Consider the following 55,939-nt stretch of genomic DNA (forward strand, 5'->3'; position numbering starts at 1 on the left):
AGGAAGGTGAACATCCGCAGGTAGCGGATCACGTCGGCGTCACCCACATTGACGAAGTACTGGTACCACGCGTACGGCGAGGTCATGTCCGGGTCGAGCCACAGGTTCCCGCCGCCGGTGGACTTGCCGAACTTGCGGCCCTCGGCGTCGGTGACCAGCGGCGCGGTCAGCGCGTGCACGCTCGCCCCGTCGGTCCGGCGGATCAGGTCGACCCCGCCGACGAGGTTGCCCCACTGGTCGGACCCGCCGACCTGCAGCTTGCAGCCGTACTGGCGGTGCAGCCGCAGGTAGTCCTGCGACTGCAGGAGCAGGTAGCTGAACTCGGTGTAGGACATGCCGTCGCCCTCGAGCCGGCGCTTGACCGTCTCGCGGTTGAGCATGACGTTGACCGAGAAGTGCTTCCCGACGTCGCGCAGGAACTCCAGGACGTTCTGCTCGCCGGTCCAGTTGAGGTTGTTCTCGACGATCGCGCCGGTCGGCGAGTCGTCGAAGTCGACGAACCGCTCGAGCTGGCCGCGGATGCGCCCGGCCCAGTCGGCGACGACGTCGAGCGTGTTCAGCGTGCGCTCACCGGTGTCGCGCGGGTCGCCGATCATCCCGGTCGCGCCGCCGGCCAGCACGATGGGCCGGTGCCCAGCGCGCTGGAACCGCTTGAGCATGAGCAGCGGGACCAGGTTGCCGGCGTGCAGGCTGGGCGCGGTCGGGTCGAACCCGCAATAGAGCGTCACGGGACCCTGGTCGAGCTCGCGCCGGAGGGCGTCGATGTCGGTGGACTGCGCGATCAGGCCGCGCCAGGACAGCTCGTCGAGGATGTGTTCGCTCACGCCTGTAGATCCTCCCGCACCTGGTCAACCACTTAACTGGCGGGTCGGACCCGGCGCTTCCCGCCGCGGCGGTAGGTGGACACGGCCGGCGAGCCGTCGACCCAGAACCGCCACGGCGTGTCCATCGCCATCGCGACGCCGACCCGGGGCCCGGACCGGATCCGCTCGGCCGGCACGCGCTCGCCGACGCGCAGCCGGACCGGCGACGCGGGATCGGTCAGGTCGGCGCCGTTCTGCTCGCGGTCGATGCGCAGCACCGACGTCAGGATGGCCGGCCCTTTCGCGAGCTCGCCGGTCCCCCGCGCGGCCGGGCGCCGCTTGCGGACGACGTCGACGCCTTCGACGACTTCGCCGGCGCGCAGCAGCACCGCGCCGGCCACGCCGTCCTGGGAGCCGACGATGTTCGCGCAGAAGTGCATCCCGTAGACGAAGTACACGTACAGGTGACCCGCGGGGCCCCACATGACCGCGTTGCGCGGGGTCCGGCCGCGGTAGCAGTGCGACGCCGGGTCGTCTTCGCCGCGGTAGGCCTCGACCTCCACCAGCCGGACGCCGACGGTGCCGTCGGGTCCGGTGGCTTCGAGGACCGAGCCGAGCAGCAGGTGGGCCAGGTCGACCGGGTCAAGCGCCAGCTCGTCGCGGCTGAACAACCGGCCTGCGTCGCCGCTCAAACTGGTTCCTCTCGTCGGCTCTCGGGCGTGACCACCCTAACCCTTGAGCGATCGCTCAAACTTCCCTACAGTCTGTTTGAGCAGTCGCTCAAATCTGAGGGGAGCAGGAGATGCGACCGAAGGCGCTCTACGTCGAGACCGTGATCCGCACGGACCTCGACACGTTGTGGCAGCACACGCAGGACCCCACCCTGCACCGGCGCTGGGACCTGCGCTTCGCCGAGATCAGCCCGATCGACGGCCACGCGGGCCACTTCCGCTACGCGTCCCGGTTCCTCGGGATCACGGTCGCCGGTGTCGGCGTGAGCGCGGCGTCGCGCACCTGGCCGGACGGCTCGCGCACGTCCGTGCTGCGGTTCGCCTCCGCCGACCCGCTGTCGCTCATCAGCGCCGGCGCGGGGTTCTGGCGGTACACGCCGGTGGGCGACGGGGTCCGGTTCGTCACCGGTTTCGACTACGGCACCCGCTGGGGACGCTTCGGTCAGCTGGCCGACCGGATGTTCCGGCCGGTGTTCGGCTGGATGACGGCCTGGTCGTTCGACCGGCTCCGGCTCTGGCTGGAGACGGGGATCCCGCCGGAAGACCAGCCGCTGACCGCGCCGTCGGCCGCGCGCTGCGGCCGGACGCGTCCCCGCGGCAAGGTGACCGCCGGAGCGCCGGCGTGACGGGCGTCTTCGAACGCGCGCTGGGCCCGGACTTCGCGAAGCTGCACCCACGGATGCGGGAAAGACTCACGCTTTCGGGTGGACGCGGCATGATCGGCCACGGCGTGATGGACCGGATCTGGCGCGGCCCCGGGTTCACGCTGCCGTTCCTGTGGCTCGGGTCGACGCGGCACATCCTGTTCCCCGACCGGGGCCTGGCGGTGCCGTTCACCATCGAGAACTACCCGTACGTCGACGGGCACGGCCGCGAAACCGTCTCGTTCGTACGCACCTTCGAGTTCCCGCACCGGCGGAGGCGGTTCGACGCGCAGATGGTCCACAGCGCCGGCCGTGGGCTCGTCGACTACCTGGGGACGCGCCAGCACCTGGCGGTCGACCTCGCCGTTTCGCCGCGTGACGACGGCGGGTTCCGGATCCGGTCCGGCGAGTTCCGGCTTCGCGAAGGACCGGTCCGGACGCGCCTGCCCCGCGCGCTGACCGGGACCGCGCACGTCGACGAGTGGTTCGACGACGTGAGCGAACGGTTCCGCATCCGGGTCGCCGTGGTCCATCCGCGGTTGGGGCCGGTGTTCGGCTACGACGGCAGCTTCACCGCGCGGTTCGTCGACGTCGGCGACGGGGTGAGCGGAGCGGTCAAGCCGCTTCGTGAGAAGGTCATGGACTGATGGGCACCGGCCGGAACTCCAGTTCGCAGGACACGAAGCAGCGGCTCGTGGACGGCGTGCTGGAGATCGTCCGGCAGCAGGGCATCACCGCCGTCTCGGCGCGTTCGGTCGCCACCGCGGCCGGCGCGAACCAGGCACTCATCTTCTACCACTTCGGCAGCGTCGAGGAACTCGTCGCGCAGGCGTGCCTGAGCGCGACGGAGGCCCGTGTCGCGCGCTACCGCGACCGCTTCGCCACCGTGGCCACTGTCGGCGAGTTGCTGGAACTCGGCCGCGAGATCCGCGTCGCCGAAAGCGCGGAGGGCAACCTGGCCGTGCTGGCCCAGACGCTCGCCGGCGCACAGGGCAGCCAGCGGCTCGCGGAGGCGACCCGCGAGAGCCTCGGCAAGTGGATCACCGAGGTCCGGGCGGCCCTCGAGCGCGTGCTCGACGGATCGCCGCTGGCGGATCTCGCGGACCCGGGCGGGCTCGCCCACGCCGTGTCGTCGGGCTTTCTCGGGCTGACGCTGTTCGACACCGTGGACCCCGACGGCGCCGAGCAGGCGATCGCCGCGCTGGAGCAGCTCGCCGTGCTCGTCGACGTCCTGGACGGGCTCGGCCCGGTGGCCACCCGGGCCGTCCGGGCCAAGCTGCGGAAGACCGGCCGGTCGCGCCTCAGTTGAGCCACTGGCGAGCGGCGGTGACCCGCTCTTCGAGCCGCGCGCGCTGCTCGGCCACGCGTTCCGGTGCCGTGCCGCCCCGGGCGTTGCGGGACTTCACCGAACCTTCGACGGTCAGGACGGCCCGCACCGCGGGAGTGAGCGCCGGGTTGATCTTCTCGAACTCCTCGTCGGTCAGCTCGTCCAAGCCGACACCGCGGGACTCGGCGACGCGGACGCTTTCGCCCGCCGCCTCGTGCGCGACGCGGAACGGCACACCCTGGCGCACCAGCCATTCCGCGATGTCGGTGGCCAGCGTGAAGCCGGCCGGGGCCAGCTCGGCGAGCCGGTCGGTGTGGAAGGTGAGCGTGGCGAGCATGCCGGCGATGGCCGGGAACAGGAGCTCGAGCTGCTCGACCGAGTCGAACACCGGCTCCTTGTCCTCCTGCAGGTCGCGGTTGTAGGCCAGCGGCTGCGCCTTGAGCGTCGCCAGCAGGCCGGTGAGGTTGCCGATCAGCCGGCCCGCCTTGCCGCGCGTCAGCTCCGCGACGTCGGGGTTCTTCTTCTGCGGCATGATCGAGCTGCCGGTGGCCCACGCGTCGTCGAGGGTCACGTAACCGAACTCGGCGGTGTTCCAGATGATCACCTCTTCGGCGATCCGGGAGAGATTGATCGCGAGCATCGAGACGGCGAACGCGAACTCGGCGACGAAGTCGCGCGAAGCGGTGCCGTCGATCGAGTTCTCGACGCTCGTCGCGAAGCCCAGCTCCTCGGCGACCGCCTCGGGGTCGAGGCCGAGCGACGACCCGGCGAGCGCGCCCGAGCCGTACGGCGACTCGGCCGTGCGGGCGTCCCAGTCCTGCAGGCGCGAGACGTCGCGCAGCAGCGCCTGGCCGTGGGCCATCAGGTGGTGCGCGAGCAGCACCGGCTGCGCGTGCTGCAGGTGGGTGCGGCCGGGCAGGATCGCGTCCGGGTGCCGCTTCGCCTGCGACACGAGCGCGTCGACGACGTCGAGCGTGCCGGCGACGACCCGGCGGGCGGCGTCGCGCAGCCACATCCGGAACAGCGTGGCCACCTGGTCGTTGCGGGAGCGGCCGGCGCGCAGCTTGCCGCCCAGCTCGCTGCCGGCCCGCTCGAGCAGGCCGCGTTCGAGAGCCGTGTGCACGTCCTCGTCGGCGATCGTCGGGGTGAACGCCCCCGACGCGACGTCCTGGGCGAGCGTGTCCAGCGCGGCCAGCATGCCGGTCAGCTCGTCTTCGGTGAGCAGGCCCGCTTTGCGCAGCACGCGAGCGTGCGCGCGGGAGCCGGCGATGTCGTAGGGCGCCAGGCGCCAGTCGAAGTGCGTCGACGCGCTCAGCGCGGCCATGGCCTCCGCCGGACCGCTGGCGAACCGGCCGCCCCACAGCTGCACCGGCTGCTCGTTCCCGCTCACTGTTCTCGTTTCTCCTCGGTGCTCGTTCGGGTGTTCAGGTGACCGTGACCCGGCCGTCGTACAGGACCAGGCGGACTTCGCCCGACCCGGCGTCGGCCAGACTGGCGCATCCGCGGCCGGTCCGCCGTTCGAGGGCGGCGCGCGCTTCGCCGCGGCCGATCCGCTGCGCCTCGCCGCGCGCGTCCAGTATCCGGCGCGCTTCGGCGACGGAAACGGTCTCGCCGTCGATCGCCACCGGGATCCCGCGGTCGAAGGTGATCACGACCTCGTCCGGCGCGAGGAATTCCCCCTCGGCCGGGAAGATGTCGCCGATCGCCGTCATGGTGATCCTTCGTCTGCCGATCGCTGGGCGAGCGCCGCGAAGCGCTCCGCCAGCTGTTTGCCCGTCAGCGGCTCCCGCGCGATCACGGCGACGGTGTCGTCCCCCGCGATCGAGCCGACGACCTCTTCCAGCGCCGCCCGGTCGATGGCGCTGGCCAGGAACTGCGCGGCCCCCGGCGGCGTCCGCAGGACCATCAGGTTGCCCGACGAGTCCGCCGAGACCATCAGCTCGGCCAGCAGCCGCGAAAGGCGGGACGTGCCGCCCTGCACCCCGCGGACCGGGCTGCCGTCCTCGGGGATGACGTAGACCGGGGCGCCCGAGTCCGGCCCGCGCAGCTTGACCGCGCCCAGCTCGTCGAGGTCGCGCGACAGCGTCGCCTGGGTGACCTCGATGCCCTCGGCGGCCAGCAGCTTGGCCAGCTCGGTCTGGCTGCGGATGGTCATGCTGGACACCAGCTCGGTGATCCGCGCCTGCCGCCCGACCCGGCTGCTGGTCATCGTCGGCTCTCCTCGAACAGCCAGACCAGCAGGGCCTTCTGGGCGTGGAGCCGGTTCTCGGCCTCGTCCCACACCGCGCTGGCCGGGCCGTCGAGCACCTCGTCGGTGATCTCCCAGCCGCGGTGCGCGGGCAGGCAGTGCAGGACGATCGCGTCGTCGGCCGCCTTCTTGAGCAGCTCGGTGTTGACCTGCAGGGCGCGGAACGGGCCCACCCGGTCGAGCCCGTCGTTCTCCTGGCCCATCGACGTCCACGTGTCGGTGACCAGCACGTCCGCGCCGTCGACGGCCGCGTACGGGTCGGTGAACACGGTCGCGCTGCCGCCGGTCTCGTTCGCGCGGTTCTTCGCGTCCAGCAGCACGCCCTGGTCCGGCTGGAAGCCGACCGGCGAGACGACCCGGACGTGCATCCCGGCGGTGACGCCGCCGAGCAGCAGCGAGTGCGCCATGTTGTTGGCGCCGTCGCCGAGGTAGACGAGGGTGAGCCCCGCGAGCTCGCCCTTGCGCTCGCGGATCGTCATCAGGTCGGTGAGCACCTGGCACGGGTGGAACTCGTCGGTCAGCGCGTTGACCACCGGGATCGACGCGGCCGACGCCATCGCTTCGATGCGCTTCTGGGCGAAGGTGCGCCACACGATGCCGTCGACGTAACGCGACAGCACCCGCGAGGTGTCCTCGATCGTCTCTTCGCGGCCGAGCTGCATCGACCGGCCGTCGACGATCACCGGGTGGCCGCCGAGCTGGCTGATGCCGACCTCGAACGAGAACCGCGTGCGGGTCGAGTTCTTCTCGAAGATCGCCGTGATGGACTTGCCGGCGAGGGTCTTGTTGCCGAGCGGGTCGGCCTTCAGCTCGTCGGCGAGGTCGAGGATGGCCTTCTGCTCGGCGGGACTGACGTCGTCGTCGCGGAGGAAGTGGCGCAGCATCAGTCGGAGTCCTTCGTGGTGGAGTCGAGCGCGTTCGGAAGTGCGGCGAGGAAGCCGTCGGCCTGGTCCGCGTCGAGCACGAGCGGCGGCGCCAGCCGGACGGCGTCCGGCGCGACCGGGTTGACGAGGTAGCCGGCGTCCTGGGCGGCTTGGGCCACCGCGGCCGACACGGGCTGCTTCAGGGCGATGCCGAGCAGCAGCCCGGTGCCGCGCACCCCGGCGACGAGCGGGTGGCCGAGCGCCTCGACCCCCGCCGCGATGTCCTTGCCCAGCGCCGAGACGTGGTCGAGCAGGCCCTCCGCGGCGATCGTCTTGATGACCGCGAGACCGGCCGCGCAGCACACCGGGTTGCCGCCGAAGGTGGTGCCGTGCTGGCCCGGCTTGAGCAGGCCGCCCGCCGCGCCGACGCCGATCACCGCGCCCAGCGGCAACCCGCCGCCGAGGCCCTTGGCCAGGGTGATCACGTCCGGGACGATGCCGGCCTGCTGGTAGCCGAACCACGTGCCGAGCCGGCCGAGGCCGGTCTGCACCTCGTCGAGCACCAGCAGCGTGCCGGTGGCCTTGGTGATCTCGCGCGCGGCCTGCAGGTAACCGTCCGGTGCCGGGATGACACCCGCTTCGCCGAGCACCGGCTCCAGGAACACGGCCGCGGTTTCGGTGTCGACAGCCGCCTTCAGCGCTTCGACGTCCCCGAACGGCACGTGCTCCACTCCGGGCACGAGCGGCTTGAACGGGTCGCGCTTGGCGGGCTGGCCGGTGAGGCTCAGCGAGCCCATCGTGCGCCCGTGGAACGCGCCCTCGGCCGCGACGACCTTGGTGCGCCCGGTCAACCGGCTGATCTTGAGCGCGGCTTCGTTGGCCTCGGCGCCGGAGTTGACGAACAGCACCTTGCCGTTGCCGGTGAGACCGGCGACGCCGAGCAGGGCCTCGGCGAGCTCGACGGCCACCGGGTTCACGTACAGGTTCGAGGTGTGGCCGAGCCGCTTGATCTGCTCGGTGACGGCTTCGACGACCGCCGGGTGGGCGTGGCCGAGCGCGTTGACGGCGATGCCGCCGACGAGGTCGAGGTACTCCTTGCCGTCGGCGTCCCACACCTGCGCGCCTTCGCCGCGGACGAGGGTCAGCTTGGGCGTGCCGTAGTTGTCCATGAGGGCGGACTGCCAGTGCCGCTGGCCATCCACATTGGACTCGAGGTCGGTCACGGGAGCTCCGTTTCGGGGAAGACCATGGTGCCGATGCCGCGGGAGGTGAAGACCTCCAGCAGCACCGAGTGGGCGATGCGGCCGTCGATCACGTGCGCCCGGCGCACGCCGCCGCGGATGGCGCGCACGCACGCCTCCATCTTCGGGATCATGCCGCTGGCCAGGGTGGGCAGCATCGGTTCGAGGTGGTCGACGCGGATGCGGTCGATCAGCGACGACCGGTCGGGCCAGTTGGCGTACAGGCCTTCGACGTCGGTGAGCACGACGAGCTTTTCCGCGCCGAGCGCGGCCGCCAGCGCGCCCGCGGCCGTGTCGGCGTTGACGTTGTGCACGACACCGTCGACGTCCGGGGCGACCGTGGACACCACCGGGATCCGCCCGGCGTTGACGATGTCGAGCACCGCGTCCGGGTTGACCTCGGCGACCTCGCCGACGAGCCCGATGTCGACCTGCTCACCGTCCACAGTGGCCTGTTTGCGTTCGGCGGTGAACAGCCTGGCGTCCTCGCCCGAGATGCCCACCGCGTACGGCCCATGGGCGTTGATCAGCCCGACGAGCTCGCGGCTGACCTGGCCGGTGAGCACCATCCGGACGATGTCCATCGTCTCCGGCGTGGTGACGCGCAGGCCGCCCTTGAACTCGCCTTCGACGCCGAGGCGGTTGAGCATCGCGGTGATCTGCGGACCGCCGCCGTGCACGACCACCGGGCGCAGGCCGGCCAGCCGGAGGAACACCATGTCCTCGGCGAAGGCCGCCTTCAGCGTGTCGTCGATCATGGCGTTGCCGCCGTACTTGACCACCACGGTGGCGCCGTGGAACCGCTGCAGCCACGGCAGCGCCTCGACGAGCACCCCGGCCTTCTCGGCCGCCGTCGCCAGTCTCTCGTCCGCGGAAATCAGGGCCTCCTGGTTCATGAGGAGTACGCGCTGTTCTCTTCGACGTAACCGTGCGAAAGGTCCGTGGTGTAGATGGTGGCCGCGCTCGCGCCGACGCCGAGGTCGACGACGATCTCGATGGCCCGGCCGCTGAGGTCCGCCTCGGACCGGTCGGCGGCGGGCATCCCCTGCGCGAACAGGGTGACGCCGTTGATCGCGATCGACACGGTTTCCGGGTCGATGCGGGCCGGCACGCGGCCGAGCGCCATGGCGATCCGGCCCCAGTTCGGGTCGGAGCCGAACAACGCGGTCTTGACCAGGTTGTCTTCGGCGATCGTACGGGCGACGGCGATCGCGTCGGCTTCGGAAGCCGCGCCACGGACCGTCACGTCGACGTCCTTCGTGGCGCCTTCGGAGTCGGCCCGCAGCTGGAGCACGAGGTCGTGGCTCACCGTGGTGAGCAGCTCGGTGAGCTCGGCCTCGGTCGGTTCGACGCCGCTCGCCCCGGAGGCCAGCACCAGGACCGTGTCGTTGGTCGACGTGCCGCCGTCGACGTCGAGCCGGTCGAACGTGACGTGAGTGGCCGCGCGCAGGGTGCGGTCGAGGGTCGGCTTGTCCACCACGGCGTCGGTGGTGAGCACCGACAGCATGGTGGCGAGGTTCGGGGCGAGCATGCCCGCGCCCTTGGCGAAGCCGCCGACGCTCCAGCCGCTGTCGTGCTTCGCGAAGGCCTGCTTCGGCTTGGTGTCGGTGGTCATCACGCCCTTTGCGGCGTTCAGGCTCGCTTCGGGGCTCGCGTCCAGCGCCTTGACCGCGGCGTCGACTCCGGACAGGACCGCCGGCATCGGGAGCCGTTCGCCGATCAGGCCGGTGGAGCAGACGGCGACCTCGATCGCGCCCACCTCGAGGACTTCGGCGACCTTCTCGGCGGTGGCGTGGGTGTCCTGGAAGCCGCCGGGACCGGTGGCCGCGTTGGCGCCGCCGGAGTTGAGGACGACGGCCTTGAGCCGCTGCTGCTTGAGCACCTCCTGCGACCACAGGACCGGCGCGGCCTTGATGACGTTGCGCGTGAAGACGCCGGCGGCGACGTCGAGCGGGCCGTCGTTGACGACCAGCGTGAGGTCGAGCGCGCCGGAGGCCTTGATCCCGGCGGCGACACCGGCGGCGCGGAAGCCCTGGGGGCCGGTGACGGTCACGGTGCCACTCCCACGGTGGAAAGTCCGGTGGTCTCGGGGAACCCGAGGGCCAGGTTCATCGACTGGACGGCACCGCCCGCGGTGCCCTTGGTGAGGTTGTCGATCGCGGTGACGACGACCAGGCGCCGGGCGCCGGTGTCGACCGCGACCTGCAGCTGGACGTTGTTCGAGCCGAGCGTCGCCGCGGTCGCCGGCCAGGCGCCGGCGGGCAGCAGCTGCACGAACGGCTCCGCGTCGTAGGCCTTCTCGTAGGCCGCGCGGGCCGCGGCCTCGTCGACGTCGTCTTTCAGCGGGGCACTGGCCGTGGTGAGGATGCCGCGGGGCATCGGCGCCAGGACGGGCGTGAAGGACACGGTGACCTTCTCCCCCGCGACGGCCGAGAGGTTCTGCGCGAACTCGGGGGTGTGCCGGTGGGCGCCGCCGACGCCGTACGCGCTCGCCGAGCCCATCACCTCGGAACCGAGCAGGTTCGGCTTGAGGCTCTTGCCCGCGCCGGAGGTGCCGGTGACCGCGACCACCGTGACGTCCGGCTCGATCAGCCCGGCCGCGAACGCCGGTGCCAGTGCCAGCGAGCCGCCGGTCGGGAAGCAGCCGGGGACGGCGATGCGCTTCGTGCCGGTCAGCTTCTCGCGGGCGCCGGGCAGCTCGGGCAGGCCGTACGGCCACTGGCCGGCGTGCTCGCCGCCGTACCAGCGTCGCCAGTCGGCCGGGTCGGCCAGCCGGTGGTCGGCACCGAGGTCGACCACGAGGACGTCCGGGCCGAGCTGCGCCGCGATCTCCGCGGAGTGCCCGTGGGGCAGGGCGAGGAACACGACGTCGTGACCCGCGAGGGTCTCCGGCGTCGTCTCGGCCAGGACTCGGTCGGCGAGGGGGACGAGGTGGGGCTGGTGGACGCCGAGCTTCGTGCCCGCGCTGCTGGCGGCCGTGAGCGCGCCGATCTCGACCTCGGGATGGGTCAGCAGCAGGCGCAGCAGTTCGCCGCCCGCGTACCCGCTGGCTCCGGCCACCGCGATGTTCACCGTCATGCGCATGATTATGCACGCCCTTGCAAGGCTAAACAAACAGGAATACCGGGAAGTGGCGCCCGCCACCTTGGGATGCTGGGCGGATGACGGACACCCCGGCGCGGCTGCTCGGCCTGCTTTCGCTGCTCCAGACACCCCGGGAGTGGCCCGGCAGCGAACTGGCCGAGCGGCTCGGCGTCAGCCCGCGCACGATCCGCCGGGACATCGAGCGGCTGCGCGAACTCGGCTACCCGGTCGAGGCGAGCCGTGGCGTCGCGGGCGGGTACCGGCTGGTCGCGGGCACCGCGATGCCGCCGCTCGTACTGGAAGACGACGAAGCCGTCGCGATCGCGGTGGGGCTGCGGACGGCCGCGGGCCAGACCGTCGCGGGCATCGAGGAAGCGTCCGTGCGGGCGCTGGCCAAGCTGGAGCAGGTCCTGCCGGCACGGCTGCGCCGCCGGGTGGGCGCGATCGGCACGGCGACGGTCGCGGTGCCGGCCGCCGGACCGGCCGTCGACCCGGCACAGCTGACGGTGTTCGCCGGCGCGATCACCAACCGCGAGACGGTCCGCTTCCGCTACCGCGCCAACGACGGGACGGAGACGCGTCGCCGGGCCGAACCGCTCCGCCTGGTCGCGGCCGGACGCCGCTGGTATCTGGTGGCGTACGACCTGGACCGCGCAGACTGGCGCGTCTTCCGCGTCGATCGGGTCCACGACACCCAGGCGACCGGCGGCCGTGTGGCGGTGCGGCAGCCACCGGCCGCGGATTTGGCGGCCTACGTGCTCGACCGGCTCTACGACCTGGCCCCGACGTACCGGGCGGTGGCTGTCCTCGCCGAGCCGGCGGCACAGGTGGCGCCGCGGCTCGGCGCGGCAGCCGGCGATCTGACCGACCTCGGCGACGGGCGGTGCCGGTGGCGCAGTCACGCGGACACTTTGGACTGGCTCGCGTTCCGGTTGCTCGGGCTCGGTTGCGCGTTCACCGTCGAGGAGCCACCCGAGCTGGTGGCCCGCCTGAGAGTGCTTGCTGACCGCGCTGCCGCGGCGGCCGGTTCCGCCGCGCGCGGGTGATCGTCGAGAAGACACTGCTCCCCTCCCTGGATCGGGTTCCGATGCCGGGCCAGGCCGGTGGGCCGGTCCACTGTGGACCGGCCCACCGGCCCGCTCAGCTCGGCTGACCTCCGTCCAGATCCGTGCGCCTGCTCGGCGGCACGGGGAGGTAGCAGCCCGGGTTCTCCGGATCGCAGCCGACACGGGGCAGCCGGGCGCGGATGCCGCCGGGGGTGCGCTCGAAGTACGCCGCGATCTGCGCGACACTCTCCCCCGCGATCCACCGGCGCTCCAGCTCCGCGTCCATCTCCTCGTTCCACGGGCGGCCCTGTTGAGCGGGACGGCCCGCCGATCTTCGCCGCGGTGCCCGGCCCGCACCCGTCACGGACAACAGCTCGTCCGCGAAGAGCTCGGCCACCGTGGACGCCACCTTGACGTCCAGGTCGAGGCTGCCCTCGGCCACCGGCTCACCGCCGGGGCCGCCGGCTTCCAGGGTGATCATCACCCGGGTGCCCGGTTCGACGCGGTCTCCGTCCGTCCTGGTGGCGACCGCGAGGTGGTAGGTGACTTCGTCTGCTCGGATCTCGGTCCGGCGCTCTTCGATGATCGACATGCCGTGAAGCTAGCGCGCACCCCCGACAATTTTCGGCCACGCACTGCTCACGGCCGGTTTCGCTCCGAAATTGTCGGACCCCTCCCCTAACCTCGGCACCGACCACACCACGTGATCGGGAGGCGACGATGAGAGACCGGCGGACAAGACGGTGCCCCGGTCCGGGCGAACCGGGCCGGGGCACCGTGCGGACCTTCTTCCGCTCAGAAACGCAGCAGCTGCGCCAGCGTGCGCTGCTTCTCCTGGGCGGCCTTCGCGGCGCTGTCCGACTTCTGCGCCGCGGCGCCGTCGGGCACCGGCGGCGGGACCGGGCTGCACTGGACGTCCGAGTGGTTGCCCGGCTGCCGCTGCGGCAGCTTGCCGGTGGCCAGGTAGTCGGCGACCTTGTCGTCCACACAGGACACACCGGACAGCGAGCCGGCGTGCGTCGTGCCGCCCGGCGCGCTGATCAGGCTCGCGTTCGGGTACCGCTTCCGGACCTCGAGGCTGCCGGTGTACGGCGTGGCGGCGTCGAGTTCCTCGCTGATCAGGAGCGCGCCGGCCACCTTGCGGCCGTCGATGTTCACCGGCCTGCCCGCCGTCGCCGGCCAGAACGCGCAGGGCGCGTTGAACCAGGCGTTGCCCCACGTCTCGAACGGGGCCTTGGCGTAGGTGCGCCAGTTGTCGGCGCGCCACTTGTTCCAGTTGGCGGGCCACGACACGTCGGTGCACTGCACGCCCAGGTAGACGGCGAACCCGTTGTCGTTGCCGGGCGGGTTCGAGTCGTCGTAGAGCGCCTTCAGCGTCTGCCAGTCACCCTTGTGCACGTAACCGTCGAACGCCTTGGCCATGTCGACCCAGCCGAAGACGTAGTAGCCGGCCTGCAGGAAGATGTCCGTCCACTCGTCACCGCCGATGATGCCGCCCGCCGGGTCCTTCGTGAGCTTGCGCTGCGTGTCGTACCACAGCTGCTCGACGTCGGCGCCGGTCGTGCCGAGGTGGTAGATGCTGTCGTGGGACGCCAGCCAGTCGAAGTAGATCTTGATGTTCTTGTCGAAGGCGACGTCCTGGTCGAGGTTGGCCTGGTACCAGACCTTCCGCGGGTCGACGTTGCCGTCGAGCACCATCCGCCGGACGTTCTGCGGGTACAGCGTGCTGTACACCTGGCCGAGGTAGGTGCCGTAGGAGAAGCCGTAGTAGTTGATCTGCTTCTCGCCCAGCGCCTTGCGCAGGCTGTCCATGTCCTGCGCGACGTCGGTCGTCTTGAGGTGGTCGAGGATCTCGCCGTTCTTGCGGCACGCGTCGGCGTAGCCCTTCGAGCGGTCGAGCCAGGTCTTCTCGAGCTCCGGCGTAGCCGGCACGTAGGCCGGCCGGTTGTAGGCGAAGTAGTTGCCGTCGCAGGTCAGCGCGGGCTTGCTGGATCCGACGCCACGCGGGTCGAAGCCGATCCAGTCGTAGTTGTCGCCCGCGTGGTTCGGCACGTACTTGCCGAGCACCGAGAGCCCGAGGCCGGATCCGCCGGGACCGCCCGGGTTCACCAGCATGATCCCCTGCGACTGCGGGGTCTTGTGCTTGATCCGCGACACCGCGAGGGAGACCTTGGTCCCGCCCGGCTTCGCGTAGTCCATCGGCACCTCGAGGAAACCGCACTCGGCGCCGTTGGCCTTCAGGCTCGCCGACGCGCACGGCCCCCAGGCGATCGGCGCGGGGGTGAACTGCACCCCGGGTTCCGCCGAGGCGGCGGGCGCGGCGGCCATCAGCCCGGCCGCGAGTCCCGCGGCGGCGACGGCGGCAACGATTCTCTTCACAGTCGTCCTTTTCATCCGCATTCGACAGAGTTCGCCGTATTCCGGCAAAACTACCGGCAACCTTCGACAATCTCGTCGACCGACGCGTTTTCCGCCATCCGTCTTTCGTCGGGACCTGCGCCGGCGGCGAAGCCCCGGAACTGTCGGTGGCCGGCGGTACGCTCCGGTCCGCCAGAGCGCGACGGGAGGACGCATGAGCGCGGACGAAGACCTGGTCAAGGCGATCCGGGCGGGGCTCGCCGAGCTGGCCGACCCGGTGAAGGCGCCTGCCATGCGGGCGTACATGAAGTCGGCCATGCCGTTCCGCGGGGTGGCCAAGCCCGAGCGCAGCCGGCTTCTCAAGCGGGTGCTGGCCGAGCACATATTGCCCGATCGGGCGACATATTCGGCGACGGTGCTGGAGTTGTGGCGGACGGCCGAATTCCGCGAGGAGCGCTACGCGGCCATCGATCTGTCCGGGTACCGGGCGTACCGGTCGTGGCAGGACCGCGAGCTGGTCCCGGTGTACGAGGAGATGATCGTCGGCGGGGCGTGGTGGGACTACGTGGACGAGCTCGCGATCCGCAGGATCGGGCCGATCCTGCGGGCCGACCGCGCGCGGGTCACGCCGATCATGCTGAGCTGGGCGGCGGACCGCGACACCTGGCGCCGCCGCACGGCGATCATCTGCCAGATCGGCCACAAGGAGGACACCGACCGGGACCTGCTCACCCGCGCGATCGAACCCGCGATCGGCGACGCGGAGTTCTTCCTGCGCAAGGGAATCGGCTGGGCACTGCGGAACTACGCGAGGACGGCACCGGACTGGGTGCGGTCCTTTGTGGACGAACATCCGGGGTTGTCCGGGTTGTCACGACGGGAGGCACTCAAGCACATCGGCTGACGGTCGGCCGTGGGCCGCGGGTTTCCGGAGGGACGAGGCGTGTGGTCAGACGGCCGACACGCGGGTTGAGCAGTCGACACGCGTGATCTGAGGGACGGCTCGCGTGCCTTGGGGGCGGCTGGCATGCCGGAGGGCGGCTCGCGTGTCTGAAATTCGGCTCGCCTGTTCGGCTTGCGCGATGGGCGAGGCCGGTCGCCGTGGGTGGAGAGGGGCTGGAAGCCGGCCCCTCTCCACCCGCCGGCTGGGTCAGGCGCGCAGTGTCGCGTCGAAGCGCTCTGCCGCCGCCGCTACTGCCGCGTCGCGGGCCTTGGTTGCCTCGTCCACCGTCAGCGTGCGGTCCGCTGCGCGGAAGCGCAGCTTGTACGCCAGCGAACGCTTGCCCTCGCCCACCTGCTCGCCCGCGTACACGTCGAACAGTGTGATGTCTTCCAGCAGCTCGCCCGCGCCTTCGCGCAGCACCGCCGCCAGATCCGCCGATGGCACTTCCGCGGCCGCCACCAGGGCGACGTCCAGCAGCACCGGCGGGTAGCCCGACACGCTCGGGGCCGGGCGGGAGTCCGGCAGCGGGATCGCGTCCAGGTCCAGCTCCATCGCGACCGTCCGCGGGGGCAGGCCCAGTGCCTCGACCACCTTCGGGTGCAGCTCGCCGGCGTGGCCGACCGGCCAGTCGCCGATCCGCAGCTGGGCGCAGCGGCCCGGGTGCCACGGCGGCAGGTCCGCCGCCTGCACCGTCAGCTCCACCCCGGCGGCCTCCGCGACCGTCCGGGCGGCCTGGACCGCGTCCGCCCAGTTCGCCTGCTCGCCCTGGCCCCACCAGCCCGCGCGCTGCCGCTGGCCGGCCAGGACCACCGCCACGTGCAGCGGCTGCTGTGGCACCGCCGCCTCGAGGAGCGCGAGTTCCTCGTCCGTCGGGCGGCGGTCGACGCCGAGGTCCGGGACCTTCAGCGGGTTCGGCGCGGGCAGCACGACCTGGCCGATGTGGAACAGCGAAACGTCCTTCATCCCGCGGGACACGTTGCGCTGCAACGTGTCCAGCAGGCCCGGCAGCAGCGTGGTCGCCAGCCTGTTGCGGTCGGCCTCCAGCGGGTTGCGGACCTTGACCGTGTTGCGGCGGACGTCGTCCGCCGGCAGGCCGAAGGCGTCCCACACCGCGTCACCGACGAACGGGAACGGCCGCACCTCGACGTATCCCGCCTCAGCCAGGGCACGCGCGACGTTGCGGCTGCGCCGCTGCTCGTCGGTCAGGCCTCGGCCGGCCGGGGCCGCCGGCAGCGTCGACGGGATGCTGTCGTAGCCCTCCAGCCGCAGCACCTCTTCGACGAGGTCGGCCGGCTGGCGCAGGTCGCCGCGCCAGCTCGGCGGGATCGCCGTGACCAGGCCGGTGCCGTCGTCGCCCGTGCCGACCGAGACCTTGCAGCCGATCTGGGTGAGCCGGCGGACCGTCACGCCGCGCTGGTAGTTCACGCCCGCGACCTTGTCGGGCAGGTTGATCGGCATCACGACCGGCGGGTTCGGCGCGACCGCGCCCTCGTCGGTGCGGCCCGGCTGGATGGCGGCGTCGCCGTACTGGCGCAGCAGCCGCGCGGCCAGCTCGACCGCGGCCGGGCACAGCTGCGGGTCGGTGAACCGCTCGAACCGCTTCGCCGCTTCGGAGAACAGCTTGTGCCGCCGCGCGGTGCGGCTGATCGCCGCCGGGTTCCAGTGCGCCGCCTCGAGCAGCACGTCGGTGCTCTCCGGCGTGATCTCCGTGCTCGCGCCGCCCATCGTGCCGGCCAGCGAGATGACGCCGCTGTCGTCGGCGATGACGACGTCGTCCGGGTCGAGCGTGCGCTCGACGTCGTCCAGCGTGGTCAGCTTCTCGCCCGGCTTGGCCCGGCGCACCACCAGGTCGCCCTGGATGGACTTGGTCGCGAACGCGTGCAGCGGGTGCCCGAGCTCGAGCATCACATAGTTGGTGACGTCGACGGCCAGTGAGATCGACCGGATGCCGGCCAGCATCAGCCGGCGGCGCATCCACCACGGCGTCGGCGCGGTCGCGTCCAGGCCGGTGACCCGGCGCAGCACGAACCGCGGGCAGCCCTCCGGGTCCTCGACGTGCACCGGCCACGCGTCGCCCTCGGCGGCCGGGACCTCGAGCAGCGCCGGGTCGCCGAACGCGACGTCCAGCGCGTTCGACAGCTCGCGCGCCAGGCCGCGGACGGACAGCGCGTAGCCGCGGTCCGGGGTCGGGGCCACCTCGATCACCGTGTCGCCGAGGCCGAGCAGCTCGGTGGCGTCGTCGCCCGGGCTCGCGGTGCCCGGCGGCAGCACCAGGATGCCGCTGTGGTCGTCGCCGAGGCCGAGCTCGCGGGCCGAGCAGATCATGCCGTCGCTGACGCGGCCGTAGGTCTTGCGCGAGGCGATCGTGAAGTCGCCGGGCAGGACCGCGCCGGGCAGCGCCACCACGACGAGGTCGCCCTCGACGAAGTTGCGTGCGCCGCAGACGATGCCGCGGGTCTTGATGCCGTGCGGGCCCTCGTCCTCGAACTCGCCGGCCTCGTCGTCGTCCTCGTCTTCGTCGTCCTCGTCGACGACGGGCTCTTCGGCCACTTCGCCGACGTCGACGCGGCAGAACCGGATCGGCTTCTTGAACTCGGTCAGCTCTTCGATGTCGGCGACGCGGCCGACGACCAGCGGACCGGTCACCGGCCCCAGCTCGCGCAGGTCGTCGACCTCGATCCCGATCCGCACGAACGCGTCGGCCAGGTCCTGCGGCGTGACCTCCTCGCCGATGTCGAGGTGCTCGGTCAGCCAGCTGACGGGGACTCGCACTACGCCTCCGTTCCGAAGGGAAGGGTGAAGCGGACGTCGCCTTCCACCATGTCGCGCATGTCCGGGATCCCGTTGCGGAACTGCAGGGTGCGCTCGATGCCCATGCCGAAGGCGAAGCCCGAGTACACCTCGGGGTCGACGCCGCAGGCGCGCAGCACGTTCGGGTTGACCATGCCGCAGCCGCCCCACTCGACCCAGCCGGGGCCGCCCTTCTTCTCCTCGAACCAGACGTCCACCTCCGCGGACGGCTCGGTGAACGGGAAGAAGTGCGGACGCAGGCGCGTCTTCGAGCTCTCGCCGAACATCGCGCGGGCGAAGGCGTCCAGCGTGCCCTTGAGGTGCGCCATGGTGATGCCCTTGTCCACCGCCAGGCCCTCGACCTGGGTGAAGACCGGGGTGTGGGTGGCGTCCAGCTCGTCGGTCCGGTACGTCCGGCCCGGGCAGACGACGTACACCGGCAGGTCGCGGTGCAGCAGCGTGCGGGCCTGCACCGGCGAGGTGTGCGTGCGCAGCACCAGGCCGGAATCCTCTTCGCCGACGTAGAAGGTGTCCTGCAGCTGGCGGGCCGGGTGGTCCTTGCCGAAGTTCAGCGCGTCGAAGTTGAACCACTCGGCTTCCAGCTCCGGGCCTTCGGCCACCTCGTAGCCCATCGCGACGAACGCGTCCGCGACGCGCTCGGAGATGGTGCTGATCGGGTGCCGGGCCCCGCGCGGGACGCGGTCCCACGGGAGGGTGACGTCGACGGCTTCTTCGCGCAGCACGCGCTCGTCACGCTCCGCCTGCAGCTCGGCACGGCGGGCGTCGAACGCGGCCTGGACGGCCTGGCGGGCCTCGTTGACGCGCTTGCCCGCCTCGGCCTTCTCTTCCTTGGGCAGGGCGCCGATCTCCCGGCGGGCCAGCAGCAGCGGCGAGTGGTCGCCGAGATGAGCCGGCTTGACCTCGGCCAGTGCTTCGAGCCCGGTGGCGGCGGCGAACGCGGCTTCGGCGGCCTTGACCGCTTCCTGCAGCGTCTCGGGGGCGAGCACCGCGCCCTGGGCTTCCTTCTCCGTGGCTCCGGACATAACTCCTCGGCGTCCGCTGGGACAGGTCGTGCGCGCGTCGCCGGACACGCGGCGCGCGAGAGGTCAAAGGCGAGAAAAGTCTATGGGATCGGGTCCGCGCGCCCCCGGTCGCCCCGGGCCGCGCGGTCAGCGCTCGCGGAACACGGCGCCGAAGTCGACCGTGGCGAATTCGCCCGGTACGACGCCGTCGGCGGCGTAGCGGTACAGCGCCGTCTGGTAGATGCCCGACAGCGTCGTGGTGAAGACGGCGACCAGCAGCGTCCAGACGATCGCGAGGCCGAGGCAGGCGAACAGGGTCGCGGTGCCGCCGAGCAGGAAGCCGGCGAGCAGCAGCACGGCGTAGCCGGCGAGGCTGAGCAGGAATCCGACCACGCCGATGCCGGCGCTGCCCGCGACGTTCTCACCCCACGTCCGGCGGAACAGCTCGACCGAACGCTTGACGCCGGGCTTGACTCCGGCGCCTTCGAGCATGACGACCGGCAGCACGAGGAACGTCGTGAGCCGCCACGCCAGCCCGACCAGGCTGCTGACGATGCTCCCGAGGAAGCCGAGGCGCTCCTCGATCGTGCGCAGGAGCAAGGTGACCGTCGCGGTGAGACCGGCCCAGCCGAGCAGCGCCGGCCAGCGGCGGCCCGCCGCGGCCAGGCCAGCGCCGACCCCCGGGATGCCGCCGTCGCCGCGCAGCGCGACGTCCGCCTGGGAGATCAGGGCGGCGTTGAAGAAGATCGTGACGAACGCCGACGCGACGTAGCACACCGCCAGCAGCACCCAGGTACCGGCGCTGGGCTGGACGTTCCCGGCCTGGACGTGCGCGGTGAAGAACGCGGGCGTCAGGAACGCACCGGCGACCAGCAGCCCGGAGATCCCGGCGAGCACCGGGAACCACGCGAGCGCCTTGTGGGCGCGCAGCACCTTCAGCGAAGCGGAGAACAGCGCGAACGAACGAGCGAGCCTGCCCATGGATCCCCCCGGAACGGCCACAATGGATGACCGGGGCAGCCTACCGCCGCGCCACCATGGCGCTCGTGTAGACGCAGACGGCCGCCGCCGTGGCGAGGTTGAGGCTCTCGGCCTTGCCGTACAGCGGGATCCGGACCGCCAGGTCCGTCCGGGCGAGGACGTCGGCGGGCAGGCCGTGGGCTTCGTTGCCGAACACCCAGGCCGTCGGCCCGGCGAGATCCACCCGATCGAGTTCGGCGTCGGCGTAGCCGTGCGCGGCGAACGTCCGCAGGCCGGCCGCCGAACACGCCGCCAGCGCGGCCGGGACGTCCCGGACCCGCGCGACGGGCAGGTGGAACAGGCTGCCGGCGGCCGCGCGGACGCACTTGCCGTTGTGCGGGTCGACGGTGTCGCCCGCGAGGACGACGGCGTCGGCACCCGCCGCGTCGGCGACGCGGATCACCGTGCCCGCGTTGCCGGGGTCGGCCACGTCCACCAGCACCACGACGAGCCGGGCGCCGGGGGTCACGGCCGTTTCGAGCGGGCGGTCGACCGTCGAGCACACGGCCGCGATGCCTTGGGGCGTCACGGTTTCGCTCAGCCCGCTCGCCGCGCGCTCGGTGATGAGCGACACGCCGACGCCGGCCGCGCGGGCGGCCTCCACCAGCTCCGTGTGCTGCGCCGCCGCGCGCTCGGTGACGAACAGCTCGTGCACCGTGCCACCCGCCAGGGCGGCTTCGACGGCGTTGGCGCCTTCGGCCAGGAAGCGGCCGGTCTTGTCACGTTCCGCACGCCGCGTCAGCTTGCGCGCAGCAACAACCCGGGGGGTCCGCTCGGTGAACGGATCCGCCCCGGGTCGGGGAAAGCTGCCGGTCAGGCCGACTTCTTTTCGCCGGTGTTCACGTTGGCCTTGGCGAGCTCGGCCAGCGCGGTGAAGGCGGCGGCGTCGTTGACGGCGAGGTCCGCGAGGATCTTGCGGTCGACCTCGACACCCGCGGCCTTGATGCCCTGGATGAACCGGTTGTAGGTCACGCCGTTGGCACGGGCGGCCGCGTTGATGCGGGTGATCCACAGCTGGCGGAAGTCACCCTTGCGGGCACGGCGGTCCCGGTAGGCGTAGTTGAGCGAGTGAAGCGTCTGCTCCTTGGCCTTGCGGTACAGCCGCGAACGCTGGCCGCGGTAGCCGCTGGCCAGTTCGAGAGTTGCGCGACGCTTCTTCTGGGCGTTGACCGCCCGCTTGACGCGTGCCACGGGTCCATCCTGTCGATTTCGGGGGGCGAAGGGGGACGCCCCGGGTGGTTACTGCAAGTTCTGCGTGGTCAGCGGCCGAGGAGGCGCTTGACGCGGCCGACCTCGGTCTTCGCCAGCTCGGTGGTGCCCTCGAGGCGGCGGGTGAGGCGGCTGGACTTCTTCTCCATCAGGTGCCGGCGGCCGGCCTTCTGGCGGCGCAGCTTGCCCGTGCCCGTCACGCGGACCCGCTTGGACGTCCCGCTGTGGGTCTTCATCTTCGGCATTTCTGTCCTCTTTCGTGCGGCGGCTCACCGGAGTTCCGGTGAGCCGCTGACATGTGCTGAGCGCTTACGCCGTGTCAGCCTTCGGGAGCCTGCTCGGCCTTCGCCTTCGGCTTCACGTTCTTGTGCGGGGCCAGCACCATGATCATGTTGCGACCGTCCTGCTTGGGCGACGACTCGACGAAGCCCAGCTCGGTCACGTCGTCGGCGAGCTTCTGCAGCAGCCGGAAGCCGAGCTCCGGCCGGGACTGCTCGCGACCACGGAACATGATCGTGACCTTGACCTTGTTGCCCGCCGCCAGGAAGCGCGACACGTGACCCTTCTTGGTCTCGTAGTCGTGCTGGTCGATCTTGGGGCGCAGCTTCTGTTCCTTGATGACGGTCAGCTGCTGGTTGCGCCGCGACTCACGGGCCTTCTGCGCGCTCTCGTACTTGAACTTGCCGAAGTCCATGAGCTTGCACACCGGCGGGCGGGCCTGCGGCGCGACCTCGACGAGGTCGAGGTCGTTCTCCTGCGCCAGGCGCAGCGCATCCTCGATCCGGACGATGCCGACCTGTTCGCCGGCGGGCCCGACGAGGCGGACCTCCGGCACCCGGATTCGGTCGTTGATGCGTGTCTCGGAGCTGATGGGGCCTCCTTGGTCCGAGGAATGTTTCCTGTTCTCGTTTCGACCTGGTGCCCACATAGCGAAGGCCCCGGTCACCTGTCGGTGCGCGGGGCCCACTCTGTTCCGATCGCACCCGGCCGCGAAGCCGGGCACTCCACCCTGGACTGCGTCCGGGTGAGACCGGACCCGGCCACCTGTACGGTGACGCGGGTGGGAGCGGGGCTCCACTTGCCGCCCCCGATCGCTCGAGGGCTGGTCGCACGTGGAAGGGTACCAGACGTGTCAGATCAACCCGCCGAACAGCCCCCGTATTCCCCCGAAGCCCGCCACCTGGAGGACATCCCCAGCGTGGAGGTGATCAGCCGCGCCGCCGTCATGCTGCTGTCGGCCGGCGCGGAACGGCTCGGCCTCGCCGACGCCGACCCGGCGACGTCCCCGCACCGCGACCTCGACGAAGCCCGCCGCCTGATCACGGCGCTGGCCGGGCTCGTCACCGCGTCCGCGGAGTACCTGGGCCTGCACGCCGGACCGCTGCGCGACGGCCTGCAGTCGCTCCAGAAGGCCTTCCGGGAGGCCTCCGTGGTGCCCGACCCGCCCGGTCAGGGCCCTGGGGAAAAGTACACCGGCCCGGTTTACTGACGGCTCCGGTCCCCAGCGCCCCAAGGCGGCCTTGGTTGCGTCTGACGCACCGAAGGCCGCCTTCGGTGCGTCAGACGCACCGAAGGCCACATTGGGGCGCGCTTGCCGGGTGAGGCTGTCGACATCTAACATGTTAGATGTGAGTCTCTCGAAGGTCACTCGCCCGCTGCTTCGCGACGAGGCCTATGACCGCATCCGCCGCGCGATCGTCGACGGCAGCCTGCCGCCCGGCACGCCGCTGCGTGACGCCGATCTCGCGGACCAGCTCGGGCTGTCCCGGGCGCCGGTGCGGCAGGCCCTGCTGCGGCTGACCGACGACGGCCTCGTCGAGTCCAAGCCCCAGAGCTACACCCGGGTCTCCGAGGTGATGTCGCCCGACGTCCTCGACGCCCGGGAGATCGTCCGGCTGCTGCACGAGTTCGCGGTGCGGGAAGCCGCCGCGAAGTGCCGGCCGGCCGACGTCGCCGCCATGCGCGCGGCCAACGACCGCTTCGCCGCGGCCATCGAGGCGGGCGACGTCGACGCGGCGATGCGGGCCGACGACGAACTGCACGGCATCCCCGTGCGGCTGGCGGGCAACGCCGCCGTCGCCGCGACCCTCGACCGCTACACGCCGCTGCTGCGCCGCCTGGAGCACGCCCGGTTCAGCTCCGCACTGGCCTGGAAGTCGGTGGCCCGGCACACGCGGCTCATCGACGCACTGGAAGCCCGCGACACCGGCACGGCGGTCTCCGTGATCTCGACCATCTGGACCGATCTGCTGGAGGACCGATGACCCTGGCCGACTTCCCGCGCTACCCCCTGCTGTTCGGCCCGTCGCCGGTGCACCCGCTGGAGCGGCTCACCGGGCACCTCGGCGGCGCGAAGATCTGGGCCAAGCGCGAAGACGTCAACTCCGGCCTCGCGTTCGGCGGCAACAAGACCCGCAAGCTGGAGTACCTCGTCGCCGACGCGCTCGCGCAGGGCGCGGACACGCTCGTCTCCATCGGCGGTGTCCAGTCCAACCACACCCGCCAGGTCGCCGCGGCCGCGGCGCGCGCCGGGCTGAAGGCCGTGCTGGTGCAGGAAAGCTGGGTCGACTGGCACGACCCGCTCTACGACAAGGTCGGCAACATCCAGCTCTCGCGGATCCTCGGCGCGGACGTCCGGCTCGTCGAAGCCGGCTTCGGCATCGGGTTCAAGCAGGCGTGGGAGGACGCCGTCGCCGAAATCGAGGCCGGCGGCGGCAAGCCGTACGCCATCCCGGCCGGCGCGTCGGACCACCGGCTCGGCGGGCTCGGCTTCGCGAACTGGATCGTCGAGCTGGAACAGCAGGAACAGGAACTCGGCGTCTTCTTCGACACCGTGATCGTCTGCTCGGTGACCGGCAGCACCCAGGGCGGCATGGTCGCGGGGACCACCATCGGCAGGCAGCGGCGCATCCTCGGCATCGACGCCTCCGCCAAGCCGGACGAGACCCGCGAGCAGGTCACGCGCATCGCGCGCAACACCGCGGAGCTGATCGGCGGCGGCGAAATCCCCGAAGTGGAGCTGGACGACCGCTACCACGCCGGCATCTACGGCATTCCCGGCAAGGCCACGATCGAGGCCATCGAGACGTGCGCCCGGCTGGAGGGCATGATCACCGACCCGGTCTACGAGGGCAAGTCGATGGCCGCGCTGATCGACCTCGTCGCGAACGGCGAAATCGAGCGCGGCTCGAACGTGCTCTACGCCCACCTCGGCGGGCAGCCAGCCCTGAACGGCTACACGAGCGTCCTGGGCTGACCGCCCGGCCCGGTCAGTCGAGCACGCAGAGCACGTCGATCTCCACGAGCAGCTCGCCCGGGAGGCCGACGTAGACCGTCGTGCGCGCCGGGTGCGGGCCTTCGCCGATCAGCTCGTCGTACACCTCGTTGAACGGCGCGAAGTGCGCCGTGTCGGTCAGGTACACCCGCACCATGATCGCGTCGGCCAGGCTCGCGCCCGCCTCGGCCAGCACGGCCTCGATGTTCTTGAACGTCTGCCGGGTCTGGCCCGCGACGTCGTCGCCGACGACCGCGCCGGTGGCCGGGTCGAACGCGACCTGGCCGGCGACCTGCAGCAGGTTCCCCTTGCGGACGGCCTGCGAGAACTTCGCCGGCGGCTTCGGCGCGTTCTCGGTGGAAACTGCCGTCTTGCTCATCAGTGCCCCTTTCCGTTCTCCGTCCATCCGCTGTGGACGGAAGCTTCCGTGGTCGCGGCCCGCAGCTGGGGCACCAGCGCGAGCAGGCCGTCGTAGTCGAGCAGCACCTTCGGCACCGACATCGACGCGGCGGCGAGCACCTCGCCGTCCGCACCGCGCACCGGCGCGGCGATGCAGTGGATGAAGTCCTCGTGTTCGGCGTTGTCGACGGCGTACCCGCGCTGGGCCACGCGGTCCAGCTCGGCCAGGTAGGCCTCGGGCGTGGTGATCGTGTTCGGCGTCAGCACCGGGTAGTCGATCGACCGCGCGATCTCCTCGCGCCGGGCCGGGGGCATCGCCGCGACCAGCACCTTCCCGACCGCCGTGCAGTGCAGCGGCGCGCGCTTGCCGATGCGCGAGTACATCCGCACCGAATGCCGGCCTTCGTACTTGTCGATGTAGACGACTTCGCCGTCCTCGTAGCTGGCCAGGTGCACGGTGTGCCCGGTGCGGGCGTTCAGCGCGGCCAGCGCGGGCTGGGCGCTGCGGCGGACGTCGAAGGAGTCCAGTGCCTGGTTGGCGAGGTCGAACATGGCGCTGCCCAGCCGGTAGTGGCGGGCGCCTTCGCGGCGGACGAAGTGGTGCTGTTCGAGCGTGCGCAGCAGCCGCAGCACGGTCGACTTGTGCACGCCGATCTCGTCGGCCAGCTCGTCGAGCGTGCGCGCGTCCTTCGCGATCGAGTCCAGCAACGTCAGCGCGCGGTCCAGGCTCTGGCTCACGTCGTCACCACGCCCTCTCCGGTCAGCCGCACCGAACGCCACTCGTCCGGGTCCGCGTGCAGCAGGGTATCCACGACCGGGGGCGGCAGCGGCACGCCGACGTCGTCGTGGGTCAGCAGGGTCACGGCGGCCTGCAGGTGTCCCTGCCGCAGCCGCTCCAGCGGCGGCGCGCCGCGCAGGGTCGCGGCGAGGAACCCGGCGGCGAACGCGTCACCGGCGCCCACCGGCTCGACGACGTCGACCTTCAGCGCGGGCGCGAACAGCGGCTCGCCTTCGACGAGCGTCGCGCCGCGCTCGCCGTGCTTGACGACGAGGGTGCGCGGGCCGGGCAGCAGCCGCCGCAGCTCGGCCGGGTCGCCGGTCCCCCACACGTGCTGGGCCTCGTCGTCGCCGGTCAGCACGATGTCGGCCTGCCCGGCCAGCTCGGCGAGCAGCCGCGGGTCGCGGCCGGCCCAGAGCGCGGGCCGCAGGTTGACGTCGAAGGAGATCAGCCGGTCGCCGCGCGGCATGTCCAGCAGGGCCCGCACCAGCGCCAGGCAGCTGCCGGACAGCGCGGGCGTGATGCCGGACAGGTGCAGCACGCGGACGCCGCCGAGGTCGAGCCGGTCGAGCAGCGAAGGACCCATGCCGGACGCGGCCGAGCCCGTCCGGTAGTAGCGCACGGGACTGCCGCCGGCACCGCTTTCCTTGACGTAGAGCCCGGTCGGGCGGCCCGGGTCGACGTAGCACGCGCTGACGTCGACACCGTGGGATGCGACTTCGCGCAGCATCGCGCGACCGAAGGGGTCGTCGCCGACCGCGCTGACCCAGCCGCTCGGCACCCCGAGCGCCGGGAGGTTGCACGCCACGTTCGACTCGGCGCCGCCGATGGTGCGCAGCCACCGCTTCACCTCGTCCGGCGGGCCGGGTTCGGCGGGCACGAACAGCGCCATCGACTCACCGATACACAGCACCTCGGGCCCGCTCGTCACTTTCCGTCTCCCTGCCCTTCACCCCGTTGACCTGTGGCGACCCGGATGCTACACCTATGGCGCGCAATATACGCAACAGTCGTTGCAACATACGCAACAGAGGTCGCCGCCGATGAATCCTTGCCTGATCGACCCCGCCGCGCTCGAAGCCCTCCGCCAGGAGCGGATCGACTGGCGCTTCCGCTCGGCCGCGCCCGCGCTGGCCGGGCTCACCCTCGCCGAAGCCGGGCAGCGCCGGCTCAACCTGTTCGCCGACGGGTTCTTCGGGCCGTTCGTCGTGCTCGACGAAGAGGCGCTCGAACACAACCTGCGGACCATGGCCGCGTGGTGCGCCGCCCGCGGGGTGGTGCTGGCGCCGCACGGCAAGACCACGATGGCGCCGCAGCTGTTCGCGCGGCAGATCGAGCACGGCGCGTGGGGCATCACCTGTGCCAACGCCGGGCACCTGCGGATCTACCGCGCGTTCGGCGTGTCCCGGATCCTGCTGGCCAACCAGCTGCTCGACCCGGGCGGGCTCCGCTGGCTGGCCGCCGAGCTGGCGGCGGACTCCGGCTTCGAATTCGTCTGCTGGGTGGATTCGGTCCGCGGTGTCGAGCTGATGACCGAGACACTGCGCGGCAGCGAGCGCCCGGTGGACGTCCTGGTCGAACTCGGCGCCGACGGCGGCCGCACCGGGGTCCGCGACACCGCGACCGCGCTGGCTGTCGCCGAAGCCGTGCACGCGAGCCCGGCCCTGCGGCTGCGCGGCACCGGCGGCTACGAAGGCGCACTGTCCCACGACACCGACGAAGCCGCGCTCGCCAAGATCAGCTCCTATGTGGACGGACTGCGCGACCTCGCGATCTCGTTCGCGGACCAGGGGCTCCTCGACGGCCGGATCATCGTCACCGCCGGGGGCAGCGCGTACTTCGACCGGGTGGCCCAGGAGCTGACCAAGCCGTGGCCGGACGGGCTCGACGTGCTGCCGGTGCTGCGCAGCGGCGCGTACGTCACCCACGACGACGGCTTCTACCGCGAGATCTCGCCGCTGGGCGACCACCCGCGCATCGAGGGCGTCGAGTCGTTCCGGCCCGCGCTGCGCGCCTGGGCGCAGGTGACGTCGAAGCCGGCGGACGACCTCGCGCTGCTGACCCTCGGCAAGCGCGACGCGTCGTTCGACGAAGGCATGCCCGAGCCGCAGCTGCGCCGGACGGCGCACGGCCCCGCGGAGCCCCTCGACGGCCACGTCGTCGCGAAGATGAACGACCAGCACGCGTTCCTGACCCTGCCACCGGGGTCGCCGGTCGAGGTCGGCGACTGGATCGGGCTCGGCCTGTCCCACCCGTGCACGGTGTTCGACAAGTGGCCGCTGCTGCCGGTGACCGCGGCCGACGGCGAAACCGTCGCCGGCTACGTCCGGACGTGGTTCTGATGGACGTCGTCTTCCGCGGCGCGCTGGTGGCCGACGGCACCGGCGGCCCGCTCGCCCGGCACGACGTCGGGATCACCGGCGAGCGCATCGCGGCCGTCGCCGAGCCCGGCTCGCTCACCGGCGGGCGGACGATCGACGCCGGCGGCCTGGTGCTCGCGCCCGGGTTCATCGACATGCACTCGCACTCCGACCTGCAGCTGCTGGCCAACCCGGACCACCCGGCCAAGATCACCCAGGGCGTCACGACCGAGGTGCTCGGCCAGGACGGGCTGTCCTACGCCCCGGTCGACGACACGGTCCTGGCGGCCCTGCGGCAGCAGCTCGCGGGCTGGAACGACGATCCGCCCGGGTTCGACTGGAACTGGCGCTCGGTCGGCGAGTACCTGGACCGCCTCGACCGGGGCATCGCCGTCAACGCCGCCTACCTCGTGCCGCAGGGCACGGTCCGGATGCTCGCCGTCGGCTGGGACGACCGCCCGGCCACCGAAGCCGAGCTGGACCGGATGAAGGAGCTGGTCGCGACGGGCCTGCGCGAGGGCGCGATGGGCATGTCGTCCGGCCTCACCTACACGCCGGGGATGTACGCCGGGACCGACGAGCTGGTCGAGCTGTGCCGGGTGGTCGGCGAGCTGGGCGGCTTCTACAGCCCGCACCACCGCAGCTACGGCAAGGGCGCACTGGACGCGTTCGCCGAGATGATCGACGTCTCGCGCCGGTCCGGCTGCCCGCTGCATCTCGCGCACGCGACGATGAACTTCTCGGTCAACAAGGGCAAGGCACCGGAGCTGCTGAAGCTGCTGGACGACGCCCTCGACGACGGCTGTGACATCACGCTCGACACCTACCCGTACCTGCCCGGCGCGACCTACCTCTCGGCCCTGCTGCCGAGCTGGGCCACCGAAGGCGGGCTCGACGCCACCCTGACCCGGCTGTCCGATGCGGACACACGGGAGCGGATCCGCGCGGCCATCGAAGAGTCCGGTTCGGACGGTGCGCACGGCGTCCCGATCGACTGGGACGCCATCGAAATCAACGGCGTCCGCCACGACCGCAACGCCCACCTCGTCGGGCGCAGCGTCGCCGCGTCGGCCGCGAACGCCGCGGTGGCCCCCGCGCAGCTGTACTTCGACACGTTGCTGGACGAGAAACTCGGCACGTCGTGCCTGATGCACGTCGGGCACGAGGAGAACGTCCGGGCGATCATGCGGCACCGGACGCACACCGGCGGCAGCGACGGCCTGCTCGTCGGCGCGCGGCCGCACCCGCGCGCGTGGGGCACGTTCCCCCGCTACCTGGCCCGGTACGTCCGCGAACTGGGCGTGCTGGACCTCGCCGAGTGCGTCGCCCACCTGACCGGGCGGGCCGCGCGGCGGCTGCGGCTGGCCGACCGCGGGCTCGTCCGGCCCGGGTACGCCGCCGACCTGGTGCTGTTCGACCCGGACACGGTCGCCGACACCGCCACCTTCGACGACCCGCGCCGACCGGCTGCGGGCCTGGCCCACGTCTTCGTCAACGGCGTCGCCGCGCTCGACGACGGCCGTCCCACCGGCGCCCTCGCCGGCCACTCCCTGCGCAACCCCCGGAGAGCCCGATGATCCACTGGCTGCAACACACCACGGGCGGGCTGCTCACGCTCGCCGCCGTCTCGATCGCCGTCCTGCTGGTGCTGATCGTCAAGCTCAAGGTCGAGCCGTTCATCGCCCTGATCGTCGTCGGCCTGCTCACCGCGCTGGCCGCGGGCCTGCCGGTCGGCACGATCGTCGGCACCGCGCAGAAGTCGTCGGACTCCTTGCTGGAGAAGGGATTCGGCGGCATCCTCGGGCACATCACGGCGATCATCGGGCTCGGCACGCTGCTCGGGTCGATCCTGGAACGCTCGGGCGGGGCGAAGGTGCTGACCGGCGCGCTGCTGCGCGCGTTCGGCGAGAAACGGGCGCCGCTGGCCATGGGTGCCGCCGGGTTCATCTTCGGCATCCCGGTGTTCTTCGACATCGGCATCTTCGTGCTGGCGCCGCTGGTCTACGTCGCGGCGAAGCAGGGTAAGCGCTCGCTGGTGCTCTACGCGATGCCGCTGATCGCGGGCCTGTCGATCACGCACGCCTTCCTGCCGCCGCACCCGGGTCCGGTGGCCGCGGCCGGGCTGCTGCACGTCGAGCTCGGCTGGATCATCCTGATGGGCCTGGCCTGCGGCATCCCCGCGTTCCTCGTCGGCGGCGTGCTGTACGCGACCTGGATCGGCAAGCGGATCGACGTCGGCGTCCCCGCGGAGATGATCGTCGCCGAGGACGACGGCGAGCGCGAGGAGAACCCGCCGTCGCTGGGCCTGGTCGCCGCGATCATCGCGGTGCCGCTGGTGCTGATCCTGGCCGGCACGTTCGGCAGCATCTGGCTGTCGAAGGGCTCCGCGCTCGCCGGTGCCGCCGCGTTCATCGGCACCCCGGCCGTCGCGCTGACCGTCGCGGTGCTGCTCGCCTCCTGGCTGCTGGGGCTGCGGCGCGGGTTCACCGGCAAGGACCTCAACGAACTCGCCGCGAAGTCGCTGCGGCCGGTGGCGATGATCCTGCTGGTCGTCGGCGCGGGCGCCTTCTTCGGCGCGGTGCTCTCGGCCACCGGGATCGGCAAGGCCGTGGCCGACTCGCTGCACGACGCCGGGCTGCCGGTGCTGCTCGCCGCGTACGTCATCAGCTGCGGGATGCGGATCGCGCAGGGCTCGGCGACCGTGGCCATCGTGACGACGAGCGGGATCGTCGCGCCGACCGTCGCCCAGCTCGGCTATTCGCAGGCGCAGCTGGCGCTGCTGGTGATGGCGATCTCGGCCGGGTCGATCATCGCCTCCCACGTCAACGACGGCGGGTTCTGGATCGTTTCGCGCTACTTCAACCTCACCGTGCCGCAGACCCTCCGGTCGTGGACGGTGCTGGAAACCGTGCTTTCCCTGTCCGGTTTCGGGGTTTCGGCATTGCTCATGGCCGTGGTCTAGACCATACTGGGGCAGTCCGCCGCCGAAACCGTTGGGAGACAATGACGATGACCGGACTTTCCCGTCGCACGTTCCTCGGCGCCGCTGCGGGCGCGGGCGCCGCGACCGTTCTCGGCACGCCGTCCGCGTCCGCGGCCACCACCTCCGCGGGCTGCATCGCCGGAGCCACCGTGTACATCGGCAGCTACACCACCGGCGCGACCGGGCACGGCCTGGACGTCACGACCCGGACCGGCCCCGCGCTGAACCCGGTCCGCACGGTGCCCGGGATCACCGACACGTCGTGGTTCGGCCGCAGCGCCGACGGCAAGACCCTGTACGTCACCAACGAAGGCGACCCGGCCGGGTACGTCTCGGCGCTCAACATCGCCGACGTCACGAAACCCAAGCTGCTGAACAAAGTCTCGTCGAAAGGCGCCGCGCCGACGCACCTGAGCGTGCATTCGAGCGGGAAGTACGTGCTGGCCGCGAACTACGGCTCGGGCAGCGTCGTCGTGTTGCCCATTCTGCCCGGCGGCAAGCTCGGCGCGGCCACGGACCTCGTGACGCACCACGCCGACTCCGGGCAGGCCCACGCCCACCAGGTCGTCGGCGACCCGACCGGGCGCTGGGTGCTCGCGGTCGACCTCGGCGCGGACTCGGTGTACGTCTACGGCTTCGCGGCCGGCAAGCTTTCGCTGCACCAGCAGCTGAAGCTGCCCGCCGGCGCCGGGCCACGGCACCTCGCGTTCGACCGCACCGGGACGTTCGCCTACATCCTGCAAGAGCTGCGCCCGGAGGTGACGGTCGCGAGCTGGGACGCGGCCGCCGGCCGGCTGAAGGCGCTTTCCGTCGTCCCGGCCGTGCCGCCGGGAAGCACGGGCGACCTGTACCCCGGCGAGATCATCCTGGCAAAGGACGGAAAACTCGCCTACGCCACCGTCCGCGGGCCGAACACGCTGGCGACGTTCGCCGTCTCCGGGGACTCGCTGCAGCTCGTGTCCACTGTGTCCAGTGGCGGCAACTGGCCGCGGCACGTGGCCCTCGACCCGGCGGAGAACTGGTTCTACGTGTCGAACCAGCGTTCCGGCACCGTCACCTGGCTGCCCCGCGACCCGGCCACCGGCCTGCCCGGCGCGGCCGCGGGTTCGCTCGCCGTCGGCAGCGTCAACTCGGTCTATTTCGCCTGAGCCCCACTGGAGGTTTCCTGTGAGACTGCGCCGCACGCTGCCCGTCGTAGCCGGGCTGGCCCTGCTCGCCGGCTGCGCCCCCACCCAGTCCGCGCCCGCGGGCGCCGGCGGGGACGACAAGACCGGCACCGTCCGCGTCTGGCTGTTCGACGAAGCCAACCGCGCCCCGAAGGAGGCCGCGGTCAAGGACGCCATCGCCGAGTTCAAGGCGGCCCACCAGGGCGTCGAGGTCGACGTCCAGTGGGTGCCGGTCGAAGGCCGCGCCGACAAGTTCTCCGGCGCCTTCAACGACCCGGCCAACGCCCCGGACGTCGCCGAGTTCGGCAACACCGACGTCGCCGGCTACGCCGCCACCGGCGCGCTGGCCGACCTGACCGGCGACCTGGCGTCGTGGAGCGAGGGCAAGGACCTCATCCCGACCGTGCTCGACACCGCGAAGTCCGGCGGCAAGACCTACGGCCTGCCCTGGTACACCGGCATCCGCGCGGTGTACTACCGCACGGACGTCTTCACCGAGCTGGGCCTCGAGCCGCCCGCGACACTCGCCGAGCTGACCGAGAGCGCCCGGAAGATCCGCGCCGCCAAGCCGGACCTCTACGGCATCGCCGTCGGCGGCAAGTACACCTACGCGATGCTGCCGTTCCTCTGGGCCAACGGCGGTGAGCTGGCGCAGGAAAGCGGCGGCAAGTGGAAGTCGGCGGTGACCGAAGACAAGGCCAAGGCCGGCGTGACGCAGTACGCGAACCTGCTCAAGGACGACATCTGCCCGCCCGCCCAGTGCGCGAACCTCACCGGCTCCCAGAGCGTCACGGCGTTCGCCGGCGGCAAGGCCGGGATGACCATCGGCGGCGACTTCAACCGCAAGGCCGTCGACCAGGGCGCGGTGAAGGGCAAGTACGCCGTGGTCCCGATCCCGGGCACGACCGCGGGCAGCATCGCCCCCGCGTTCGCCGGCGGCAACCTGCTCGGCGTGTTCGCCGCGAGCAAGCACCGCAGCCTCGCGGTGCAGTTCGCCGAGCTGCTCGGCGGCGCGAAGTACCAGGAGAAGATGTACACCGCGATGGGCAACCTGCCGACGCTGGGCAACGTGCAGCGGAAACTCGCGGCGAACGACCCGTTCCTCAAGCCGTTCGTCGACACGCTGAAGGCGGGCACCAAGTTCGTCCCCGCGACGCCGGCGTGGTCGAAGATCGACAGCCAGAACGTGCTGCCGACGGCCGTGCAGCAGATCGCGACCGGCGGGAAGGACCCGTCCGCGGCGCTGGCCGACGCGGCGGCCGCGATGGACAAGGCGTTCGGCTAGTGGTGACCGTCCGGGAAACCCGGCCCGTCGCGGTGCCCGCCCGGGCGCCGCGACGGCGGCGGGGAGACGGCCGGGCCGCCGCGCTCTACCTCGCCCCGGCCGGCATCCTCCTCGCGGCGATGCTGGCCTACCCGATCTACCAGCTGGTCCTGATCTCGTTCTACGACTACGGCCAGCCACAGGCCGCGGGCAACGCGCCCCTGGTGTTCCTCGGCTTCGCGAACTACACCGACCTTTTGTCCCAGCTGCAGTTCTGGACCGTGCTGGGCAAGACGGTCGGGTTCGCCGCGGCCTGCGTCATCGGCTCGCTGATCGCCGGCACCGGGCTGGCCGTGCTGGCGAGCCGGGTGCGGGCCCTCCCCCGGGCGCTGCTGTTCCTGGCCGCGCTCGGCGCGTGGTCGACGCCGGCGATCGCGGGCTCCTACGTCTGGCTGTTCCTCTTCGACACGGACTTCGGCCTGGTCAACGAGGTGCTCTCGGGGCTCGGGCTGCCCTTCGAGCACCACTCGTGGACGTTCGGCACCCTCGGCGCCTTCGGGCTGGTCGCGGCCGAGGTGATCTGGTGCTCGTTCCCGTTCGTGCTGGTCACGATGTACGCCGGGATCAAAGGCGTGCCGGACGAGGTGCGCGAAGCCGCGTCGCTCGACGGCGCGTCGACGTGGCGGACGACGTGGTCGATCCTGCTGCCGATGGTGCGGCCGCTGCTGGTGATCGCGACCGTGCAGTCGATCATCTGGGACTTCAAGGTGTTCACCCAGATCTACGTGATGACCAACGGCGGCGGCGTCGCCGGGCGCAACCTCGTCCTCAACGTCTACGCCTACCAGCAGGCCTTCGCCGGGCAGGAGTACGGCCTGGGCTCGGCGATCGGAGTCGTGATGACGCTGTTGCTGTTGTCGGTCACCGGGCTCTATGTCCGGTCGCAGCGCCGGAGCGCGGCATGGCTGTGAAGCGTCCGGGACGCCTCGTCGCCGAAGTCGTCACCGTGGTCATCGCCGGGATCGTCGCCTTCCCGCTGTACTGGATGCTGCTGTCGGCGTTCAAGCCGGCGGGCGAGATCCAGTCGGCGAACCCGAAGCCGTGGACCTTCTCGCCGTCGCTCGACAGCTTCTCCCGCGTGCTCACGGTGTCGGGCTTCGGGCGGTTCTTCGTCAACAGCTTGATGGTGGCCCTGGTCGTCGTCGTGCTTTCGCTGCTGCTGTCGTTCCTCTCGGCGGTCGCGCTGACGCGGTTTTCGTTCAAGGGCCGGACCGTGCTGCTGGTGATGATCCTGGTCGCCCAGATGGTGCCGGTGGAGGCGCTGACCATCCCGCTGTTCTTCCTGATGCGCCAGATCGGCGGGGTCGTGCCGGCGTTCGGGCTGAACGAGCTGGGCTCGCTGGTGCTGGTGCACCTGGCGTTCAGCCTGCCGTTCGCGATCTGGATGCTGCGCGGGTTCGTCGCCGCGGTGCCCGCCGAGCTGGAAGAAGCGGCGAAGCTCGACGGCGCGTCCCGGATGCGGTTCACCTGGCAGATCCTGTTCCCGCTGGTGGCGCCCGGGCTGGTCGCGGTCAGCGTGCTGGCGTTCATCCACGCCTGGAACGACTTCCTCTTCGCCAAGACGTTCATCATCTCCAAGACCGAGAACCAGACGCTGCCACAGGCGATCCTCGTGTTCTTCAAGCCGGAGGACACCGACTGGGGCGCGGTGATGGCGTCTTCGACGCTGATGACCATCCCGGTGCTGGTGTTCTTCGTCCTCGTGCAACGACGGCTGGTGTCCGGCATGGCCGGCGCCGTGAAGGGCTGACATGTTCGACACGCTGCTCCCCCGGCCGGTTTCGGTGACGCCGCTGCCCGGGTCGTGCCCGTGGCCGTCCCCGGTGGACGTCCGCCCGGCGGACCTGCCGGCGGAGGGCTACCGGCTGGAGATCGACCCCGGCGGGATCCGGCTCTTCGCCGCCGACGCGGCCGGGGAGTCCCACGGCCGCCAGACCCTGCGCCAGCTCGTGGGCCCGGACGCGTTCCGCGCCGCGTCCATCCACAGTGGGCTTTCGGTGCCGTGTGGCGTGGTCGAGGACCACCCCCGCTTCGCCTGGCGCGGGTGCCTGCTGGACGTCGCCCGGCACTTCCGGACCAAGGCCGAGGTGCTGCGGTTCGTCGACCTGCTGGCCGCGCACAAGCTGAACGTGCTGAACCTGCACCTCACCGACGACCAGGGGTGGCGGTTCGACGTCCCGCGGTTCCCGCGGCTGACGTCGGTGGGCGGCTGGCGGCCGTCGTCGATGACCGGCAGCGGCGGCGCCCAGGACGGCCGCCCGCACGGCGGCTTCTACACCGGCGACGACCTGCGGGAGATCGTCGCCTACGCGGCCGCGCGGGCGATCACCGTCGTGCCGGAGATCGACATCCCCGGGCACGCGCGCGCGGCACTGGCGGCCTATCCCGCGCTCGGGACTTCGTCGTCGTACGAAGTCTGGACCTCCTGGGGCATCAGCACTTCCCTGCTCTCGCCCACGAAATCCACTTTGGACTTCTTCCGCGCGGTGTTCGACCACCTGCTGGAAATCTTCCCGTCCCCGGTGATCGCCCTCGGCGGCGACGAGACCCCGGGCGCGACCGGCGAGCACCGCGAGTTCGTCCGGCTGCTGGCCGAGCACCTGCTGGCCCGCGGCCGGACGCCGATGGGCTGGGACGAGGTCCTCGACGTCCCGGACCTGCCCCCGATGGTCATCGGCTCGTGGCAGAACGAGGCGGCCGGCCTGCGCGCGGCCGAAGCCGGGCACGACGTCGTCATGTGCCCGGAACAGCACGTCTACCTCGACCACCGGCAGTCCGCGCACCCGGACGAGCCGATCCCGGTCGGCTGGGTCCACACCCTGGAGGACGTGTACGCCTACGAGCCGGCGCTGACCGAGCCGCGGCTGCGCGGCGTGCAGGCCCAGGTGTGGAGCGAGCACCTGGACAGCGTCCGGCGCGTCGACTACATGGCTTTCCCGCGGCTGTCGGCGTTCGCGGAGGCCGCGTGGAGCAGCGGACCCCGCGACTACGCCGAGTTCCTGCCCCGGCTGCGGGACCACCACCTGCCGCGGCTGGACGCGCTCGGCGTCGAGTACCGCCCGCTGGACGGCCCGCTGCCCTGGCAGACCCGGCCGGGCGTGCCGGGCCGGCCGCGCTAGGTGTAGAGACCATGGACGTTGTTGACGGTTGAGCGGCGCGTCGGGTTGATCATGACGAAGACCTCCGTGTGCGGTGCTGGTGTCTGAGGCCATCACCGAACACAACGGAAGTCTTCGTGCCCCACCGCATTGCCCGGTTGACCCTGCCCGGCCGCAGGTTACTGATCGACCGTGTCACCGCTGGGCGCCCGGTCGCCCATGTGACCGCCGAGCTGGGTATCTCCCGCGCCACCGGCCACAAGTGGGTCCGCCGCTACCGCGAGCACGGCGAGGCCGGCCTGCGTGACCGCTCCAGCAAGCCCCAGCACTCACCCACCCGCATCCCCGCGGCAACCGAGCAGCAGATCATCGACCTGCGCCGGACCCGCAGGCTGGGCCCGGCCCGCATCGCCGGGATCCTCGACCTGCACGCCTCGACGGTCCACCGCGTCCGCCGACGCGCCCGCTACGGAACCCGCGTCGGCTACGAGTACGTCCACTGCGCCATCGACGACCACACCCGCCTCGCCTACGCCGACATCCACCCCGCCGAAACCGCCGCCACCTGCGCCGGCTTCCTCCGCCGCGCCGCCACCGCCCTGGCCGAACTGGGCAACGACCGAATCGAACGGGTCATGACCGACAACGCCCTGACCTGCCGTCGCTCCCACGCCTGGCGCGACGCCCTCACCGCGCCCTCACCGCCTCGGCGCCGAACCGCGCTGCACCCGCCGCTACCGGCCCCAAACCGCCCTCACCGAAGAATGGGCCTACGCCCAACCCTTCACCAGCTCACACCACCGCGCCAAAGCACTGCCACAGTTCCTGAACCGCCACAACCACCACCGCGCCCACACCCCACTCGACGGAAAACCACCCATCACCCGCGTCGACAACCTCACAGGGCACTCCAGCTAGGCGGGCTGCCAGAGCTCGACGCGGTTGCCCTCAGGGTCGGTGACCCAGCCGAAGCGGCCGACGCCGGCCATGTCCTGGACGTCGTCGGCCACCTCGGCGCCTCGGGCCCGCAGCTGGGCGAGCATGGCGTCGAGATCGCGGACCCGGAAGTTGAGCATGACCTGCTGGGTCCGGGAGCCGAAGTAGTCCGTCTCGGCTTCGAAGGGCGCGAAGACGGTGGGGCCCGCCTCCTGCTGCCAGACGCCGGTCGCGTCGAGCTCGAGGCCGAGGCAGTCCCGGTACCAGGCCCCCAGGGCCGCCGGGTCCGCCGCGCGGATGAAGTAGCCGCCGATGCCGAGCACGCGTTCCATGCCGTGATCCTGCCACCCGCCGCCGCCCGAGGCACCGGTGTGCGTGAGGCCCATGTATAGGTCGTTATACGTGGGTCAGGCGGTACCAGACTTCGGGGCGGCCGACCTGGCCGTAGCGGGGTTCGCGCTGGGCCAATCCGTTGTCGGCCAGGTACTCGAGGTACCGGCGGGCCGTGACGCGGGACGCGCCGATCGCGCTCGCCGCCGCGGCGGCCGAAAGTCCTTCCGCGGCGCCGGAAAGGGCGTCGCGGATCGCTTCCAGGGTCTGGACGCTCATTCCTTTCGGCAGGGGTGGCTGCTCGGTGGTCCGCAGGGCGCCGAGGGCGCGGTCGATCTCGGCCTGGCCGGTGACTTCGCCGGAGGCGTCGCGGAATTCCGCGTAGCGTTCCAGTTTTTCGCGCAGGGTGGCGAAGGTGAACGGCTTCAGCAGGTACTGCACCACCCCGGCCGAGACCGCGGCCTTCACCAGGCCCAGATCGCGCGCCGACGTCACGGCGATGACGTCGATCGGCAGCCCGGCCGCGCGCAGCGAGCGGCACACGGCCAGGCCGTGCGTGTCGGGTAGGTAGAAGTCGAGGAGCACGAGGTCGACCGGCTCGCGTTCGCAGAACCGCAGGGCCTCGCCGCCGGAATGGACGACTCCGGCGACCGAGAACCCGGGCAGCCGTTCGACGTACACGCGGTGCGCCTCCGCGGCCACTGGTTCGTCCTCCACCACCAGCACCCGGATCACCGGTCCGCCTCCTGCCGCGGCAGCCGCACGGTGAACACCGCGCCCGTGTCCCGGCCGACGTCGACCGTGCCGCCGTAGCGGCGCACCGCCTGCCCGACCAGCGCCAGCCCGAGGCCGTGGCCGTCCCCGGCCTTGGTCGACCAGCCGCGCCGGAACACGTCGACGTCCTCGGGCACGCCGGGCCCGGAGTCGGCGACGCGCAGCAGCAGCCCGTCCTCGCCGGAGCGGGCGGTGACGACGACCTTCGGGTGGCCGGTGCCGCGCACGGCCGCCTCGAGGCCGTTGTCGATCAGGTTGCCGAGGATGGTCACCAGGTCGCGGGCCTCGATGCCGGGCGAGACGTCGTCGATCACGGTGTCCGGGGTGATGGTCAGCTCGACCCCGCGCTCGCTGGCCTCGGCGGCCTTGCCGAGCAGGAGCGCGGCGAGCACCGGCTCGGCGACGGCGCCGACGACCCGGTCGGTCAGCTCCTGGGCGAACGCCAGCTCGGCCGTGGCGAACTCGACGGCCTGCTCGGGCTTGCCGATCTCCACCAGGGAAACGACGGTGTGCAGCCGGTTCGCGGCCTCGTGCGCCTGGGATCGCAGCGCCTCGGCCAGGCCACGCGCGGTGGTCAGTTCGCCGGTCAGCGTCTGCAGTTCCGTGTGGTCGCGCAGGACGACGACGGTGCCTTGCGCGCGGCCGCCCGAGCGCACCGCGGTCGTGCTGACCAGCAGCACGCGGGAGTCGGTCAGGTGCAGCTCCTCGGCGCGGTGCTCCGCCGACGTGAGCGCGTGCGCCAGCTCGTCCCGCAGTCCCAGGGACGCCAGGTCGCGCCCGACCGGGTCGGTGTCGAGCCCGAGGAGCGTGCGCGCACCGTCGTTGCACAGCCGGATCCGCCCGTCCCGGCCGACGAGCAGCACACCTTCGCGGACCGAGTGCAGCACGGCCTCGTGGTATTCGAAGAGGTTGCTCAGCTCGTCCGGCGCGATCCCGCGGGTCTGGCGCCGCAGCCGGGCGCTGATCAGCCAGCCGCCGAGCACACCGACGACCAGCACCGCGCCGGCGACGCCGAACAAGGGCCAGAGCCGTTCACGCAGCTCCGCCGTGATCGCCGCGACGGTGATCCCGACGGCGACCAGCGCGACCACCCGCTGTCCCGGCCCGAACACCGGGACGACCGTGCGCACCGACGGGCCGAGCGAGCCGGTGTAGGTCTCGGTGTGCTCCTGGCCGCGCTGCGCCTGCTCGATCGTGCCGATGTAGTGGCGCCCGATCAGCGCCGGGTTCGGGTGGGTGTAGCGGATCCCGTCCGGACTCATGATCGTGATGAAGTCGACGCCGGTGTCGGCCTGCACCCGGACCGCGAACGGCTGCAGCGTCGCGCTCGGGTTCGCCGACCCGGCCGCGGAAGCAACAGTCGGCGCGTCGGCCACGGCTTCGGCGATCGCGCGGACCTGGTCGCGCGCGTTCTCCTCCACCGCCCGCCGCGCGTCCAGCCAGGCGAACGTGATCCCGGCGCCGGCGAGCACGCAGAGCATCGCCAGCTGCAGGACCAGCAGCTGGCGGGCCAGGCTCCAGCGGGACCGCGACGTCGGGGACACCTCCTCATACCAGCACACGCCCGCTCCGGTGTCCGAAGGGGACGGTGCAGGCGGGCGCGAACTCAATGAACACAAGTGAGCCGGATCACCGGAGTGCGCCTACAGTGTGCCGCAACCTGGAACACCCCTGAGCTGGAGGCAACGGTGCCGACCCCACCGACCCCCGACACGGCCCCGCGCCGGCGGGACAAGACCCACTACCTGTACCTGGCCGTGATCGTCGCGGTCCTGCTCGGGATTCTCGTGGGCTTCCTCTTCCCCGGCTTCGCCAAGGGCCTCAAGCCCCTCGGCGACGGCTTCGTCAACCTGATCAAGATGATGATCTCCCCCATCATCTTCTGCACGATCGTCATCGGCGTCGGCTCGGTCGCGAAGGCGGCCAAGGTCGGCAAGGTGGGCGTGCTCGCGCTCGGCTACTTCATCGTCATGTCGACCTTCGCCCTCGCGATCGGGCTCGTCGTCGGCAACATCCTGCACCCGGGCACCGGGCTGCACCTCAACCCCGCCGACGTGAAGAGCGTCCAGAAGTCCGCCAGCGGGGCCGAAGGCCCGGTCGACTTCCTGCTCGGCATCATCCCGAAGACGTTCGTCTCGGCCTTCACCGAAGGCCAGGTGCTGCAGACGCTGCTGGTCGCGCTGCTCGTCGGGTTCGCGCTGCAGAAGCTGGGCCCGAAGGGCGCGCCGATCCTGCGCGGGGTGGAGCACCTCCAGCGGCTGGTGTTCCGGGTGCTGGCGATGATCATGTGGGCCGCGCCGATCGGCGCGTTCGGCGCGATCGCCGCGGTGGTCGGCGCGACCGGCTGGGCGGCGTTGAAGAGCCTCGCCGTGATCATGATCGGGTTCTACGTGACCTGCCTGGTGTTCGTGTTCGTCGTGCTCGGCATCGTGCTGTGGCTCGGCGCGCGGGTGAACATCTGGCATCTGCTGCGCTACCTCGGCCGCGAGTTCCTGCTGATCCTCTCGACGTCGTCGTCGGAGTCGGCGCTGCCGCGGCTGATCGCGAAGATGGAGCACCTGGGCGTCGACAAGTCCGTCGTCGGCATCACCGTGCCCACCGGGTACTCGTTCAACCTGGACGGCACGGCGATCTACCTGACGATGGCGACGCTGTTCGTCGCCGCCGCGCAGGACGAGCCGCTGTCGATCGGCGCCCAGATCGGCCTGCTGGTGTTCATGATCATCGCGTCGAAGGGCGCGGCGGGCGTCAGCGGCTCCGGCATCGCGACCCTGGCCAGCGGCCTGCAGTCGCACCGGCCGGAGCTGGTCAACGGCGTCGGGTTCATCCTCGGCATCGACCGGTTCATGTCGGAGGCCCGCGCGCTGACCAACTTCGCCGGCAACGCCGTCGCGACCGTCCTCATCGGAAACTGGACGAAAGAGTTCGACCGCGAGCAGGCCCGGCGCGTGTTCGCCGGGCAGGCGCCGTTCGACGAAGCGACGATGGTCGACGAGGAGCGCCGGCCGGAACCCGCACCGGCCGCGGCGAGGTAACCCCAGGCGTTCGTGCTCACTGCCCCCGCTGAGCACGAGCCACGACGGGCCGCTGCGCGAGTTTTCCCCGACCTCGCGCAGCGGCCCGTTTCCCCGTCTTCAGACGGCGTCGTAGGCGACGCGCGCCGCGGCGATGTCGTCGCGGTGCCGTTCCGCCCAGCCGAGCAGGCCGTTCAGCGACTGGTACAGCTCTTTGGCCATCGGCGTGGCTTCGTACTCCACCCGTGGCGGGACCGTGGGGTAGATCGTGCGCTTCAGCAGGCCGTCCCGCTCGAGGTTGCGCAACGTCAGGGTCAGCATCCGGCGGCTGATCCCCTCGACCGAGCGCTCCAGCTCGGTGAACCGCACCGGCCCGCGGATGGCCTCCAGGAGGATGCCGATCGCCCACTTGCCGCTGATCCGGTTGATGACCTCCAGCACCGTGCAGACGTCGAGTTTCTCCGGGTCGATCTCGGTGACCTGGACGGGTACATCGATGTTCCCCTGGGACATGAAAGTGCCTCCTTCCGGGCGCCCCCATGGTCACACATGATGGGCACTGTTACAAGAAGTGCCCTGGCAACGACCAGGGAGAACACTCGACTGGAGGGGCCTCACATGGCCGAGAACCATCCCACCCGCTCCCGCGGCCTCGCACTGGCGGTGCTGTGCGCCGCGTCGCTGATGGTCGTGCTCGACAGCAGCATCGTCGCGGTGGCGCTGCCGGCCATCCAGGCCGACCTCGGCTTCACGCCCGCCGGCCTCGCCTGGGTGGTCACGGCGTACCTGGTCGCCTTCGGTGGCCTGCTCCTGATCTCCGGGCGGCTCGGCGACCTGGCCGGCCGCCGTCGCGTCTTCCTCGGCGGGCTCGGCCTCTTCACAGCGGCGTCACTGGTCGCGGGCCTGGCGACGGACGCCGGGGTGCTCGTCGTCTCGCGGTTCGTCCAGGGCGTCGGCGGGGCGCTCGCCTCCGCCGTGGTGCTGGGCATGATCGTCACGATGTACCCCGAGCCGCGGGCGCGGGCGAAGGCGATCGGCGTGTACAGCTTCACTCAGGCGGCGGGCGCGTCGATCGGGCTCATCGCGGGCGGGGCGCTGACGCAGGCGCTGAGCTGGCATTGGACGTTCTACGTCAACCTGCCGATCGGCGTGGCCGCGCTGCTGCTGGCGGTCCGCGTGGTCGAGCCCGACCGCGGCACCGGGCTGCGCGCGGGTCTGGACGTGCTCGGCGCCGTGCTGGTCACCGCGGCCGTGATGCTCGGGGTGTACGGGATCTCGTCGTCGGCGTGGGGGGCGCAGGTGGCGGCGCTGGGGCTGCTGGCCGCGTTCGTCGTGCGGCAGGCGAAGGCGCGTACGCCGCTGTTGCCGCTGCGGCTGTTCCGGATCCGCGCGGTGACCGGCGCGAACCTGGTGATGGTGCTGATGGTCGCCGGGATGCTGGGCTTCCAGTTCGTCACGGCGTTGTACCTGCAGCAGGTGCTCGGCCTCGACGCGCTGCGCACCGGCGTCGCGTTCCTGCCGGTGCCGCTGGTGATCGCCGTGGCGTCGCTGGGCTTCGCGGACAAGCTGGCCGCGCGGTTCGGCCGGCGGGCGGTGCTGCTGTCCGGGCTGGGGCTGGTGATCGCCGGCTTGCTGCTGCTGACCCAGGCCGGCGACGACTACTTCACCGGTGTGCTGCCGCCGCTGCTGGTGATGGGCCTCGGCGCGGGCGCGGCACTCCCGGCGCTGATGGGGCTGGCGATGTCGGACGTCGACGGCGCGGACGCGGGCGTGGCCTCCGGCCTGATCAACACGACCCAGCAGGTGGGCGCGGCGATCGGGACGGCGGTGCTGGCGACGGTGGCGGCGGCCCGGACGTCGAGCCTGTCCGGAGTGGACCACCGCGAGGCGCTGGCGTCGGGATTCCGGCTGGCGTACGGCGTCAGCGCGGGCTTCCTGCTGGCCGCGGTGGCGCTGGGCGCGCTGGTCCTGACCCGCCGCTCCCGCCGCGTGCCGGCTCCCGAGGTCTGCGTCGCCGGCCAAGCCTGACCCCCAGCGCCCCAAGGCGGCCTTGGTTGCGTCCCACGCACCGAAGGCCGCCTTGGGTGCGTCTGACGCACCGAAGGCCACATTGGGGCGCTCGGGACCGGGGTCAGGACAGGTAGGTCCGGAGGCCGCGGTGGCCCCGCCGCATCATCAGCGCGTGGTTCGCGCGGAACAGCGGCCGGGCCACCGCGTCGAGCCGCCGCAGCAGCTCCTTGCGAGCCTGGACTTCCTGGGTGATCTCCAGGAGCGTGCCCGCGCCCGCCGCGCGGACCGCTCCCGCGAGCACCCCGTCGAGGTCGCCGCTCAGCCGGACCCGCATCAGGCCCGCCCGTTCGTCTTGGTGGTCGCGGTGCATCCGGACGACCAGGCGGAACGGGAGCCGGGACCGGCAGACCAGCTCGGCGGTGTCGTCGTCCACGCGGCGCACCGCGCGGACGTCCGACCACCACCGCGGGTAGCCGGCGACGTCGGTGACCGCGCCGAACACCCGCCCGGGCGCGATCCCGGGCAGCAGCCACTCGCTGCGGAACCGGTAGCGCGCGTCCGTCATGCTCGTCAGACCTGCGCGGAGACCAGCTTCCGGCCGTCCACCGTGACGATGTCGACCGACTTCACGTCGTCGGGCGCGACCAGCGCGGACCCGTCGAGCGAGAAACCCTGGCTCTCCCACTTCTCGGACACCTGCCAGCTGCCGGCCGTCACGGCCCGGCCGCCCTTGGTCGTGACCTGCAGCAGGCACTTCTCCCCGGCCTGGACGCCCTTCACCGCCACGTTCACCCGGACCCAGCCCTGGAACGGGCTCACCGACGCGGCCAGCTGCACGCCGGTCGCGGAGTCGGTCGCCCGCACGTCCTTCGTCCCGGGCACCACCGTCGACGGAATCGGCACCGCGATGTCGGTGGACGACGTCTGCCGCCCCACCAGGATGCCGCCGCCGAGCGCGGCCACCACCAGCACCGCCGCGGCGACCAGGGCCAGGCCCCGGCGGGACGAGCGGCCAGAGCGGCCCGAGCGGGCCGGCGCCGCCGCTTCTTCTTCGCGCACCCGGCGCAGGGTCTTCTGCAGCAGCAGGTCGCCGCCTTCGGGCGGCCCGTCGAGGAACGCCTCGGGCGGCACCTCGTCGAGCGAGTCGCGCAGGGCGACCAGGTCGTTCAGATCGAACCGGCACTGCGCGCAGGTCTGCAGGTGCCGCCGTTCGAAGTCGGCCGCCTCCGCCGGGTCGAGCGCGCCGAGGGCGTACGCGCCGAGCTGCGTGTGACTCTCGTCGACCGAGTTCATCGCGCCACCTCCGTTCCGCTCGAAATCATCGCTGCTCTCAGTGCTCTCAGTGCGTAGTACGACCGTGATTTCACGGTACCCGGTGCGACGCCCAGTGTTCTCGCCGCTTCGGCCACCGTCCGTCCCCGGTAGTAGATCTCCACCAGGACCTCTCGGTGCTCGTTCGACAGGCCGTCCATCGCGCCGAGCACGGTCATCGAGTCGACCACGCCCTGGGCGTGGTCGCGCTCGACGGCCGGGGTCGGCACGCCTTCGGCCGGTTCGGCCACTTCCTGTGGCCGCGCCGCCCGGGCGCGGGCCCGGTCGGTGACCAGGTTGCGCGCGACGGTCAGCAACCAGCCGCGCACCGAACCCTTCCCGTCGTTCTGCAGGTCGTCGGCGTGTTTCCACGCGCGGACCAGCGTCTCCTGGACCACGTCCTCGGCCGCCGCCCGATCACCGGTCAGCCTCGTCGCGTAGGCCAGCAGGCTCCGGCCGTGTTCGGCGTACAGCTGCCGAATCAGGTCTTCGCCCTTGGCCTTCTTAGGCCGCCTGCCTCCGATCGCCACCCTCGTCCTCCCGACGGTGTTCTGAGTCGGCGAGGACAGTACTGCAACCCTCGGCGCCACCGGCGGTGCGTGCGTCGAGCGCAGCGCGACCATGGTGTTCATCGGCTGCCCGTCCTTCCTCGTGCTGCCCGGAAAACCGTCGTGCTCAGGACCCGCCCGCCCGGGACGCGGTGATCTTGCTGCCGTCGGGGGCGATCGCGAACCAGGTGCCGTTGACGCCCTGGCCGTTCGCCTCGCCGAGCGCCTTGTCGCCCGCGAACTGGTAGAGCGGCCAGCCGTTGAGGGTCAGCTGCTTGCTGCCGTCCTTGCGGGTCACGGTGCCGACCTGGGTCTCCTGGATGCCCTTGAGCATCGGCGTGGCGACCCCGGCGAGCACCGGCGGCCAGGCCGCCGCGCATTCGCCGTCGCAGTTGGACGTCGGCGGCTGCGAGAAGTCCTTGTCGAACCGGTAGAGCGTCCGGCCGTCGGCGTCGGTGACGACCGCGCCGAGCCCGGTGACCGTGCCCGCCGAGAGCATCTTGTGCCCCGGCTGCCCGTGTTCCGGCCCCTGCGCCCCGGAGGCCATCTCGCTGCAGGCCGACAACGTGGCGACGGCGGCGAGCGCGACGGCGCTGACGACGACCGGCCGGATTCGGTTCATGGCGTTTCTCTCCTCGGTGAGGGCGGCACCGCCGTCCGGCGGACCTCGACACCGGGAACACGGACGGTCGCGGGAAACGGTTCAGCGCCGGCGCGCGGCCGGATGGGCGTGTTCCGGTGACCGGCACGATCTTGTCGCCGTGCGGACGCGTTCCTAAGCTGGCGACGTTCGCACCGCCGCCCCCGTCAGTTCCCGGGAGCCGCTGTGTCCGTGAAGCCCTTTCTCGCCGTGGCGTTGCTGGCCGCCGGCTGTGCCACGGCGCCGCCGCCGGCTTTCACGGCGAGGCTGACCTCCCCCACCGACGTGGTGCTCACCTGGCCCGACGACGGCGCCGGCCACCGCGTCGAGTACGCGAACGACCCGGCCGGTCCCTGGACGACGCTGCGGTTCCTGCCGCCGCACGCGACGAGCTACCACCACCCGGACCTGATCCCGGAGACGCCGTTCTACTACCGGGAACAGCCGTTCACCGGCCCGGTCTCGACGGACCTGCGCACGGCGGTATCGGGCGACACGGTGACGTTCACGTGGGCCGACCGCTCCCCGGACGAAGCCGGGTTCCTGCTGGAGATCCGGCGGCCTGGCGCACCGGACTTCGACCCGGTCGAGGTCACCGACCCGGACGTGACGACCTGCACGCTGCCGCTGCTGCCCGGGGAGGAGAAGTCGGCCTTCCGGATCCGGGCACTGCACTTCGGCCCGCTCTCCCCGGTGGTCCACCAGACCACCGGGAAGCAGCCATGAGTACCCGCTACTCCGCCGCGAGGACCTGGCGCAGGAACTGGCCCGTGTAGCTCTCCTCGATCCCGGCGACGTGCTCGGGTGTGCCCTCGGCCACGACCGTGCCACCGCCCGAGCCGCCCTCCGGGCCCATGTCGATGATCCAGTCGGAGGTCTTGATCACGTCGAGGTTGTGCTCGATCACGATCACCGTGTTGCCCTTGTCGACCAGGCCGTTGATCACGCCGATCAGCTTGCTGATGTCCTCGAAGTGCAGGCCGGTCGTCGGCTCGTCGAGGATGTACACCGTCTTGCCGGTCGAGCGCTTCTGCAGCTCGCTGGCCAGCTTGACGCGCTGGGCCTCGCCGCCGGACAGCGTCGGCGCGGGCTGGCCGAGGCGGACGTAGCCGAGGCCGACGTCCACCAGCGTCTGCAGGTGGCGGTGGATGGCCTTGATCGGCTCGAAGAACTCCGCCGCTTCCTCGATGGGCATGTCGAGCACGTCCGAGACGGTCTTGCCCTTGTAGTGCACCTCGAGGGTTTCCCGGTTGTACCGCGCGCCCTTGCAGACCTCGCAGGGGACGTAGACGTCCGGCAGGAAGTTCATCTCGATCTTGATCGTGCCGTCGCCGGCACACGCTTCGCAGCGGCCGCCCTTGACGTTGAACGAGAACCGGCCCTGCTGGTAGCCGCGCACCTTCGCCTCGGTGGTGGCGGCGAACAGCTTGCGCACGTGGTCCCAGACGCCGGTGTAGGTGGCCGGGTTGGACCGCGGGGTCCGCCCGATCGGCGACTGGTCGACGCGCACGAGCTTGTCGACGTTGTTCAGGCCGTTCACGCGCGTGTGGCGCCCCGGCACCTGGCGGGCGCCGTTGAGCTTGTTCGCCAGCACCGTCGCGAGGATGTCGTTCACCAGCGTCGACTTGCCCGAGCCGGACACGCCGGTCACCGAGACCAGGCAGCCGAGCGGGAACGAGACGTCGAGGCCGCGCAGGTTGTGCTCGCGCGCGCCGACGACCGTGAGCTGCCGCTTCTTGTCGATCGGCCGCCGGATCGCCGGGATCTCGATCTTGCGCCGCCCCGACAGGTACTGCCCGGTCAGCGACTCCTTGCTCTTCAGCAGTTTCTTGTACGGTCCACTGTGGACGATGTGGCCGCCGTGCTCGCCGGCGCCGGGGCCGATGTCGACCACCCAGTCGCTGGAGCGGATCGTGTCCTCGTCGTGCTCCACGACGATCAGCGTGTTGCCGAGGTCGCGCAGCCGGGTGAGGGTCTCGATCAGCCGGTGGTTGTCGCGCTGGTGCAGGCCGATCGACGGCTCGTCGAGCACGTACAGCACGCCCACCAGCCCGGAGCCGATCTGTGTGGCGAGCCGGATGCGCTGGGCTTCACCACCCGAAAGTGTCGCCGACGCGCGGTCGAGCGAGAGGTACGTCAGGCCGACGTCGAGCAGGAAGCGCAGCCGGGCCTGGATCTCCTTGAGCACCGCGCCGGCGATCATCGCCTCGCGCGGGCCCAGCTCCAGCTCGTCGAGGAACTGCGACGCCTCGGCGATGGACAGCGCGCACACCTCGGCGATCGACATGTCGCCGCGGGTCTTGTGCTGCAGCGTGACGGCGAGGATCTCCGGCTTGAGCCGGGTGCCCTGGCAGGCCGGGCACGGCACCTCGCGCATGTAGCCCTCGTACCGCTCGCGCATGTACTCGGACTCGGTCTGCTCCTGGCGCCGCTCGAGGAACGGGATGACGCCTTCGAAGTTCGCGTAGTACGACCGCTGGCGGCCGTAGCGGTTCTTGTAGCGGACGTGCACCTGCTCGTCGACGCCGTGCAGGACGGCCTTCTGGGCGCGCGCGGGCAGCCGCCGCCACGGCGTGTCCATCCGGAAGCCGATGGTCTCGGACAGGGACTCGAGCAGCCGGATGAAGTAGTCCGCGCTCTGCCCGCCCGACCACGGCGCGATCGCGCCCTCGGCCAGCGACAGCTCGTCGTCCGGCACCACCAGCTCCGGGTCGACCTCCTTGCGGATGCCGATGCCGGTGCACTCCGGGCAGGCGCCGTAGGGCGAGTTGAAGGAGAACGAGCGCGGCTCGAGGTCCTCGATGGCCAGCGGGTGGCCGTTGGGGCAGGCGAGGTTCTCGGAGAAGCCGCGCACGCGGTGCGGGTCGCCTTCGGGCAGGTCGACGAATTCCAGCTCGACCAGGCCGTCGGCCAGGCGCAGCGCCGTCTCGACCGAGTCGGTGAGCCGCTGGCGCGACGCCGCCTTCACGGTCAGCCGGTCGATCACCACGCCGATCTGGTGCTTCTCCTGCTTCTTCAGCTTCGGCGGCTCGGTGAGCGGGTACACCGCGCCGTCGACGACCACGCGCGCGTAACCCTGCTGCTGGAGGTTCTCGAACAGGTCGACGTATTCGCCCTTGCGCCCGCGCACCACCGGCGCGAGCACCTGGAACCGGGTGCCCTCTTCCATCGCGAGCACCTGGTCGACGATCTGCTGCGGCGTCTGCTTGCTGATCGGCTCGCCGCACTTGGGGCAGTGCGCCTTGCCGGCGCGGGCGTAGAGCAGGCGCAGGTAGTCGTAGACCTCGGTGATCGTGCCCACGGTCGAGCGCGGGTTGCGCGAGGTGGACTTCTGGTCGATCGACACCGCGGGCGAGAGGCCCTCGATGAAGTCGACGTCCGGCTTGTCCATCTGCCCCAGGAACTGGCGGGCGTACGCCGACAGCGACTCGACGTAGCGGCGCTGCCCTTCGGCGAAGATGGTGTCGAAGGCGAGGCTCGACTTCCCGGACCCGGACAGGCCGGTGAACACGATCATGCTGTCGCGGGGCAGGTCGAGATCCACGCCGCGGAGGTTGTGCTCGCGGGCGCCGCGAACAACGAGGCGATCAGCCACGCCAGGGTCCTCTCAAGTCATTCTCGGTTGCGGTCGCCGGCCCGGTCTCAAGCTGCGCGGGCGGCCGCGATCCATGCTACGAGCCACCACCGACAGAAACTGGTTCCGCGTCTCTGGCCTGCGGTTCTTCGGGCTTTCGACGGCTGGTGAGCCACCGGTGGGCCGGGCGTTCGACCCCCGCGGTGACCACCCAGCCGGCCAGTACGGCGGCGCCGACGACCGCGGGGAGCCGCAGCCAGCCGGGGAGGCCTAGGTCGAGCAGGGCGCGGGCCAGGATGTAGCCCAGTTCCTGGTGCACCAGGTAAAGACCATACGAGATGCCCGCGAGCCAGGTGACGGCCGGGGCGATCCTGGCCAGTCCGGGGAACCGCCAGTCCGGCCCGCGGGCGGCCACGCAGACCAGCAGCAGGAGCACGGCGAACCCGATCGTGGACGGCCAGCGCTGGGCGTCCTGCGGCAGCGCGACGTGGAACGGGAAGACCTGCAGGTCCTGCGCGGCGACGGCGGCGAGCACGAACAGCGCGGCGTGCCAGGTGCGGAGCCGCCGCTGCGCCCACAGCCAGATCGCGACGCCGACCGCGAAGACGTGCAGCCGGTGCAGCCCGAGCCCGTAGAAGCAGGTCTCGACGAGCCGGCCGGCCGTGCCCGGCGGGAAGACGGCGAAGCGCAGCAGGAGCGGGACGAGGATCAGCGCCCACAGCAGCGCGACGGTCACCCGGTGGGTGCGCCACGAGCGCGGCCACAGCAGGGCCGCGCCGGTGAAGGCGAGCAGCTGGACCGGCAGCGTCCAGTAGGAGCCGTCCAGGTAGTAGAACGTGTCCGAGCGGACGCCCCACTCCTGCACCATGCCGAGGTTGGCGAGCAGGTCCAGCCAGGTCGGGATGTACCACGGCGACGGGTTCGCCGGCGGGCCCTGCGGCACGCCGAACAGGAACCCGGTGACGCCGGGCGGGTAGGGCAGGCCGCTGAAGGAGATGGCGGCCCACCGCGTCACGACGTAGGTCACCAGGACGGCGACGAGGTACGCGGGCACGAGACGCGCGACGCGGTTCCACAGCCACCGGCCGGGCTGGCCCTTGCGCAGGCTGGCGCAGACGAAGAAGGCGGAGATCACGAGCAGGATCGCGGCCCCGAACTGCGCTGTCACCCGGAAGGGGTAGCCGGTCAGCTCGGGATGCAGGAGTGCGCCCTGGTGGGTGACGTGCCCGAGGATGACGGCGAAGACGGCGACGACGCGGAGGAGGTCCCAGCTGATCCGGCGCGGCGTCGGGGAGGTGGGCACGGTCGTCCTGAGGTCGGCTGGCGGGGGCTGCCCGAGAGCCTACGTGGCGGCCCGGCCGGGTGCCTGTGCGGGTGGAACCGGTTGGAGTGAAACGACTACCGTGTGCACGGTGAACATCGTGGAGACCTACACCGGGCACGTCGACCCGGGCGGCGACGCCGCCCGCCGGACCCTGGACGCGCTGACGATCACGAAGCTGTCCGTCGGCCCGATGGACAACAACACGTACCTGCTGGTGTGCCGCGAGTCGCACGAAGCACTGCTGATCGACGCGGCGAACGACCCGGAGCGCATCTCGGACCTGATCGGCCACGGCCCGGACCGCCCGGCGCTGCGCACGATCGTCACGACCCACCAGCACCAGGACCACTGGCAGGCGCTGGGAGCGGTGGCGGGAGCGAACGGCGCGAACACGGCGGCCCACCCCCTGGACGCGGAGCCGCTGCCGGTCCCCCCGGACTTCCTGGTGGAGCACGGCGACACGCTGACGGTGGGCGACGTCACGCTGTCGGTGATCCACCTGCGCGGTCACACGCCGGGATCGATCGCGCTGCTGTACCGCGACCCGTCGGGACACCCGCATCTGTTCACCGGGGACTCGCTGTTCCCCGGCGGCGTGGGAAGGACCACGTCGCCGGAGGACTTCGCGTCGTTGCTGGGCGACGTGGAGTCCCGGATCTTCGGCGAACTGCCGGACGAGACGTGGTTCTACCCGGGCCACGGCGACGATTCGACGCTGGGCGCGGAGCGGCCGAAGCTGAAGGAGTGGCGAGAGCGCGGCTGGTGAGGCGCGGCCCTGCGTTCCCGCAGCCGTGATCCACGGAAGAGGCCGGTAGCGCAGCCGTCGGTCGTGGTGCCCGGCCGCGCAGCAGCCGCCTCGAAGTCCCTGGCCGTGGCTCGGAGCGAATTCAGCCCGGCGGAACCGCCGTCACCCGCGCTCGTAGGGGATCTTCTCCCCCGCCTCCACCGGGAACGGCAGGTGGTTCCCCGCCGGCGGCAGCGGGCACGTGGCGAAGTCCGTGAACGCGCACGGCAGGTTGACCGCCCGGTTGAAGTCCAGCGTCACCGTCCCGTCCGGGCCGGGCGCGCCGACCGGCAGCGACCGGTTCGCCACATACGTCGTCACCCCGCTCGTCGCGTCCGTGAACAGGATGCTCAACCCGCCGTCCTTGCCGTTGAACGCCGTCAGCGTGTGCGACGCGCCTTCATGCGTGAAGTGCACAACGCCGGGCGCCGTGTACACATGGCTCAGACCCTCGACCACCGCACCCACCGTGGTCGGCCGCGGCTCGGGGAACGGCTCGAACCGGCCCTGCAGCACCCACGACGGCGAAGGCTCGTACGCCGGCACGCCATGGAACGCGCGCACCGCCTCGGCCTTCGGGTCGTGGACGCGGATCAGGTACCCGGAGCGGCGGGCCACCTCGATCTCGACGTCGCCGGACAGCACCCGCGTGCCCGCGCCGCTGTTCACCAGCTCGAACCGGTGGACCTCCGTGATCGGCTCGCCTTCGTGCGCCAGTGACGCGCCGGCCGGGTCCACGTACGCCGCCTGCTCGTCCTGCCACCAGCGGCCCGGGATGCCCGGGTACTCGCGCGGCGTCTCGTCCAGCCAGTCGAGCGACACCAGCGCCAGCCAGCCGTGCGGTGCCGCGAGGTCCGCCTCCCGGCGGGTCTTCCAGTCCTGCCACTCCTGGGTGAACGTGCTCATCACGGGCCCCTTCCGCTCGGCTACGACGGTGCCAACCCGCCGCCCGGGCCGGTATTCCGTGTCCCAGTATCCGGACCCCCGGCCGACCACTGCAGGCCGTAACTCAGCCCTTGGTGCAGGTCGTGGAACTCGAGCCCGACCTCGCCGACGCGGTTGACCGTCAGCGCGTCCCCGGAGCCGGCGCCGTCGTCGATCACACGGCCAGGCACGCCGTTGAGCCGCCACACCCGGGACGGCGGGCGGTCGCGGTCGAACCGGACGCGCACCGAGAACTCCTCGCACCGGCGCAACGGCGTCATCACGTAATACGGCCGGAGCGTCGTGCGCCGCGGCACGAACCGGATGCCGTACTCGTGGCGCCGGCCGAGCCGCAGCGGGCTCGGCAGCCGCATGACGAACTGCGCGTGGCTCGCCGAAACCTGGCGTGCTTCGACGATCTCGCCGCCGAACAGGACGTCGGCGGTGATGTCCGGCGCCGGGTCGCTGCCCGGCTCGGCCGGCACGCTGAACGACAGCACGAGCTCGTCGAGTTCGTCGACCTCCGCGACGATCCGGCGTTCCTCCTGCAGCTCCGGCGGCCGGCGGTCGAGCCGCAACGTCGCCTTCGCCGACTCGACGTACCAGCCGGCGAGCGGGTGCCGGTCGCGCGGCGACGCGGGCGCGCCGAGCAGCTCGTCGAGCCGGCGGAACGCGAGGTCGATCCGGCGGCGGGCGGTCCGCGGGTCGCGGTCCAGGACCCCGGCCAGCCACGAGATCCGCCGGTCGAGGAACTCGCCCGCCGCTTCTTCGTGCAGGCCGAGCGCCGCCAGCGCGGCCAGCCGCAGGTCGGACGGGAGCCGTCCGCACACCTCGGTGAGGCGCAGCACGAGCTTCTGCCGGGCCGCCGACGGCTGGTCGGCGGCCGTGATCCCGCAGCTCGCACGCAGGCAGGGGCCGATCCGCTGGTGCAGGTCGGCGGCGTCGAGCCCGCGGCCGCGGCGCAGCTCGTTGAGCTCGCGCACGAACGGGAAAGCGGCCCCCGACGTCATTTTCGCCCCTTTCCGGAAAGGCGCTGGAATGGAACGCCCACGTTACCGCGAAGGTTCGCGGAATACCCGGACGGCCGGCCCCCCACGAGCCGGCCGGCCGGGGACACCGCGGTCAGTTCGCGCCGAAGATCAGCGCCCAGATCGAGTGGCTCTCCATCACACACCTCCTCCTCGCTGAACCCGGTCGAGGCGGAGAACGGCCGACAACGCGGCGGGAAACCAATTCGCCACGGCCGCCGTCCGGCCTCGCTCGAAAAGGGAATCCGGCCGGTCGGCATCGTTTTCTTTTCCGGCCGGGTCCAGGATCGCGCCGGGGCGGCGCCGGTTCAGAGGCCGGTTGTCACGGGCGGTGTGTGCCGTTCGGCTCAGAACGGGCGAAGGCACGCAGGACGCGCGGCTCGCGGACGAGGATCCGGCGGCGGCCGGTCTCGACGATCCCGCGCTCCCGCAGCACGCGCAGCGCCCGCGCGACGGTCCGCCGCGCCGCGCCGATCTGCGCGGCGATGTCCTCCTGCGAGAACGCGCCCTCGATGAGCACGCCGTCCGGGACGGGCCTGCCGTGTTCCTCGGCCAGGCGGACCAGGTGCACGGCGACCCGGCGGCTGACGTCGAAGGCGGCGGCGTCGACCCGGGCCGACTCGGCGTCGCGGAGCCGGGCCGCTACCGTCTTGATCGTCGCGACGGCGATCGCGGGCCGGGTGTGCAGGACGTCGACGAACTCGGGCCCGGTCAGCTGGAACACGGTGCAGGGCTCGATCGCCCGCACCGACGCCGACCGCGGCCGCCCCGTCACGGCCGCGAGGTCCCCGAGCACCTCGCCGGGGCCGCGGAGCCCGAAGAGCACTTCGCGGCCGTCCTCGACGATGGCGGAGACGCGCACCCAGCCGGAGACCAGCACGTGGACGTGGTCGGACGGGTCGCCTTCCATGAGCACGACGTCGTTGGCCCGGAACCGCCGCCGGGTGCCGCGGCCGAGCAGGTACTCGCGATCGGCGTCGGCGAGGTGGGCCAGCAGCGCCCCTTCGGCCGTGTCGTCGTGCCCGTTCATGGTTCCCCTCCGGAGGTTCACCGTAACCCGGCGTGGCGGCTCCCGGCGAGGGCCGCGCCCGGTAGGGTCGCCGCGTGGACGTGGAGATCTACACCGACGGCGCGTGCAGCGGGAACCCCGGACCGGGCGGCTGGGGCGCGGTCCTGCGCTACGGGAAGCACGAGCGCGAGCTGTACGGCGGCGAGGCCACGCCGACGACGAACAACCGGATGGAGCTGACGGCACCGATCCGCGCGCTGGAGAGCCTGACCCGCCCGTCGCAGGTCCGCGTGTACACCGACAGCACGTACGTGCGCAACGGGATCACGCAGTGGCTGCCGCGCTGGAAGAACAACGGCTGGCTGACGGCGGCGCGCGAGCCGGTGAAGAACGCGGACCTGTGGCAGCGCCTCGACGCGGCGATCGGCGAGCACCGGGTGGAGTGGCTCTGGGTGAAGGGCCACGCGGGCCTCCCGGACAACGAGCGCGCCGACCGGCTCGCGGTCCGCGGGGCGCAGGAGGCGCGGGAGACCGGGAAGCCGGTCAACGCGGGCTAGTCCTCAGTAGACGGTCGCGGCGGCGTGGCATGATTTCCCGATGCGTCCCGCTCCCTGCCCGTGCGGCCTGGCCGCGTCCTACGACGCCTGCTGCGGCCGCTTCCACGACGGTGGTGTCGCCGCACCCACCGCCGAGCTGCTCATGCGCTCGCGGTTCAGCGCGTTCGCCGTCGGGGACGCCGGCTACCTGCTGCGGACCTGGCATCCCGGCACCCGTCCGCGCCGGCTGAGCCTCGATCCGCAGCAGGAGTGGACGTGGCTGGAGATCCTCGGCCGCACCGGCGGTGGCCTGCTGCACACCGAGGGCACGGTCCGGTTCCGGGCGCACTACCGCCACCACGGCCGCGACGGCTTCCTCGAGGAGAACAGCCGCTTCCGCCGCGACGGCGGCCAGTGGGTCTACCTTGACGCGGAAGCCTGATGGGCACCGCGATCGTCGGCGTGGCCGGCGCACTCCTCGGCGTC

At 71.7% G+C, this 55,939-nt stretch carries 58 protein-coding genes and 1 pseudogene (2 of these 59 only partly in view); 24 read left to right on the top strand and 35 right to left on the bottom strand.

Features of this window, described 5'->3' with window-relative positions; all coding sequences use genetic code 11:
- A protein-coding gene (tyrS, locus tag BT341_RS33625; protein ID WP_072480077.1) for a tyrosine--tRNA ligase crosses the window boundary here: on the bottom strand, positions 1-824 show its 5' portion. 451 nt of this gene lie to the left of the window's left edge; the window shows 824 of its 1,275 coding nt (coding positions 1-824); its start codon is at positions 822-824; its stop codon lies off the left edge, out of view.
- A 32-nt stretch (positions 825-856) separates the two neighbouring features.
- A complete protein-coding gene (locus BT341_RS33630; protein ID WP_072480078.1) occupies positions 857-1,495 on the bottom strand; it encodes a DNA-3-methyladenine glycosylase in 639 nt (212 codons plus the stop codon).
- 110 nt (positions 1,496-1,605) lie between these two features.
- On the opposite strand from BT341_RS33630, the gene BT341_RS33635 reads away from it, so the two are divergent.
- Genes BT341_RS33635 through BT341_RS33645 form a run of 3 tightly spaced genes read left to right on the top strand, consistent with a single transcriptional unit; the run spans position 1,606 to position 3,487 of the window.
- Positions 1,606-2,160, top strand: coding sequence for a hypothetical protein (locus tag BT341_RS33635; protein ID WP_072480079.1), 555 nt, complete (start codon positions 1,606-1,608; stop codon positions 2,158-2,160).
- Positions 2,157-2,825, top strand: a complete 669-nt coding sequence (locus BT341_RS33640) for a DUF4166 domain-containing protein (RefSeq protein WP_072480080.1) — start codon at positions 2,157-2,159, stop codon at positions 2,823-2,825. Before BT341_RS33635 ends, BT341_RS33640 begins: the two co-directional genes overlap by 4 nt.
- Complete coding sequence (locus tag BT341_RS33645; RefSeq protein WP_072480081.1) at positions 2,825-3,487, top strand: TetR/AcrR family transcriptional regulator; 663 nt, start codon at positions 2,825-2,827, stop codon at positions 3,485-3,487. The genes BT341_RS33640 and BT341_RS33645 overlap by 1 nt, the downstream gene beginning before the upstream one ends.
- Here the strand turns inward: BT341_RS33645 and argH are convergent.
- The 8 genes from argH to argC are packed head-to-tail and all read right to left on the bottom strand — an operon-like array spanning position 3,480 to position 10,935.
- The gene (argH, locus tag BT341_RS33650; RefSeq protein WP_084743090.1) at positions 3,480-4,895 is read right to left on the bottom strand and encodes an argininosuccinate lyase; all 1,416 of its coding nucleotides are present in this window, start codon (positions 4,893-4,895) and stop codon (positions 3,480-3,482) included. The two genes, BT341_RS33645 and argH, sit on opposite strands and share 8 nt — an antisense overlap.
- A gap of 34 nt (positions 4,896-4,929) precedes the next feature.
- Entirely contained in the window at positions 4,930-5,217 is a 288-nt protein-coding gene (locus tag BT341_RS33655) for an argininosuccinate synthase (protein WP_218177797.1), read from the bottom strand.
- Complete coding sequence (locus BT341_RS33660) at positions 5,214-5,714, bottom strand: arginine repressor (RefSeq protein ID WP_072480082.1); 501 nt, start codon at positions 5,712-5,714, stop codon at positions 5,214-5,216. The genes BT341_RS33655 and BT341_RS33660 overlap by 4 nt, the downstream gene beginning before the upstream one ends.
- A complete protein-coding gene (gene argF / locus BT341_RS33665) occupies positions 5,711-6,637 on the bottom strand; it encodes an ornithine carbamoyltransferase (RefSeq protein WP_072480083.1) in 927 nt (308 codons plus the stop codon). The genes BT341_RS33660 and argF overlap by 4 nt, the downstream gene beginning before the upstream one ends.
- Entirely contained in the window at positions 6,637-7,839 is a 1,203-nt protein-coding gene (locus BT341_RS33670) for an acetylornithine transaminase (RefSeq protein WP_072480084.1), read from the bottom strand. The genes argF and BT341_RS33670 overlap by 1 nt, the downstream gene beginning before the upstream one ends.
- The gene (gene argB / locus BT341_RS33675) at positions 7,836-8,753 is read right to left on the bottom strand and encodes an acetylglutamate kinase (protein ID WP_072480085.1); all 918 of its coding nucleotides are present in this window, start codon (positions 8,751-8,753) and stop codon (positions 7,836-7,838) included. The genes BT341_RS33670 and argB overlap by 4 nt, the downstream gene beginning before the upstream one ends.
- Entirely contained in the window at positions 8,750-9,910 is a 1,161-nt protein-coding gene (gene argJ / locus BT341_RS33680) for a bifunctional glutamate N-acetyltransferase/amino-acid acetyltransferase ArgJ (RefSeq protein ID WP_072480086.1), read from the bottom strand. The genes argB and argJ overlap by 4 nt, the downstream gene beginning before the upstream one ends.
- Positions 9,907-10,935, bottom strand: a complete 1,029-nt coding sequence (gene argC, locus BT341_RS33685) for an N-acetyl-gamma-glutamyl-phosphate reductase (protein WP_072482326.1) — start codon at positions 10,933-10,935, stop codon at positions 9,907-9,909. Before argC ends, argJ begins: the two co-directional genes overlap by 4 nt.
- Before the next feature lie 83 nt (positions 10,936-11,018).
- On the opposite strand from argC, the gene BT341_RS33690 reads away from it, so the two are divergent.
- Entirely contained in the window at positions 11,019-11,987 is a 969-nt protein-coding gene (locus tag BT341_RS33690) for a helix-turn-helix transcriptional regulator (RefSeq protein ID WP_072480087.1), read from the top strand.
- Between the two features lie 94 nt (positions 11,988-12,081).
- Here BT341_RS33690 and BT341_RS33695 read toward each other — a convergent pair whose 3' ends face one another.
- Together BT341_RS33695 and BT341_RS33700 are read right to left on the bottom strand one after the other, a co-directional pair.
- A complete protein-coding gene (locus tag BT341_RS33695) occupies positions 12,082-12,579 on the bottom strand; it encodes a helix-turn-helix domain containing protein (protein WP_072480088.1) in 498 nt (165 codons plus the stop codon).
- A 203-nt stretch (positions 12,580-12,782) separates the two neighbouring features.
- Complete coding sequence (locus BT341_RS33700; RefSeq protein ID WP_072480089.1) at positions 12,783-14,366, bottom strand: alpha/beta hydrolase; 1,584 nt, start codon at positions 14,364-14,366, stop codon at positions 12,783-12,785.
- A 193-nt stretch (positions 14,367-14,559) separates the two neighbouring features.
- Here BT341_RS33700 and BT341_RS33705 point away from each other — a divergent pair, with 193 nt between their 5' ends.
- On the top strand, positions 14,560-15,249 hold the full coding sequence (locus tag BT341_RS33705) for a DNA alkylation repair protein (protein ID WP_072480090.1): 690 nt from the start codon (positions 14,560-14,562) through the stop codon (positions 15,247-15,249).
- 246 nt (positions 15,250-15,495) lie between these two features.
- Here the strand turns inward: BT341_RS33705 and pheT are convergent, their stop codons facing one another.
- The 7 genes from pheT to infC form a co-directional block, all read right to left on the bottom strand.
- A complete protein-coding gene (pheT, locus tag BT341_RS33710) occupies positions 15,496-18,060 on the bottom strand; it encodes a phenylalanine--tRNA ligase subunit beta (protein ID WP_072480091.1) in 2,565 nt (854 codons plus the stop codon).
- Entirely contained in the window at positions 18,060-19,121 is a 1,062-nt protein-coding gene (gene pheS, locus BT341_RS33715; protein ID WP_072480092.1) for a phenylalanine--tRNA ligase subunit alpha, read from the bottom strand. The genes pheT and pheS overlap by 1 nt, the downstream gene beginning before the upstream one ends.
- 126 nt (positions 19,122-19,247) lie before the next feature.
- Positions 19,248-20,081, bottom strand: a complete 834-nt coding sequence (locus BT341_RS33720; RefSeq protein ID WP_072480093.1) for a DUF6159 family protein — start codon at positions 20,079-20,081, stop codon at positions 19,248-19,250.
- Positions 20,082-20,121: 40 nt separating this feature from the next.
- Entirely contained in the window at positions 20,122-20,937 is an 816-nt protein-coding gene (locus BT341_RS33725) for a TrmH family RNA methyltransferase (protein ID WP_177329098.1), read from the bottom strand.
- Complete coding sequence (gene rplT, locus BT341_RS33730) at positions 20,934-21,311, bottom strand: 50S ribosomal protein L20 (protein WP_072480094.1); 378 nt, start codon at positions 21,309-21,311, stop codon at positions 20,934-20,936. Before rplT ends, BT341_RS33725 begins: the two co-directional genes overlap by 4 nt.
- Positions 21,312-21,379: 68 nt before the next feature.
- The gene (gene rpmI, locus BT341_RS33735; protein ID WP_072480095.1) at positions 21,380-21,574 is read right to left on the bottom strand and encodes a 50S ribosomal protein L35; all 195 of its coding nucleotides are present in this window, start codon (positions 21,572-21,574) and stop codon (positions 21,380-21,382) included.
- A gap of 74 nt (positions 21,575-21,648) precedes the next feature.
- Positions 21,649-22,257: a translation initiation factor IF-3 gene (gene infC / locus BT341_RS33740; RefSeq protein WP_072480096.1), complete on the bottom strand. Its 609-nt coding sequence runs from the start codon at positions 22,255-22,257 to the stop codon at positions 21,649-21,651.
- A 201-nt stretch (positions 22,258-22,458) separates the two neighbouring features.
- Between infC and BT341_RS33745 the strand changes: the two genes are divergently transcribed.
- The 3 genes from BT341_RS33745 (at position 22,459) to BT341_RS33755 (ending at position 24,585) form a co-directional block, all read left to right on the top strand.
- Complete coding sequence (locus BT341_RS33745) at positions 22,459-22,818, top strand: DUF1844 domain-containing protein (RefSeq protein ID WP_072480097.1); 360 nt, start codon at positions 22,459-22,461, stop codon at positions 22,816-22,818.
- 130 nt (positions 22,819-22,948) lie between these two features.
- Positions 22,949-23,593: a GntR family transcriptional regulator gene (locus BT341_RS33750; RefSeq protein ID WP_072480098.1), complete on the top strand. Its 645-nt coding sequence runs from the start codon at positions 22,949-22,951 to the stop codon at positions 23,591-23,593.
- Entirely contained in the window at positions 23,590-24,585 is a 996-nt protein-coding gene (locus tag BT341_RS33755; protein WP_072480099.1) for a 1-aminocyclopropane-1-carboxylate deaminase, read from the top strand. Before BT341_RS33750 ends, BT341_RS33755 begins: the two co-directional genes overlap by 4 nt.
- A 13-nt stretch (positions 24,586-24,598) precedes the next feature.
- On the opposite strand, the gene BT341_RS33760 is transcribed toward BT341_RS33755, so the two are convergent.
- From BT341_RS33760 to BT341_RS33770, 3 genes are read right to left on the bottom strand one after another with little or no spacing between them, the layout of a single operon-like run.
- Positions 24,599-24,982 carry a RidA family protein gene (locus BT341_RS33760; protein WP_072480100.1) on the bottom strand — a complete coding sequence of 128 codons (384 nt, stop codon included), beginning with the start codon at positions 24,980-24,982 and terminating at the stop codon, positions 24,599-24,601.
- Positions 24,982-25,740: an IclR family transcriptional regulator gene (locus BT341_RS33765; RefSeq protein ID WP_072480101.1), complete on the bottom strand. Its 759-nt coding sequence runs from the start codon at positions 25,738-25,740 to the stop codon at positions 24,982-24,984. The genes BT341_RS33760 and BT341_RS33765 overlap by 1 nt, the downstream gene beginning before the upstream one ends.
- Positions 25,737-26,672 carry a sugar kinase gene (locus tag BT341_RS33770; protein ID WP_245805373.1) on the bottom strand — a complete coding sequence of 312 codons (936 nt, stop codon included), beginning with the start codon at positions 26,670-26,672 and terminating at the stop codon, positions 25,737-25,739. The genes BT341_RS33765 and BT341_RS33770 overlap by 4 nt, the downstream gene beginning before the upstream one ends.
- 151 nt (positions 26,673-26,823) lie before the next feature.
- Between BT341_RS33770 and BT341_RS33775 the strand changes: the two genes are divergently transcribed.
- The 9 genes and pseudogenes from BT341_RS33775 (at position 26,824) to BT341_RS33815 (ending at position 37,629) form a co-directional block, all read left to right on the top strand.
- On the top strand, positions 26,824-28,122 hold the full coding sequence (locus tag BT341_RS33775; protein ID WP_072480102.1) for an amino acid deaminase: 1,299 nt from the start codon (positions 26,824-26,826) through the stop codon (positions 28,120-28,122).
- Positions 28,122-29,717, top strand: coding sequence for an N-acyl-D-amino-acid deacylase family protein (locus tag BT341_RS33780; protein WP_072480103.1), 1,596 nt, complete (start codon positions 28,122-28,124; stop codon positions 29,715-29,717). The genes BT341_RS33775 and BT341_RS33780 overlap by 1 nt, the downstream gene beginning before the upstream one ends.
- Positions 29,714-31,102, top strand: a complete 1,389-nt coding sequence (locus BT341_RS33785; protein WP_072480104.1) for a GntP family permease — start codon at positions 29,714-29,716, stop codon at positions 31,100-31,102. Before BT341_RS33780 ends, BT341_RS33785 begins: the two co-directional genes overlap by 4 nt.
- Positions 31,103-31,143: 41 nt before the next feature.
- Positions 31,144-32,271, top strand: coding sequence for a lactonase family protein (locus tag BT341_RS33790; RefSeq protein ID WP_072480105.1), 1,128 nt, complete (start codon positions 31,144-31,146; stop codon positions 32,269-32,271).
- Positions 32,272-32,290: 19 nt separating this feature from the next.
- Positions 32,291-33,574, top strand: a complete 1,284-nt coding sequence (locus BT341_RS33795) for an extracellular solute-binding protein (RefSeq protein ID WP_072480106.1) — start codon at positions 32,291-32,293, stop codon at positions 33,572-33,574.
- Entirely contained in the window at positions 33,574-34,524 is a 951-nt protein-coding gene (locus BT341_RS33800; RefSeq protein WP_072480107.1) for a carbohydrate ABC transporter permease, read from the top strand. Before BT341_RS33795 ends, BT341_RS33800 begins: the two co-directional genes overlap by 1 nt.
- Positions 34,515-35,363, top strand: a complete 849-nt coding sequence (locus BT341_RS33805) for a carbohydrate ABC transporter permease (protein WP_143168735.1) — start codon at positions 34,515-34,517, stop codon at positions 35,361-35,363. Before BT341_RS33800 ends, BT341_RS33805 begins: the two co-directional genes overlap by 10 nt.
- 1 nt (position 35,364) lies before the next feature.
- Positions 35,365-36,732: a beta-N-acetylhexosaminidase gene (locus tag BT341_RS33810; protein WP_143168736.1), complete on the top strand. Its 1,368-nt coding sequence runs from the start codon at positions 35,365-35,367 to the stop codon at positions 36,730-36,732.
- Between the two features lie 116 nt (positions 36,733-36,848).
- Positions 36,849-37,629 (top strand): annotated as a pseudogene (locus tag BT341_RS33815) (helix-turn-helix domain-containing protein).
- Here BT341_RS33815 and BT341_RS33820 read toward each other — a convergent pair.
- The 3 genes from BT341_RS33820 to BT341_RS33830 all read right to left on the bottom strand — a co-directional run bounded on the left by BT341_RS33820 (position 37,626) and on the right by BT341_RS33830 (position 40,232).
- Positions 37,626-37,979, bottom strand: a complete 354-nt coding sequence (locus BT341_RS33820) for a VOC family protein (RefSeq protein WP_072482331.1) — start codon at positions 37,977-37,979, stop codon at positions 37,626-37,628. The pseudogene BT341_RS33815 and the gene BT341_RS33820 sit on opposite strands and share 4 nt — an antisense overlap.
- A 64-nt stretch (positions 37,980-38,043) precedes the next feature.
- Positions 38,044-38,712: a response regulator gene (locus BT341_RS33825; protein ID WP_072480109.1), complete on the bottom strand. Its 669-nt coding sequence runs from the start codon at positions 38,710-38,712 to the stop codon at positions 38,044-38,046.
- Positions 38,709-40,232, bottom strand: coding sequence for an ATP-binding protein (locus tag BT341_RS33830; RefSeq protein WP_084743289.1), 1,524 nt, complete (start codon positions 40,230-40,232; stop codon positions 38,709-38,711). The genes BT341_RS33825 and BT341_RS33830 overlap by 4 nt, the downstream gene beginning before the upstream one ends.
- A gap of 207 nt (positions 40,233-40,439) precedes the next feature.
- Here BT341_RS33830 and BT341_RS33835 point away from each other — a divergent pair, with 207 nt between their 5' ends.
- Positions 40,440-41,786, top strand: a complete 1,347-nt coding sequence (locus BT341_RS33835; RefSeq protein WP_072480111.1) for a cation:dicarboxylate symporter family transporter — start codon at positions 40,440-40,442, stop codon at positions 41,784-41,786.
- A gap of 99 nt (positions 41,787-41,885) precedes the next feature.
- Here the strand turns inward: BT341_RS33835 and BT341_RS33840 are convergent, their stop codons facing one another.
- Complete coding sequence (locus tag BT341_RS33840) at positions 41,886-42,278, bottom strand: winged helix-turn-helix transcriptional regulator (RefSeq protein ID WP_072480112.1); 393 nt, start codon at positions 42,276-42,278, stop codon at positions 41,886-41,888.
- A gap of 105 nt (positions 42,279-42,383) precedes the next feature.
- Here BT341_RS33840 and BT341_RS33845 point away from each other — a divergent pair, with 105 nt between their 5' ends.
- A complete protein-coding gene (locus BT341_RS33845) occupies positions 42,384-43,793 on the top strand; it encodes a DHA2 family efflux MFS transporter permease subunit (RefSeq protein ID WP_072480113.1) in 1,410 nt (469 codons plus the stop codon).
- Between the two features lie 103 nt (positions 43,794-43,896).
- On the opposite strand, the gene BT341_RS33850 is transcribed toward BT341_RS33845, so the two are convergent.
- The 4 genes from BT341_RS33850 to BT341_RS33865 form a co-directional block, all read right to left on the bottom strand.
- On the bottom strand, positions 43,897-44,340 hold the full coding sequence (locus BT341_RS33850) for an SRPBCC family protein (protein ID WP_072480114.1): 444 nt from the start codon (positions 44,338-44,340) through the stop codon (positions 43,897-43,899).
- A gap of 5 nt (positions 44,341-44,345) precedes the next feature.
- The gene (locus tag BT341_RS33855) at positions 44,346-45,068 is read right to left on the bottom strand and encodes an anti-sigma factor family protein (protein WP_072480115.1); all 723 of its coding nucleotides are present in this window, start codon (positions 45,066-45,068) and stop codon (positions 44,346-44,348) included.
- Entirely contained in the window at positions 45,065-45,616 is a 552-nt protein-coding gene (locus BT341_RS33860) for a sigma-70 family RNA polymerase sigma factor (protein ID WP_026469270.1), read from the bottom strand. The genes BT341_RS33855 and BT341_RS33860 overlap by 4 nt, the downstream gene beginning before the upstream one ends.
- Positions 45,617-45,761: 145 nt before the next feature.
- A complete protein-coding gene (locus BT341_RS33865) occupies positions 45,762-46,256 on the bottom strand; it encodes a hypothetical protein (protein WP_072480117.1) in 495 nt (164 codons plus the stop codon).
- A 204-nt stretch (positions 46,257-46,460) separates the two neighbouring features.
- On the opposite strand from BT341_RS33865, the gene BT341_RS33870 reads away from it, so the two are divergent.
- Positions 46,461-47,000: a fibronectin type III domain-containing protein gene (locus tag BT341_RS33870; protein WP_072480118.1), complete on the top strand. Its 540-nt coding sequence runs from the start codon at positions 46,461-46,463 to the stop codon at positions 46,998-47,000.
- A 7-nt stretch (positions 47,001-47,007) separates the two neighbouring features.
- Here BT341_RS33870 and uvrA read toward each other — a convergent pair whose 3' ends face one another.
- Positions 47,008-49,869, bottom strand: a complete 2,862-nt coding sequence (gene uvrA / locus BT341_RS33875; RefSeq protein WP_072480119.1) for an excinuclease ABC subunit UvrA — start codon at positions 49,867-49,869, stop codon at positions 47,008-47,010.
- Between the two features lie 76 nt (positions 49,870-49,945).
- Positions 49,946-51,151: an acyltransferase family protein gene (locus BT341_RS33880; RefSeq protein WP_072480120.1), complete on the bottom strand. Its 1,206-nt coding sequence runs from the start codon at positions 51,149-51,151 to the stop codon at positions 49,946-49,948.
- A 109-nt stretch (positions 51,152-51,260) separates the two neighbouring features.
- Between BT341_RS33880 and BT341_RS33885 the strand changes: the two genes are divergently transcribed.
- The gene (locus tag BT341_RS33885; protein WP_072482332.1) at positions 51,261-51,938 is read left to right on the top strand and encodes an MBL fold metallo-hydrolase; all 678 of its coding nucleotides are present in this window, start codon (positions 51,261-51,263) and stop codon (positions 51,936-51,938) included.
- A gap of 141 nt (positions 51,939-52,079) precedes the next feature.
- On the opposite strand, the gene BT341_RS33890 is transcribed toward BT341_RS33885, so the two are convergent.
- The 3 genes from BT341_RS33890 to BT341_RS33900 form a co-directional block, all read right to left on the bottom strand.
- Positions 52,080-52,862, bottom strand: coding sequence for a DUF1684 domain-containing protein (locus BT341_RS33890; protein ID WP_072480121.1), 783 nt, complete (start codon positions 52,860-52,862; stop codon positions 52,080-52,082).
- A gap of 20 nt (positions 52,863-52,882) precedes the next feature.
- Positions 52,883-53,890: a hypothetical protein gene (locus BT341_RS33895; RefSeq protein ID WP_072480122.1), complete on the bottom strand. Its 1,008-nt coding sequence runs from the start codon at positions 53,888-53,890 to the stop codon at positions 52,883-52,885.
- 340 nt (positions 53,891-54,230) lie between these two features.
- The gene (locus tag BT341_RS33900) at positions 54,231-54,938 is read right to left on the bottom strand and encodes a Crp/Fnr family transcriptional regulator (protein ID WP_072480123.1); all 708 of its coding nucleotides are present in this window, start codon (positions 54,936-54,938) and stop codon (positions 54,231-54,233) included.
- Positions 54,939-55,012: 74 nt separating this feature from the next.
- Between BT341_RS33900 and rnhA the strand changes: the two genes are divergently transcribed.
- The 3 genes in view from rnhA to BT341_RS33915 are tightly spaced (at most 40 nt apart) and all read left to right on the top strand, a layout consistent with a single transcriptional unit that may run on beyond the window.
- Positions 55,013-55,474 carry a ribonuclease HI gene (gene rnhA / locus BT341_RS33905; protein WP_072480124.1) on the top strand — a complete coding sequence of 154 codons (462 nt, stop codon included), beginning with the start codon at positions 55,013-55,015 and terminating at the stop codon, positions 55,472-55,474.
- Between the two features lie 40 nt (positions 55,475-55,514).
- Complete coding sequence (locus tag BT341_RS33910; RefSeq protein ID WP_072480125.1) at positions 55,515-55,895, top strand: YchJ family protein; 381 nt, start codon at positions 55,515-55,517, stop codon at positions 55,893-55,895.
- On the top strand, positions 55,895-55,939 hold the 5' end (the start) of the coding sequence (locus BT341_RS33915) for a hypothetical protein (protein ID WP_072480126.1). It continues 372 nt past the right edge of the window; 45 of the gene's 417 nt are visible here — the first part of the coding sequence; its start codon is at positions 55,895-55,897; its stop codon lies off the right edge, out of view. Before BT341_RS33910 ends, BT341_RS33915 begins: the two co-directional genes overlap by 1 nt.

This window comes from Amycolatopsis australiensis, from assembly GCF_900119165.1.
Taxonomy (GTDB): Bacteria; Actinomycetota; Actinomycetes; order Mycobacteriales; family Pseudonocardiaceae; genus Amycolatopsis; species Amycolatopsis australiensis.

Coding starts and splice junctions, on each gene's coding strand:
- BT341_RS33890 (WP_072480121.1), bottom strand. CDS start 52,862: ATGAGCACGTTCACCCAGGAGTGGCAGGACTGGAAGACCCGCCGGGAG.
- BT341_RS33760 (WP_072480100.1), bottom strand. CDS start 24,982: ATGAGCAAGACGGCAGTTTCCACCGAGAACGCGCCGAAGCCGCCGGCG.
- BT341_RS33850 (WP_072480114.1), bottom strand. CDS start 44,340: ATGACGGACGCGCGCTACCGGTTCCGCAGCGAGTGGCTGCTGCCCGGG.
- BT341_RS33645 (WP_072480081.1), top strand. CDS start 2,825: ATGGGCACCGGCCGGAACTCCAGTTCGCAGGACACGAAGCAGCGGCTC.
- rpmI (WP_072480095.1), bottom strand. CDS start 21,574: ATGCCGAAGATGAAGACCCACAGCGGGACGTCCAAGCGGGTCCGCGTG.
- BT341_RS33690 (WP_072480087.1), top strand. CDS start 11,019: ATGACGGACACCCCGGCGCGGCTGCTCGGCCTGCTTTCGCTGCTCCAG.
- BT341_RS33805 (WP_143168735.1), top strand. CDS start 34,515: ATGGCTGTGAAGCGTCCGGGACGCCTCGTCGCCGAAGTCGTCACCGTG.
- BT341_RS33910 (WP_072480125.1), top strand. CDS start 55,515: ATGCGTCCCGCTCCCTGCCCGTGCGGCCTGGCCGCGTCCTACGACGCC.
- pheS (WP_072480092.1), bottom strand. CDS start 19,121: ATGTCCGGAGCCACGGAGAAGGAAGCCCAGGGCGCGGTGCTCGCCCCC.
- BT341_RS33775 (WP_072480102.1), top strand. CDS start 26,824: ATGAATCCTTGCCTGATCGACCCCGCCGCGCTCGAAGCCCTCCGCCAG.
- BT341_RS33820 (WP_072482331.1), bottom strand. CDS start 37,979: ATGGAACGCGTGCTCGGCATCGGCGGCTACTTCATCCGCGCGGCGGAC.
- argC (WP_072482326.1), bottom strand. CDS start 10,935: ATGACGGTGAACATCGCGGTGGCCGGAGCCAGCGGGTACGCGGGCGGC.
- infC (WP_072480096.1), bottom strand. CDS start 22,257: ATGTGGGCACCAGGTCGAAACGAGAACAGGAAACATTCCTCGGACCAA.
- BT341_RS33900 (WP_072480123.1), bottom strand. CDS start 54,938: ATGAACGGGCACGACGACACGGCCGAAGGGGCGCTGCTGGCCCACCTC.
- BT341_RS33830 (WP_084743289.1), bottom strand. CDS start 40,232: ATGCTCTGCGTGCTCGCCGGCGCCGGGATCACGTTCGCCTGGCTGGAC.
- BT341_RS33655 (WP_218177797.1), bottom strand. CDS start 5,217: ATGACGGCGATCGGCGACATCTTCCCGGCCGAGGGGGAATTCCTCGCG.
- BT341_RS33770 (WP_245805373.1), bottom strand. CDS start 26,672: ATGGCGCTGTTCGTGCCCGCCGAACCCGGCCCGCCGGACGAGGTGAAG.
- BT341_RS33720 (WP_072480093.1), bottom strand. CDS start 20,081: ATGGGCAGGCTCGCTCGTTCGTTCGCGCTGTTCTCCGCTTCGCTGAAG.
- BT341_RS33705 (WP_072480090.1), top strand. CDS start 14,560: ATGAGCGCGGACGAAGACCTGGTCAAGGCGATCCGGGCGGGGCTCGCC.
- BT341_RS33790 (WP_072480105.1), top strand. CDS start 31,144: ATGACGATGACCGGACTTTCCCGTCGCACGTTCCTCGGCGCCGCTGCG.
- BT341_RS33840 (WP_072480112.1), bottom strand. CDS start 42,278: ATGTCCCAGGGGAACATCGATGTACCCGTCCAGGTCACCGAGATCGAC.
- argB (WP_072480085.1), bottom strand. CDS start 8,753: ATGAACCAGGAGGCCCTGATTTCCGCGGACGAGAGACTGGCGACGGCG.
- BT341_RS33810 (WP_143168736.1), top strand. CDS start 35,365: ATGTTCGACACGCTGCTCCCCCGGCCGGTTTCGGTGACGCCGCTGCCC.
- BT341_RS33895 (WP_072480122.1), bottom strand. CDS start 53,890: ATGACGTCGGGGGCCGCTTTCCCGTTCGTGCGCGAGCTCAACGAGCTG.
- BT341_RS33785 (WP_072480104.1), top strand. CDS start 29,714: ATGATCCACTGGCTGCAACACACCACGGGCGGGCTGCTCACGCTCGCC.
- BT341_RS33660 (WP_072480082.1), bottom strand. CDS start 5,714: ATGACCAGCAGCCGGGTCGGGCGGCAGGCGCGGATCACCGAGCTGGTG.
- BT341_RS33845 (WP_072480113.1), top strand. CDS start 42,384: ATGGCCGAGAACCATCCCACCCGCTCCCGCGGCCTCGCACTGGCGGTG.
- argF (WP_072480083.1), bottom strand. CDS start 6,637: ATGCTGCGCCACTTCCTCCGCGACGACGACGTCAGTCCCGCCGAGCAG.
- BT341_RS33755 (WP_072480099.1), top strand. CDS start 23,590: ATGACCCTGGCCGACTTCCCGCGCTACCCCCTGCTGTTCGGCCCGTCG.
- BT341_RS33855 (WP_072480115.1), bottom strand. CDS start 45,068: ATGAACTCGGTCGACGAGAGTCACACGCAGCTCGGCGCGTACGCCCTC.
- BT341_RS33780 (WP_072480103.1), top strand. CDS start 28,122: ATGGACGTCGTCTTCCGCGGCGCGCTGGTGGCCGACGGCACCGGCGGC.
- BT341_RS33865 (WP_072480117.1), bottom strand. CDS start 46,256: ATGAACCGAATCCGGCCGGTCGTCGTCAGCGCCGTCGCGCTCGCCGCC.
- BT341_RS33750 (WP_072480098.1), top strand. CDS start 22,949: ATGTTAGATGTGAGTCTCTCGAAGGTCACTCGCCCGCTGCTTCGCGAC.
- BT341_RS33635 (WP_072480079.1), top strand. CDS start 1,606: ATGCGACCGAAGGCGCTCTACGTCGAGACCGTGATCCGCACGGACCTC.
- BT341_RS33695 (WP_072480088.1), bottom strand. CDS start 12,579: ATGTCGATCATCGAAGAGCGCCGGACCGAGATCCGAGCAGACGAAGTC.